A 45,134-nucleotide genomic window follows, 5' to 3' on the forward strand; every position below is an offset into this window, starting at 1 on the left:
TGTCCTGAAGGAAGGACCGAGGACCGGCGATCTCGGCGGCAAGGCAAGTACGCAGGAAGTGGGCGAGGCCATCGCGCGACGGCTCGCCTGACCGCTCCTAGGCGCCGATCAGCACGCCGCTTCTGATCGGCGTCTCGCCCGTCACCCGTCCCATGGGCGCGCCCGCGTACACGAAGCGGATCGCGCGCCGCATGTAGAAGACGCCGTCGTTGCTCGTCGTGACGGTCGTGACCGCATCGGTCAGCGGATCGACGACATCGAACACCGGATCGCCCGCTTTCAGCCGCGCGCCCACTTTCGCGCGATACACCACGATCCCGCTCACCGGCGCCGTCAGCTGCTGGCTGCCCGCGAGCGGCGTGGCGGGCTGCGCGAGCGGCGGCGCATCTTTCACTTCGCCTTCGATCACGCCGCGCGCGATCAGATACTCGACGATGGCGTCGGCATCCCGCGCAGCGGTGTCGTAATCGACGTCGCGCTGGCCGCAATGTTCGATCGTCGCCGCAATGTTCGGCGCGCCGAGCGGCGCCCTGTCGCCCAGGCGCTCGCGCACTTCGTTCCACAGCAGCGCGTGAACCTCATCGAAGGATTGGCCGCCGGAATCGGTTGCGAGCAGCACGCCGTTCGCGCCGAGATGGCGCGCAAGCGGCTCGATCGCGGGCCAGCTCGCCGGACTCGTGTAAATGTGCATCGTCGCTTCGAGCGAGCAATGCAGATCGAGCACGACATCGGCTTGCGAAGCCAGCGTGAGCAGCGTGAGCCGCAGCGATTCGAACTCGTTCTTCGCGGTCGTCTCGCCGAGCATGTCGACGAGCGCGCCGCGCAACAGACGCGCGTTGTGCGTGGCGTCGTTTGAGGAGAAGCGCGCCCCCACGCGCTCGATCAGCGCGGCGGCGGTCGGCATCGGAAAGCCGCGGTTGAAGTTGTGGCCGCTGTTCGCCTCGAAGCGCCCGAGAAACTGGCCGAGCACGTGCTGCGACAGGCCGATCGGGTTCGCCACCGGCACGAGCGCGACTTCGCCGCGCATGCGGCCTTCGGCTTCGAGCGCGGCGAGGCGCTTCTTCAACGTCCATGCGGTGAGCATCGCGGGCGTTTCGTCAGCATGCAGCGACGCTTGCAAATAGACCTTTTCGCGCCGGCCGTTCGCGTCACCGAAATGAAAGCTGACGAGCTCGCGCGTCGTGCCGAGCGTCGTCGAGACGAGGGGATGGCGTCGGGTTTGCATCGAGGGTTCCTCAGTCGCCGTACACGTCGAAATCGAAATACTTGCGCGCGATCTTCTGATACCTGCCGTCGGCGCGCATGTCTTTCACGGCCTTGTCGACCTTGGCCTTCAATGCCGTGTCGTCCTGCCGCAAGCCCATGCCGACGCCGTGATCGCCCATCGAAAGCGGCTCGCCGACGAACGCGAAGCCCGTGCCGCGCGGCGTCTTCAGAAAGCCGTGCTCCGCTTCCACCGAGCCGAGCAGCGCGGCGTCGATACGGCCCGCGGCGAGATCGTTGAAGACGCCCTCCTGGCTCTGATACGCGACCACCTCGACGCTGCCCGGCTGCCAGTTCTTCATCGCGTAGGTCTCGAACTGGCTGCCGCTCTGCACGCCCACGCGCTTGCCGCGCAGGCCCGCCGCGCTCGCGGTGAGCGGCGCGCCCTGCTTCGCGATCAGGCGGGAGCGGAACTGGAAGAGCTTGGTGGAGAACGCAATCTGCTTCATGCGCTTGTCGGTGATCGCCATCGACGACATGATCCCGTCGATCTTTCTCGCCTGCAGCGCGGGAATCATTCCCGAGAATTCGAGTTCGACCCATTGGCAGCGCATCGCGATGCGGCGGCAGATTTCGTCGCCGAGATCGACGTCGAAGCCCGCGACGTGGCCATCGGGCGTCTTCACGTCCATCGGCGGATAGCCGGGATCGATGCCGAGGCGCAAGGTGTCGGCGTCTTTCGCGTGAGCCGGCGCGGCCGCGGCGAGCGCGGCCGCGAGCAGGAAGGAGCTGAGTTTGAGCATGGGCGCGGTGATCGAATGTTTTCGGGATTCGGGCACCCATGGTACGAGCGCAAGATGCGCGCAAAAAGAGGCGCTTTGCTTATCATGATCACTTTTTGAGATCACTCTCGACAGGAAGCGCCGGACATGGAATTGACCCTGACGCAGTTGCGCATGTTCGTCGCCGTGGCGGAAGCCGGCAGCCTGCGCGCCGCCGCCCGGCGGCTCGATGTCGCGCAGAGCGGCATCACCCAGCAGTTGCGCAAGCTGGAAACGCAGGCGGGCGGCCCGTTGTTCGAGCGCGACGTGCGCGGCGCGCGCCTCACGCCCATCGGCGAGCGGCTGCGCCTGCGCGCGGACCTGATACTCGGGGAATGCCGGAAAACGGAAGACGAGATGCGCCAGTTGCGCGGCGAATTGACGGGCCGCGTGTCCCTCGGGCTCGCGGCCGAGGCGACGCTGCGGCTCTTTCCGGCGCTGCTCGAAAGCTATCGCGAGCGCTGTCCGCGCATCGACGTGCATCTGACGAGCGCGACGTCGCGCGTGCTGACGTCCTGGGTGCGCGACGGCAGCCTCGATTTCGCGCTCGCGCTGATCGCGCCCGACGCCGACATCCACGACATGGAGACCACCCGGCTCTTCGATTCCGAAGTCGCGGTGATCGCCAGGCGCGGCCATCCGCTCGCGCGCGCCCGAAAGCTCGGGGACTTGCGGGACGCCGAATGGGTCAGCACGCGGCAACGCGGCGGGGGCGCCGCCGGCAACAAGCTTTCGGCGCTGTTCGAGGAGGCGAAGCTCGCGCCGCCCCGCATCGCGGCGACGACCGAGGCCGTGTTCGACACGCTGCACTGCATCGCGGCGAGCGACTATCTCGGCCTCGAGCCCGCGAGCCTCGCGGAGCATCCGTTCTTCCGCGAGCACGTCACTATCGTGCCGGTCGCCGAGCGGGCCGCGAAAACGCCCGTTTGCCTGCTGCGGCGCGCGGGCGTGCCGCTCACGCCCGCGGCGCAGGAACTCGCGACGATGGCCGTCTCGTTTGCGCGGATGCTGCCCGCTCAGCGCGAAACGTGACGCGCGCGCGAGCCTTTCGACGCCGCCGCGGCACGCGCCCGCCGCGTCGCCCAGCCCTTCTTGGCGGAAGCTGAACGATCCGCGGCCGAACGCCGGCTCGCGGCCGCATGCGACTGCCGCGACAGCGACTTGTGCGACGCGGCCTTCGTGCTCTCGCGCTTCAGCACGCGCGTGGAGACGGCCGAGCGCTTCGCCTTCGACTCGGTGCTCGGGCTCTTCCTGGTGCGATGCGCCGCCTTCGTGTCCTGCGCGGCCTTCTTGCGCGTCGCCTCGGACGCCGTGCCCTTCTTCGGCGACTTCAGTTTCACGCCCGAGCGCCGCGCCTCGGACAGCCCGATCGCGATGGCCTGCTTCGCCGACTTCGCGCCGTGCTTGCCCTCGCGAACGTGATCGATCTGCTCCTTCACGAACGCACCGGCCTGGGTGCTCGGGGACTTGCCTGCGCGCTTCGCCTTTGCTGCGCGCTCGAGGGTTTTCTTTTCGGGCATGTCGAACCTCCTTGTGAAGTGAACTTGCGACGATGAAACGAGCAACGCACGTGCCCGCGCCCTTCATCTGCAAACGCTTGGCCTCCTCGACGACAGCCGGCAAATGCCTAAGCGATGCTTAGCAGTCTGCATGCGCGCCGGCCCGGCGCGAATCGTTTGCCCGCGTGCTCAGGGCCGTCGGCAATCGATTGCGACGCCTGAAACAAGTCGCCGCGAGCAATTTCTTCGAACTCTGAAATTTTTATCCAAAGCGATTAAAGGCAGCCAAAGGGTTGCCGTTAACGCGCTTATCCATCGCACCCGAGTCGATTTGAAATGAGGCCGGTTTCGCCTTTTGTTCTCGCCTTTGGCTGGGGGCCGCCGTGGATATGATCCAAACCGGTAAGCAAATTCCCCTCTGGCACTGCAAGCCCTACTCTCACTCATCAAGGAAGCAACATGCAAAAACTCCTTAAAGCCTTCGTGCGCGACGAACGTGGCGTCAGCGCCATGGAATACGCGATCCTGGCCGGTATCGTCGTGATCGCATTGGTCGCCGCCGGCACCTCGTTCTCCACGTCGATCGCCAACCTGTGGACCGGCATCACCACGGCCATGGGCAACGCGACGCCGAAATAACCAAAGGCGCCTCGCACGACCTGATGGAGGTCCGGAACCGCCTTTCCCGGATCTCCTTTTCATGTCGATGTTCCGCGCCGCCCGAAAGCAAACCATCGTGCCGACCCTGTCAGTTGTCATTCGTTTTCTTGTGCTCTGCGCGCTCCTGGGGCTCGCGGTGTACGACGTGCGGACCCGACGCCTGCCGACGAGCATCGTCCTCACGATCGGTGCGCTGTTTTTCGTCGACGCCTTCGTCGTCGGCATGCCGCTCGACGATGTCATCTCGCATCTGCTGCTCGCGGTCGTCGTTTTTCTCGCCTGCGCGGTGCTCTTCGTCGCCAGGATGCTGGGCGGCGGCGACGCCAAGCTCGCTTCTGTCATCTTCCTTTGGGTGGGATTCGGTCTGTCGCTGGCCACGCTGACGCTCATCTCCGTGATCGGGACCGTGGTGTCGCTGGTGAGCCTCGCCACGCGCGACATGAATCCGACCCAGCGCTTCGTGCCGCTACGCGCCCTCGCGATGTTCTCCGCGGCGCGCGGCGTTCCCTACGGCGTGGCGCTCGCCTTCGGCGGCGGCCTCGTCATCGTGCTGCCTGCCCTGCTGCATCTCATTTCGACGCGATAGGACGGCTTCCCCATGTCCAACATCATCAAATTTGCCGTACTGCTCGTCGGCGCGCTTCTGATCGCGCTGATCGTGCGCGTCGTGATCGCCAGCGCCTCGCACGCGTCGAAGCCAGCCGTGACGACCGAGAAAGTGCTGGTGAGCGCCGCCGCCCTGCCCCAGGGCCTGCTGCTGCGCGACGAGGATCTCTCCTGGAAGCAGATCGACAAGTCGCTGCTGCCGTCCAACGCCATCGTCGCGGGCGACCCGAATGCGCCCGACCTGAAGGGCGCGCTGCTGCGCCATCCCGTCGCGAGCGGCGCCGTCCTCGTCGGCGACGATGTCTTTCTTCCGAGCGCACCGGGCTTTCTCGCCGCGACGCTCAAGCCCGACATGCGCGCCGTCTCGGTCGCCGTGGACGACGTTTCCGGCAACGCCGGCCTGATCCAGCCGGGCGACTACGTCGACCTGCTGCTCACTCAGCAGATGGACCGCCGCACCGAGTCCCCCGATCTCGCGGTATCGAGCGAGACGGTGATCGAGCATGTGCGCGTGCTCGCCGTCGGCTCGGAGATCAAGCGCCCGAAGCTCAGCGGCGATACCGACGTGGCCATCAGCCGCGCCCGCACCGTGACGCTCGAAGTGACGCCGCGCATGAGCGAGGTGGTGGCGGTCGCGGCGCGTCTCGGCAGCCTGTCACTCGCGCTGCGCAGCTTCGCGACCGTCAGCCGCGACCCGGCGGTGCCCCCCGGCGCCTCCTCGGCCGCCGAGCGCGCGCCCATCTGGGCCGGCGACATCTCGCGCGCCGTGCGCGAGCTGCCGCGCGCGCGCCCCGCTCAGGCGGGCGCGCCGAGCGCCGCGCCGACCATGCCGCGCACCGTCACCATTTATCGCGGCTCCGAGAAGTCCGACACATCGAGCGTCGCGCAGGCCGGCGGCCCCGGACAGGGCGTTCCGCCGCTGCCGGCCGTGCCCGCGGAGCGGTGACATCGTGCCAACGTTCGAAGGCGTGCCATCGCCAGGATCCATATTCATGACCATGCTGTTCAGTTCAAGCCGCACCAACAGGTCGCCGGCCGCGCCCATCCTGGCTTGCGCGGCGCTTCTCGCCGCCACCGTGATGCAGGCGGCGCAGGCGGCTGCGCCGGCGAACATGCCGCCGCACGCCGGCGCAGCCGCGCCCGAGCGCGGCGTCAACGCCGCCCGGACCGGCATGGCCGACCCGATGCGCCCCGCCGGTGCGCAGGCTCCGCTCATGCTCGACGCGGGCAAGGGCACGATGCTGCAACTGAACGAAAACGCCGCGTCGGTCTTCGTCGCCGACCCGACCGTCGCCGACGTGCACGTTCCCTCGCCTCGCGCGGTGTTCGTGCTCGGCAAGAAAACCGGCACGACGACGCTCTACGCGCTCGGCGCGAACAACAAGCCGCTGGTGCAGCGCACGGTCGTCGTCACGCGCGACATGATCACGCTGCGCGCCATGCTCGCCGCGCGGTTCCCGAACGCGAACGTGCAGGTGGCCACGGGACAAGGCTCGCTGCAGCTCTCGGGCCAGGCGGCGACGCCCGCCGACGCGGACGCCGTCGTGCAGGCAGTGACGCCCTATCTCGGCGACAAGGAAGTGCTCGTCAACCGCATGACGATCGACCGTCCCCTGCAGGTGCAGTTGCGCGTGCGCATCACTGAGGTGGACCGCAACATCACCCAGCAGCTTGGCATCAACTGGCAGGCGCTCGGCAACGCCGCCGGCAACTTCTACGCCGGCATCTTCAGCGGCAGGCCGCTCACCACCGGCGGGGCGGTCAACCTGCCGACCAACAACGCGTTCTCGATCTTCGGCGCGTTCAAGACGAACAACGTGGACATCCGCGCGCTCGTCGACGCGCTGAACCAGGAAGGCCTGCTGACCGTGCTCGCCGAGCCGAATCTCGTCGCGCTGTCGGGCCAGACGGCCAGCTTTCTCGCGGGAGGCGAATTCCCGATTCCGATCTCGCAGATCAACGGCGCGATCACCGTCGAGTTCAAGCAGTTCGGCGTCAAGCTCGATTTCACGCCGACCGTGCTCTCGGATCGCCGCATCAGCCTGAAGGTGCGCCCGGAAGTCAGCCAGATCGACACCTCGGCAAGCGTGACCACCGGCGGCGTCACCGTGCCGGGCCTCTCGGTGCGCCGCGCCGATACTACCGTCGAGCTCGCGAGCGGCCAGAGCTTCGCGATCGGCGGCCTGCTGCAAAGCAATACGAACGACATCGTTTCGCAGGTGCCTGGCCTGGGCTCGATTCCCGTCCTCGGCAAGCTGTTCTCGTCGACGAACTACCAGAACAACAAGACGGAGCTCGTGATCATGGTCACGCCGTATCTCGTCGAGCCGACCGATCCGTCGAAGCTGCGCTCGCCGCTCGACTCGCTGATCTCGCCGTCGAGCGATGTCGAATACAGCTTCCGGCGCCAGAACGGCGGGGCGCCGGCGGAGGCCGGACAGCCCCGTCTCGTCGGCGCAGCCGGCTACGTCTATTGAGCCCGTCATGAAACACACACGACTGCTTTCGCTCCTTCTCGCCGGCGTGTTCGCCGTGGCCGCAAGCGGCTGCTTCAAGCCGCCGCGCAACATGCCGAACGAGTCGGTGATCGGCTACGACGGCAAGACGGCCGTGCCGCCCGATTGCGAGAGCCTTTCACGCCCCTCGCTGCTGACGGACGCGGGGATCCGCCGCCCGAGCATGCAGTGGGGCTGCGCGACGTACACCAACCTGGCCGCGCAGCTCGCGCGCCCCGAGGACGCCGTGCATCCGCGAACGCTCGGCCCGGCGGACGCCGCGGTGGCGGCGAGCGCGGTGCACCGCTATGAAACCGGCCGGGTGATTCCGCTCGACAAGTCGACCTCGCGCGATAACAAGTGATGCAACGCAATATAGCCAGCGGCAGACAAGGCCAGCCATGAGCACAGAGTTCTCCTTCTCGAAGAGCAAGTCCGGCGCGCGCAACGCGGACTTCGTAGCCTTCGTCTCCGATCGCAAGACCGAGCAGATCGTGAAGAGCTTCGTGCTCGAACAGGCCATGCCGCACGCGCATATCGTCACGGGCAGCGTCGACGACGCCATCGCTCACGTCGCCAGGATGGACCGCTCGCCGCTCTTCCTGCTGGTCGATTTGCAGCAGTCGGTCATGCCCCTCTCCGACCTGGGCCGCCTCGCCGAAGTGTGCGAGCCGTCGGTGCAGGTCGTCGCGCTCGGCGAGCGCAACGACGTCGGCCTGTTCCGCAGCCTGCTCAAGATCGGCGTGCGCGATTACCTCGTCAAGCCGGTCACCGTCGAGCTGCTCAAGCGCACCGTGAACGTCTCCGAAGGCAAGGTGAGCCCGGTGATGCTCGCGCGCGCCGGCAAGACGATCGCGTTCGCGGGCTCGCGCGGCGGCGTGGGCGTGACCACGCTCGCGCTCAACGTCGCGCGCCATCTGTCGGAGGACACGCATCGCCGCGTCGCCTATGTCGATCTGAACCTGCACGGCGGAGCGGCCAACTCCATGCTCGGGCTGCAGAGCAACAACGGGCTCATCGACGTGCTGCAGAACGTGCACCGCCTCGATCCGCAATACGTGGAGCGCACGCTCGTCGCCAAGGGCAGCCGGCTCTTCATGCTGTCGGCCGAACTCGAATACGGCGCCGCGCGGCCCTTCGCCCCGGGCGCGCTGCCGCGCGTGCTCGAGCTGCTGTGCGACAGCTTCCACTACGTCATCCTGGACGTGGGGACGGTCACGGACCCGCTCGCGCAGGAGGCCTTCGATCATGCCGCGCGCGTGTACATCGTCGCGGACCGCTCGGTGCATTCCACTCGCGAGACGATCCGCCTGCTGCGCCACATCGAGGACCGCGACAACAATCCGCCGACCTCGCTGCTTCTGAACAACCCGAACGCCGTGACCGGCGGCAAGGTGCAGCCGAACGACTTCATGACGGCGACGGGCCGCACCGTGCTGTACGAGATCCCGTTCGAGGCGAAGGCGCTCGCGACGGCCGAGAACCTCGGCGAGGCGCCGAAGGAAAAGGGGATGAACGGCTTCAACCAGATGATCACGCGCATCGGCGGCGACCTCACCGGCCAGCAGATGAACGCCGAGCGCTCGTTCTTCCAGAAGCTCAGGCTCAGGAGAGGCTGATGTTCGGACAGAAGCAGGTTCGCCGCCCGGCGCCCGACACGGACGCGCCGCCAGGCATCGAAGCCGCGGCGGTCGTCGAGGCGCCGCCTCCGGTGGCGCCGGCCGTGCGCACGCACGCGCCTGAAGGCAACGACGTGCTGGTGCGATCGGACCTCTTCCGGGCGATCCGCACCGGCGTGTTCGCCGCGATGAATCCCTCGGCCGCCGTCGGCAAGACGCGCGAGCAGATGAAGCCGGCCGTCGAGCAGCTGGTGCTGGACGTGGCAGAGCGCGACCGGCTCAACATCACGATCGCGGAGCAGACGCAGATCGTCGGCGAGCTGCTGAACGACATGTTCGGGCTCGGCCCGATCGAGCCGCTGCTCGCCGACGACACGATCACCGACGTGCTCGTCAACGGACCCGACCAGGTATGGGTGGAACGGCACGGACGGCTGGAGCTGACCAACTGCAAGTTCCGCGACAACACGCACGTGGTCAACGTCGCGCAGCGCATCGCGGCGGGCGTCGGGCGCCGCGTCGACGAAAGCAGCCCGATGGTCGACGCGCGTCTCGCCGACGGCAGCCGTGTGAACGTCGTGCTGCCGCCGCTTGCGATTCACGGCGCGTCGATCTCGATCCGGAAGTTTTCGAAGCGCAACATCACGCTGCATCGCATGTCGCAGCAGGGCAACATGTCGGCGGCGATGGCTACCGTGCTCAAGCTCGCGAGCACGTGCCGCCTCAACGTCATCGTGTCGGGCGGCACGGGCTCGGGCAAGACGACGCTGCTCAACGCGCTGTCGCACTTCATCGGGCACGGCGAGCGCACGGTGACGATCGAGGACGCGGCCGAGCTGCAGCTGGTGCAACCGCACGTCGTGAGCCTGGAGACGCGCCCCGAAAACGCGGAAGGCCTCGGCGCGGTGACGCAGCGCGATCTCGTGCGCAACGCGCTGCGGATGCGCCCGGACCGCATCATCCTCGGCGAAACGCGCGGCCCCGAAGCCTTCGACGTGCTGCAGGCAATGAACACGGGCCACGACGGCTCGATGACCACCATCCACGCGAACACGCCGCGCGACGGCATCACGCGCCTGGAGTCCATGGTGATGATGGCGAACGGCAACCTGCCGCTCCTGTCGATCCGCCGCCAGATCGCGAGCGCGGTGCACCTGATCGTGCAGATCGAGCGCATGCGCGACGGCATGCGGCGCGTCACGCGCATCACCGAGCTGGTGGGCATGGAAGGCGACATCATCATCACGCAGGATCTGTTCACGTTCCGCTACGACGCGAGCGCCTACAGCGAGGAAGTGAAAGGCGTGTTCGAATCGGCCGCCGTGCGCCCCGCCTTTGCCGCGCGTGCCGCGTACTACGGTCTCGAAGATGCGCTGCTGGAAGCGATGCGGCCATGAAATCCATCGACCTGATCACCTTCTGCGTCTTCGCTGCCGTGCTCCTGCTCGGCATCATGATGCTGGTGGTGCAGGACATGCGCCGCCAGCGCCCCGACGCGCGCATCCACGCGCGGGTGCGGGCCGCCTTTCCGGCGGCCGGCCCGAACGCGCGCGAGACGCGACACGAAGACCCCGACCTCTTCACCTTCACCCGCAACGACAACGTCATCAGCCGCTGGCTCGGCCCGAGGATCGCGCGCCTCAGGACCGTGGCCGGCGCGAACGGACCGCGCGTGGTGATCGTGACGGCGGTCCTGGCCGGGATCCTTGCCGTGCTGATGTCGAGCTTCCTGCCGCTCCCCTCCTTCGCGACGCCGGTGCTCCTGATCGGCTTGCCGGTGCTCGGCGCGATCCAGGCATACCGCTTTCTCGTCGAGCGCTTCAAGCGTCGCTTTCTGGACGGCTTCCCCGACCTGATCGACCTGATCGTGCGCGCCGTGCGGGCGGGTGTCCCCGTGACGCATGTGATGGGCGTCGCGTCCAACGAATGCCCCGAGCCGCTCAAGAGCGAATTCAGGCTGATGGGCGACGCGCTGAAGGTGGGTCTCGATCTCGAAGAGGTGCTGGACACGGCGGTCGCGCGCATCGGCATCGCGGACTTCTCCTTCTTCTGCGTCTGCCTGCTGCTGCAACGCGAGACCGGCGGGCAGCTCGGCGAGACGCTCGAAAACCTCGCGGGCATCGTGCGCAGGCGCCGTGAGATCCGCCAGAAGACCCGGGCGCTGACGGGCGAGGCGCGCATCACGACCAAGATTCTCGCCTCGGTCCCCTTCGCCATCCTGGGCGGCATGTTCATGCTCAACCGGGCGTATCTGATGGTGCTGTTCAATACGTCGGCGGGCCACAAGGTGCTGATGTGCGCCGCGTTCTCGCTCACGGTCGGACTGGGCATCGTTCACAAGATGTCGAAACTGGATACCGCGCGATGAGCCAGGCCAACTTCGAAACCCTCATCAACCTGCTGATGCTGCTCGCGCTCGTCATCGCGATCGTGATCTGGTGGGCGACCAAGCACGGCGGGCAGCGTGGCCGCATCGCCGAGCGCACGCGTCAGGCGGCGGTCGTGCAGCGCAACGAGAGCACGATGGTCGACGAGGACGACGGCGACGGCCTGGCGGCGCGCATTGCACATGGCCTCGCGCGCCTGGGCGACCGGCTGCCGCTCTTCGACGCCAAGTACCGCGCGAAGCTGCGCAAGCAGATGATCCGCAGCGGCTATCGCAGCCATTCGGCGGTATCCGCGCTGCTCGCGATCAAATTCGTCGTCGGGCTCATCTGCGCCGCATTCGCCGTGATGCTCGGCTCGCACATTCCCGTGGTGGGCGGCTACCCGGCCGCGCGGGGCACCATGATGCTGCTCGTGTTCGTGGTCGGCATGATCCTGCCGGAATACGTCCTCGCCTTCTTCGCGTCGCGGCGGCGCAAGGCGATGGCATCGTGCCTGCCGGATGCGCTCGACCTGCTCGTCATCTGCACGAACGCGGGCAACAGCCTCGGCGTCTCGATCCGGCGCGTCGCCGACGAGATGAAGACCATCTGCCCGCCGCTGTCGAGCGAGTTCTCGCTGACCGCCGACGAACTGAAGCTCTCGGGCGACAGCACGCGCGCGCTGCAGGCGCTCGCCGACCGCATCGACCTGCCGTCGATCCGTGCACTGATCTCCACGCTCACGCAGTCGATGCGCTACGGCACGCCGATCACCCAGGCGCTGCGCACGCTCTCGCACACCGAGCGCCTCGCGCACATCGTATCGCTCGAAGAAAAGGCGGCCAAGCTCGCACCCAAGATGGCCGTGCCGATGATGGTCTTCATCCTTCCCGCGGTGATCCTGGTCGCCGCGGGTCCGTCCGTCATTCAACTCATGAGCTTCTTTGCAAAGAAATGAAGACTCGACACACGCTCCTTCCGGCCGTGCGCCACCCGGGCCTCGCCGCGTGCTGCGCAGCGCTCGTGATCGCGCTCGGCGCCTGCACGACGACGACCACGACCCATCAGGTGCTTGACACCCGCCCGGTCACACGCAATTCGGCGCCGAGCGCGATGAGCGAGTTGCGCATCGCGGACACGGCGCTCGATTCGGGCAATGTCGAGCTCGCGACCACGCTCTATGAGAAAGCGCTGCAGTCAAACCCGAACTCGGTCGCGGCCCTGACCGGCCTCGGCAACACGCTCTACACGGTCGGCGACTTCACGCGGGCGGGCGTCTATTACGATCACGCCGGCAAGATCGATGCGAATGCGCCGGCGCCGCTCGTCGGGCTCGCGCGCGTCGCGATGCGCCAGCGCCGCTTCGATGACGCCATCGTCACGTACAGGCGCCTGCTCGCGCTGATGCCGGACGATCCGCTCGCCTCGGCGGGCCTCGGCGCCGCGCTCGACATGAAGGGCGATCACAAGGGCGCGCAGGCGCTGCTGCGTCACGCGCTGGAGAAGAACCCCGGCGATCCGATGCTTTCCGTGAATCTCGGCCTGTCGCTGATTCTCGGCGGCGACCCGCGCGAGGGCGCGAACGTGCTGCTCGACGTGACGCGCTTCCCGGCCGCGCCGCCGCAGGCGCGCCAGGACCTCGCCCTCGCCTACGGGCTGCTCGGCAACGATGAAGCGGCCGCCGAGATCCTGTCACGCGATCTGCCGAAGGCGTCCGTCGAGGACAACCTGCGCTACTACCAGATCCAGCGCGCGCTCATGGCGCTGCGCGGGTCGTCCGTGTCGTCCGCGAAGCCCGAGGCGCCGGCGGCCGTTCCCACGGCGCAGGTGCTGACGACGAGCCTCAAGTGAAGTCCGCGAAGGGCCGCCCCGTTCCGAAGCGAGCGCCCTTGCGATTCCGCCCGACGAACCTGAAAAGACGCTTTTGGCACAAGGTGTTTTCTTCGGCGCCCGTGGGCAACGACGTCTCTGCCAGATAAACGACCAAACATGCGCAAGCTCGAATACCGTCATACCGGCAGCCGGTCTCGTCGAACGCGCTCGCACGCTGTCGCACAGGCCGGAAGCGTCTCGCTGGAATTCATCATCCTGTTTCCGTTCCTGATCATGGTTCTGGTTGGGATCTTCGATTTCAGCCTGATGATGTACGACAAAGCCGCACTCGTCACAGCCGCGCGAACGGCAGCGAGGGCGGGGATCGTGGTCGGCTCGACGGTCGACGTTGCCGCCACTGCGGTCGCCAGCGCGAATGGCTCGCTCCTCAGCGGCGGTGCGAGCCGCACACCGACTGCCACTGTGACCCACCCGAACGGCACGACCTCGGGAATGCCGCTCATCGTAACGATTTCCTATACGTATAACGGGTTGCTCGTCGGTTCAGCGCTCAGTGCGCTGACCGGTCCTATCGTGCTGAACGCAACGGCGGTGATGAACTATGAATGAGCCGCGTGACGAACTACGACCCCCACGCCATGGGGAAACCCTGCAACGGGGGCTGAGTCCGCGAGTGCGCCGGACGTCGAACCGTGGAGCCGCCCTGACCCGCCAGCGTGGCGTGATGGCGGCCACGATGCCCGTTGTGCTGCTCATGGCGTTGATGGCGGGCGCCGTGGCGGTCGATATGGGACATCTGTACGTGGTCCAGGCCGAGTTGCAGACCGCGGCCGACTCCGCAGCTCTTAACGGTGCGGCCGCACTATTCCCCAGCAGTGGTTCGGCCCCGAACTGGAGCGCCGCGCAGAGCGCTGCTACGAGCGCAGTCGGCTTGAACGCGTCCGACAGCGTCACGCTGCACGATGGGTCGATCCAGTCGGGATACTGGAATGTCTCCGGCTCGCCCGCGGGCATGCAGGCGACGACGATCGTCCCGGGAAACAACGATACGGCTGCCGTCCAGGTGACCGTCTCGCGCGCCCCGGGGCTTAATGGCGGGCCGGTCAGCTATTTTCTGGCGCCTCTTTTCGGCATGAAAAACGGTCCGGTCAGCGCGACGTCTGTCGCGATGGTGTCCGGGCCGGGATTGATTGCAGCGGGCGGCCTCTTCCCGATGGCGATCAGTAAATGCATGGTCCAGAACTTCCTGAATACCGGGCCCTCCGTTGCGGTGCTAATCGGCGACGGTGGCACGCCGCCCTCCACGTGCCCAAGCACCGCGAGCGGCCAATGGACCAACCTCGGAACCGGCACGAACGGCGCGAGTACCGTTCAAAATCTGATGAACTCGAGCCCGGTGAGCATTAACGATTTGATTAACCTCGTGACCGACACCGGCGTCAAGGCATCGCTTTACAAGGACGTAAAACAGAACGCCAACCTCGTCGGCGCCACGGTGGTCGTGCCAGTTATAAATGACGCGAGCTCGACGGTGCCGCAGCAAGTCGTGGGGTTCGCCGCGTTCCATATCACCGGCGCCAACTGGCAGAGCAACAAAAAATATATTACGGGCTATTTCGTCCCCGGCTACAAGATCCCGACGACCGGCAACGGGCAAGTCGGCCCTTACTACGGCGCTTATCTGCCGGCGCGTCTGGCGAAATAAAGCCGCGATTCCGCCGGCCCGAGTGCATGTCGCGCCGCTCGGATGCAGGCAGGCGCCCGCCGAGCTACCGCTTCCCTTCGCCGGGAAGGTTCCGCTCGCGCTCGAACGAAGGCATGTCGATGTCGCTGCTCGCCGAGCGCAGGTCGTCCCGCGCATCCTGCGCGAGCTTCTCATAACGCTTGCGAAAAACGGTCAGCTCCTTTTCGTCGAGTTCCTCGAGATCGAGCAGCGCGTTATGCGCCTTGTCGATCGCGCGGATGAGTTCGTCGAGCTTGATCTGCATCGCCGCCGTGTCGCGGTTCTGCGTGTTCTGAATGAGGAAGACCATCAGGAACGTGACGATGGTCGTCGACGTGTTGATGACGAGCTGCCACGTGTCGCTGAAGTGAAAAAGCGGACCCGAAGCGGCCCAGACGATCACCAGCACAACCGCGATGACGAAGGTCGACGCGCGCCCCGCCGCCTGCGCGAGCGTACTCGAGAATTTGAGGAACCAAGAAGTCTTCATTCGGCGTCTCCAGAATCGAACCCCGGTCCGGCAACTCGGCGCGGCTAGAATACCGCCTGTGAACAAGAAACCCGCTCCCATCGATTTCTACGCCCCGTCCGACGAAGTCGCGCAACGCCTCATCGGCGCAATCGTGACCGTGGACGGCGTCGGCGGCCGCATCGTCGAAACGGAAGCCTATGACCGCGAGGACCCCGCCTCGCACAGCTTCTCCGGCCCGACGCCACGTAATGCAGCAATGTTCGGGCCACCGGCGCATGCTTACGTCTACCGCTCCTACGGCATTCACTGGTGCCTGAACTTCGTGTGCCGCGAGGCGGGCCACGGCGCGGGGGTGCTGATTCGCGCAATCGAGCCGCTCACCGGCATCGACGCGATGCGCGAGCGGCGCGGCCTCGAGCCGATCAGGCTGCTGTGCTCGGGACCGGGCCGCGTCACGCAGGCGCTCGGCGTCACCCACAGGAACAACGGCATGTCGCTGCTGGAGGCGCCGTTTCACATCGAGCCGCCCGAGGAAGCGTTTCCGATCGTGAGCGGCCCGCGCATCGGCATCAGCAAGGCGATGGACGTGCCGTGGCGTTTCGGGCTTGCCGGATCGAAGTTCGTCAGCAAGCCCTTTCCGAAGGTCTGAGCCTCAATCCGCCGGACGCAGCTTCTTCACTTCCTCGTCCGAGGGCTGCACGCTCGCGCCGTCCACGTAACGGAACGACGTCATCACACCCTTGCCGTCTTTCAGTCCCGTCACGCCGACATATGCGCCCATCGTCGATTGATTGTCCTGCCGGCGGTAGGTGATCGGACCGAACGGCGTATCGACGGGCAAGCCCTTGAAGGCGGCGGCCAGCTTGTCCGCGTCCGGCGATCCCGCTTTCTTCAGGCCATTGGCGAGCGACATCATCGCCGTGTAGCCCACCACCGAACCCAGCCGCGGATAGTCGTGATACTTCGCCTCATAGGCGGCGACGAACTTTTTGTTCTCGGGCGTATCGATCGAATACCACGGATAGCCCGTCACGATCCAGCCGACCGGCGCTTCCTTGCCGAGCGGATCGAGATAGTCCGGCTCGCCCGTCAGCAACGAGACGACCGCGCGGTCCTTGAACAGGCCGCGCGTGTTGCCCTCGCGCACGAACTTGCCGAGGTCCGCGCTGAAGAGCACGTTGAAGATCGCGTCGGGCTTCGCATCGGCGAGGGCTTGCGTCACGGCGCCCGCATCGATGTTGCCGAGGGGCGTCGCCTGTTCTGCGACGAATTCGACATCCGGCTGCGCCGCTTTCAGCAGGCGCTTGAACGTGGCCACCGCGGATTGCCCGTACTCGTAGTTCGGATAGACGAGCGCCCAGCGCTTTTTCCTGAGCTTCGCGGCCTCCGGCACGAGCATCGCGACCTGCATGTAGGTCGACGGACGCAGGCGATACGTGTACTTGTTGCCGTCCTGCCAGACGATCTTGTCGGTGAGCGGCTCGGCCGCGAGGAAGAAGATGCGCCGCTGCTTCGCGTAATCGGCGAGCGCGAGACCCGTGTTCGACAGATAGCCGCCGAACAACAGCTTCACCTGCTCGCGCGCGACGAGCTCCTGCGCGACGCGGACCGTATCGCCGGGATTGCCGTTGTCGTCGCGCGAAATCACTTCGAGCTTGTTGCCGTTGATGCCGCCCGCCGCGTTGATCTCGTCGAGCGCGAGATTCCAGCCGTTCCTGTACGGCAGAAGGAACGCAGGCTGCGCCTTGTAGCTGTTGATCTCGCCGATCTTGATGGTGTCGGCGTGCGCGGCGCAAGCCATGCCCGCCGCAATGGCGGCGAGGACTGCAATGGTGAGGCGCATCGGCGTGCCTGCACGGATCGTCATGAAAGTCTTCTCCTCTTCGTATGTCCGGTTTCGTTCTTCAAACACCCAGAAACTCGCGGCGCGCGGCATCGCCGCGCGCGAAAGCGTTCATTGCGCCCGCAAAGCGCACCTGGCCTTTTTCGAGCACATAGACGCGGTCGCTGACCAGCTCCGCGAAGTGCAGGTTCTGCTCGGAAAGCAGAATCGCGAGCCCTTCGCGCTTCAGTTCGAGAATCATATCGGCCATCTGCTCGACGATCACGGGCGCGACGCCTTCCGACGGCTCGTCGAGCAGCACGAGGCGCGGATTGCCCATCAGCGTGCGCGACACGGTGAGCATCTGCTGCTCGCCGCCGCTCATGCGGCTCGCGCGCCGGTTGCGCATCTCGCCGAGATTCGGGAACACGCGAAAGAGCTTCTCCGGCGTCCACAGCGGCGCGTTTTCGCGCGGCGGCTGACGGCCCGTGTCGAGATTCTCCATCACGGTCAGGTCGCCGAACACGCGGCGATCCTCGGGCACATAGCCGAGCCCCTTGCGCGCGATGCGATGCGGCGCCATGCCCACGATGTCCTCGCCCATGAACGAGACCGCGCCCGATACGCGCGGCAAGAGGCCCATCACGGCTTTCATCGTCGTGGACTTGCCCGCGCCGTTGCGCCCCATCAGCGCGACCACTTCGCCGCGCCCCACTTCGAAGCCGACGTCGAACAGGATCTGCGCGCGGCCGTAGAACGCGTTCAGTGCCTCGACCTTCAACAGCGTCATGCCGACTCTCCCGCACTCAACACCGCGCGCGGCGCGAACGATGCGCCCGTGCCGAGATAGACCTCGCGCACGCGCGGATCGCTGCGGATCGCTTCGGCATCGCCTCGCGCAATGAGCCGGCCGCGCGCGAGCACGATGAGCCAGTCGGCGTGCGAGAAGACCACGTCCATGCTGTGCTCCGTGAAGAGCACGCCGATGTTGCGCTCTTTCGCAAGGCGAGCGGTGAGCGCCATCAACCCGTTGCGCTCCTGCGGCGCCATGCCGGCCGTCGGTTCGTCCATCAGCAGAAGCTTTGGATGATTCGCCAGCGCGATCGCCAGCTCGACGCGCTTCACGTCGCCGTATGCAAGCACCGCGCAACTGCGGCGCGCGTGCTCCGTCATGCCGACGAGCTCGAGCAAGGCCAGCGCTTCTTCCTCGCGCCATGAAGCGACGCGCCCGAAGAGACTGAAGATGCGGCGCTCGTGCGACAGCAAGGCCATCTGCACGTTCTCGAGCACGGTCATCGAATTGAAGGTCGCGGCGATCTGAAACGTGCGGCCCACGCCGAGACGCCAGATATCGCGCGGACGCATGCCCGCGATTTCATGACCGTCGAAGCGGATCGAGCCCGAGCTCGGCCCGAGCTGCCCGTTGATCATGTTGAAGCAGGTGGACTTGCCCGCGCCGTTCGGGCCGATCAGCGCGAGCAACTGGCCGGCTTCGAGATCGAACGACACATCGTCGACGGCCTTCACGCCGTCGAAGGACTTCGAGAGATGCGCAACGGAGAGCAGCGTCATTGCGCCTCCGTGGAGAAGCGATCGCGCACGAAGCCCGCGATGCCCCGGGGAAACGCGATCACCAGCACGAGGATCGCGGCGCCGAGCAGCGCCTGCCAGTAGTCCGTTTGCCGCGCGACGGTGTCCTGCAGCCACGTGAACACGCCCGCGCCGACGATCGGGCCGGCGAGCGTCTGGATGCCGCCGAGCAGGACCATCACGAGACCGTCGACCGAGCGGCCCACGCTGATGGCTTCCGGCGAGATGTTGCCCTTCGAGAACGCATAGAGCGATCCCGCGAGCCCGCATACGAGCGAGGCGACGACGAATGCCGCCCACTGCACGCGCGCCACGTTCATGCCGATCGCCTCCGCACGCAAGGGCGAATCGCGGCCCGCGCGCAACGCGAGGCCGAGCGGCGCGAACAGCATGCGGCGCAAGAGCCACACGCCGACGATCGCGAAGACGAGCGTGAGGTAATAGAACGCGACGGGCGACGCAAGCCATGGCGACGGCCAGATGCCCAGGATGCCGTTGCTGCCGCCCGTCACCGCGTCCCATTGAAAGACGACGGACCACACGATCTGCGCGAACGCAAGCGTGAGCATCGCCAGGTAGACGCCCGACAGGCGCACGCAGAACCAGCCGAACACGATCGCGCCGATACCCGCGACGAGCGGGCCGAGCACGAGCGCGCCTTCCATCGGCAGCGCGAAGACCTTGAGAAAGAGCGCCGCGCCATACGCGCCCAGGCCGAAGTACGCGGCATGGCCGAACGAATGCATGCCGCCCGGACCCATGATGAAGTGCAGGCTCGCGGCAAACAGCACCGCGATCATGATCTCGACGAAGAGCACGGGCATGTAGGGAAACGCATCCGCGGCGAGCGGCGCGAGCGCAAGCGCGGCCACGACCATCGCCGTGGCGATCTTCATGTTGCGCGTGGCGGGCCGCAGCGGCTGATCGGCGGGCGCGGCCGAGCGCGCGATCGCTTGCGGGCGTCCGAAGAGTCCCCATGGACGCAGCACGAGCACGACCGCCATGACGACGAACTCCGCGACGAGCGTGAACTTCGACAACGAGAAGTCGATGCCCGCGATCGACACATGCCCGATGGCGATGCAGATCGCCTTGATCTCGGCGATCAGCAGCGCCGCGACGAACGCGCCCGGAATCGAGCCCATGCCGCCGACCACGACGACCACGAACGCATTGCCGATGGTCTCGAGATCGAGCGAGAGATTGGCCGACATGCGCGGCGCCTGCAACGCGCCGCCCAGTCCGGCGAGCATCGCGCCCACGAAAAACACGCCGGTAAAGAGCCACGCCTGATTGACGCCGAGGGCGCCGAGCATCTCGCGATCCGCGCTCGCCGCGCGCACGAGCGTGCCCCAGCGCGTGCGCGTGAGCGCATACCAGAGCGCGAGCAGCACGAGCGGACCGATGACGATCAATGCGAGATCGTAGCTGGGCAGCGCATGGCCGAGCCATTGCACGGCGCCCGCGAGATGCGGCGCGCGCGGGCCGAACAGGTCCTCCGGTCCCCACAGATAGAGCGCGGCATCGCGAATGATCAGCACCAGCGCGAACGTGGCGAGCAGATGAAAGAGCTCGGGCGCGCGATAGATGCGCCTCAGCACGCTCACTTCGATCGCCGCGCCGATCGCGCCGACGACGAGCGCCGCCCCGGCCACCGACGCCCAGAACCCCGCGACGCTTTCGCCGAAGCGGCTCGTCAGGCTGTACGCGACATACACGCCGAGCATGTACAGCGAGCCATGCGCGAAGTTGACGATGCGCGTGACGCCGAAGATGAGCGACAGCCCCGAGGCGACGAGAAAGAGCGCGCAGGCGTCGGCTAAGCCGTTGACGAGTTGAACGAGCAGGTTGGAGAGCATCGGGCTCGATGAGGTGTTTCGGGCGAAAGAGCCGACATTATCGATGAATTGCGCGATGAACTCCGAGCACGGCAAAAATGCATCGCGCAAGACCGATGGTAAAAACGTATTGACGGCGTTTATGTCTCGTATATCCTCATTGAAGGGCAATTGTCGGCATCGATGATCGTCCGAAACTCAACTCGCCAAACGAGTGTTATCGTGAAAGTCCAAAGCCCTCTGGCGCATCGGAGCACACGCCGCTCCTGGGCCGATCGCTGCGGCATGCTTCCCGATTGCCGCTTCCTGCCCGTCACCACCACCCTGTCTCGCCGCAGCGTGCGGCGCCGCAACGCCGTCGCGGCGCGCGCGTTCATCGCCGTGCATTGCGTCGGCGCGGCTTCGCTGCTGCCGTAGCGCCTCTGCTGCTTTCCATCTCTGACTGACCGCTCCGCGCGCGTGCGCCCGCACGCGTGATCGCGTGCGCCTTCGTGCCTTGCGCCATTGCGATGCATCGCAATGGCCGTGGAAGCGTGCGCCTGTTCGATACGAGAGAACCACAATGGAACGCATCGACGAATTCCTGCGAAAACATCGCATCACCGAGATAGAGGCCATCATTCCCGACATGGCGGGCACGGCGCGCGGCAAAATCATTCCGCGCACCAAGTTCGAGTCGGGCGAATCGATGCGCCTGCCGCAAGCCGTGATGATGCAGACCGTGACCGGCGACTATCCCGAAGTCGGCATCAGCGGCGTCACCGATCCCGACATGGTGTGCGTGCCCGATCCCGCGACGATCCGCCTGATTCCATGGGCCACCGATCCGACCGCGCAAGTCATCCACGATTGCGTGCACTTCGACGGCACGCCCGTCGCCATCTCGCCGCGCCGCGTGCTGCGGCAGGTGCTGCAGAAATTCGCGGAGAAGGGCTGGCGTCCGGTCGTCGCGCCGGAGCTCGAGTTCTTTCTCGTCGACATGAACCGCGATCCCGACTTGCCGCTGCAGCCGCCCGTCGGACGAACGGGACGCGCGGAAACGGGCCGCCAGGCGTATTCGATCGACGCGGTCAACGAATTCGATCCCCTGTTCGAAGACATCTACGAGTACTGCGAGGTGCAGGAGCTCGAAGTGGACACGCTGATCCACGAGGTCGGCGCGGCGCAGATGGAGATCAACTTCATGCACGGCGATGCGCTCAATCTCGCGGACCGCGTGTTCTTCTTCAAGCGCACGGTGCGCGAAGCGGCGCTGCGCCACAAGATGTATGCGACCTTCATGGCGAAGCCGATGGAGAACGAGCCCGGCTCGGCGATGCACGTGCATCAGAGCATCGTGGACGAGGAGACCGGGCGCAACCTCTTCACCAATCGCGACGGCGAACCGACCGGCCTCTTCTACAGCTACATCGCCGGCCTGCAGAAATACACGCCCGCGCTCATGCCGATCTTCGCGCCGTACATCAATTCGTATCGCAGGCTCTCGCGCTTCATGGCCGCGCCGATCAACGTGCAATGGGGCTATGACAACCGCACCGTCGGCTTTCGCGTGCCGCATTCGTCGCCGCAGGCGCGGCGCATCGAGAACCGCATACCGGGCGTCGACTGCAATCCGTATCTGGCGATCGCGGCGACGCTCGCAGCGGGCTATCTCGGCATGACGCAGCATCTCGAGCCGACCGAACCGCTCGCGAGCGACGGCTATCGCCAGCCTTATCAGCTGCCGCGCAATCTCGACGAAGGCCTCACGCTGATGGGCGCCTGCGAGCCGCTCGCCGGGATGCTCGGCGAGACCTTCGTGCGCGCCTATCTCGCGTTGAAGGAAACCGAATACGAAGCGTTCTTCCGCGTGATCAGCTCGTGGGAACGCAAGCATCTGCTGCTGCACGTCTGATACAGGGAGACGACGACATGAACGATCGATTCGACTCGACGGCGCATTACCGGGCACTCGACGCCGCGCATCATCTGCATCCGTTCTCCGACATGGGCGCGCTCAATCGCGCGGGCTCTCGCGTGATCGTTAAGGCGGAGGGCGTCTATCTCCGGGACTCGGAAGGCAAGCGCATCATCGACGGCATGGCGGGCCTTTGGTGCGTGAACGTGGGCTACGGGCGCCGCGAGCTTGCCGACGCCGCGCTGAAGCAGATGCAGGCGCTGCCCTACTACAACACGTTCTTCAAGACGACGCATCCGCCGGTGATCGAATTGTCCGCGCTGCTCGCGGAGCTTGCGCCTGCGCGGTTCAACCGCTTTCTCTACTGCAACAGCGGCTCGGAAGCGAACGATACGGCGCTGCGCGCAGTGCATCGATACTGGGCCATGCAGGGCAAACCGGAGAAGCGCTACGTGATCGCGCGCAGGAATGGGTATCACGGCTCCACCATCGCGGGCGCGACGCTCGGCGGCATGAACTACATGCACGAGCAGATGCCATCGAAGATGGAGCACGTCGCGCATATCGACCAGCCCTACTGGTTCGGCGAAGGCGGCGCGATGGATGCCGAAACCTTCGGCCTTTCGCGTGCGCGTCAGCTCGAAGCGAAGATTCTCGAACTCGGCGCGGAGAACGTCGCGGCCTTCATCGGCGAGCCGTTTCAGGGCGCGGGCGGCGTGATCTTTCCGCCCGCGGCTTACTGGCCCGAGATCGAGCGCATCTGCCGCAAGCATGGCGTGCTCGTGATCGCCGATGAAGTCATCGGCGGATTCGGGCGCGTCGGCGAATGGTTCGCGCATCGGCATTTCGGCTTCGAGCCGGACGTCATCACGATGGCCAAGGGGCTCACGAGCGGCTATGTGCCGATGGGCGCGGTCGCGCTCTCGGATTCCATCGCGGATACGATCGTCGGCGGCGGCGAGTTCAATCACGGCTTTACTTATTCGGGACATCCGGTTGCGGCCGCGGTGGCCGTGGCCAATCTGAAGCTGCTGCGCGACGAAGGCATCGTCGCGCGCGTAAGGGATGATGCGGGGCCGTATTTCCAGATGCGCCTGCGCGAGGCGCTCGGCGATCATCCGATCGTCGGAGAGATCGCGGGCGCGGGGCTCGTCGCGGGTATCCAGCTTGCCGAGGATCGCGCGACGCGCAAGCGCTTCGCCAACGGTGACGATATCGGCACGCTATGCCGCGACTTCTGCTTCGCCGGCAATCTCGTGATGCGCGCGAGCCACGATCGCATGCTGCTGTCGCCGCCGCTCGTCGTCACGCATGGCGAGATCGACGAGATCGTGGACAAGGCCAGGGCCGCGATCGATGCAACCGCGCGCGAGAACAGGAACGCCGCCTGACAAAGTATTCCGCCGCCATGTGCCGGAAAGCCGTGACGGCGGGATTGTCCTGACCGGAGCGATGATTGTGTGAAATGCGGAAAACGCAGCGGATCAAAGCCCGTGTTCGACCATATCGAGCAGACGCCCGGCAAGCGGCTCGATCTGCACGCGCGCCAGACCCTGCAACGGCCCTTCGATCAGCAACAACGCGAAGCCGTGCACCGCGCTCCACGCGAGATATTCCGCCTCGGGACGCCGCTTCGCATCGAGGGCGCCCGCCTCCACCATCTCGTCGAGCGCGCGGCTCAGCAGCTGAAACGGGTCCAGTCCGCCAGGCCCAGTCCCATAAGGCGCTTCGTGCTCGCGCCATTCCGCTTGCGGCGCGGCAAATGCGGTGCGAAAAAGCCCCGTTTCCATCTGTGCGAACCGCAGATAACCCGTGCCGATGGCGCGCAATCCCGCACGCGCCGTGTCCGCGCGACGGCGTTTCCTGGGCCGCGCCGCCAGTTCCTCCTCCATCGCCTGCGCAACGAACGACAGCGCCGCCGAACGCACCGCCGATAGCAATTCCTGACGACTCTCGAAGTGACGATAGGCCGCGTTCGGCACCACGCCGGCGCGGCGCGTGGCTTCGCGCAGCACGATCGCATCCGGGCCGCCCTCGCGCGCGAGCTCGATGCCCGCATCGATCAGCGCGCGTCGCAAATCGCCATGTCGGTAGGTGCTGCGCCGCTTGCCATTTGTCATTTTAATTCGCAGGGCTTTCCATATGTGGACAGTGTCCATTATCTCTGCTACTTTTTGTGGACGGTGTACACAACGCAAAAAATAATTCCGCATCGGTGCTTGCCGTTGCTTTGTCACGACGCGGCGGCATCGTTGTGCAATGCATGCGTGCAATGCGCGCCGTCAACCGAAGGAGGCAGGCATGACCGACCCGAACGATCGTGCGCATATGAGCGCGGATGTCGCGCGCATCCGCGATTTGATCGAAGCGTGGCGGCAGGCGGTGCTCGCGAAGGATGCCGCCGCGCTCGTGAGCCACTACGCAGCGGACGTGGTCGTGTTCGACGTCGTTCCGCCCGCGTCGCTGAGGGGCGTCGAGCGCTATCGCGAGAACTGGCAACGCTGGTTCGACAGCATGAAGGGCCCGCTCACGTTCGAGATGCGGGAAGTGGAAGTCGCCGCGAGCGGCGATCTGGCTTATGCGCACTCCGTCAACCGGGTCGCCGTGGGCGAGCAGGAAGACATCGTGCGCGCCACCGTGTGCTTCAGGAAGATCAAGGGCGACTGGCGTGTCGTGCACGAGCACGCATCGGTGCCGCTCATGATGGATATGGATCCGGACGAGAAGTCATGACTCAAGGAGCAGACATGCAAGTGCAACCCTATCTGTTTTTCGAAGGCCGCTGCGAAGAGGCGATCACGTTCTACCGCGAGAACCTGGGCGCGCAAGTGGTCATGATGATGCGCTTCAAGGAAAACCCCGATGCGGGCAAGCAAGGCGGCGGTGAAGCCGCCAGCGGCTGCAGCCTGCCGCCCGGATCGGAAGACAAGATCATGCACACGGCCTTCACCATCGGCGATTCGATGCTGATGGCCTCCGACGGCATGTGCAGCGGCAAGCCGGACTTCAAGGGCGTGTCGCTCTCGCTCACGGCCAGCGACGAACAGCAGGCGGAAAAATACTTCAACGCGCTCGCAAGCGGCGGCCAGGTGCAGATGCCGATGACGCAGACCTTCTTCGCCAAGCGCTTCGGCATGGTGGCCGACAGGTTCGGCGTCTCCTGGATGGTGCTCGGCGGGGTCGAGGGCAAGCCCGCGTAATGACGCACTGAACTGTCCGGCGGGAATGCCGCTTGCGCGCCTTTCATCGCATCATTCGAAAGGAGAAGCAACATGAGCAACTACGCCGGACGTTCGCAGGAAGACCGCATCGCGCAGCGCAAAGGCCGTCGGCAGCCGTCGCAGGAACAGCCGGGCGGGTCCATGGCCCAGCCCGGCACCGAGCCCGACAAGGAGCATAGCAGCGGGCAGCTGACCGAGGAGGGCAAGCAGGTATGGCGCACGGGTTCGGGCATCGATGGAGGCGGAAAAACCTGACGCTCATATCGACCTTCCGAATCATGAAACAATGGCGGGGTGCCAATCACACCGATCGCACTCGACCGACAGGAGCTTTCAATGAGCGCCCCGCGCAAAAACCATCTTTCAGGCTCGGACATGCCTGCTGACAAAGCCGATCGTCCGACCCGCGAGGAAGCCGAAGCCGCCGTGCGCGTCCTCTTGCGCTGGGCCGGCGACGACCCGCGCCGCGAGGGCCTGCTCGACACGCCGGCCCGCGTCGTGCGCGCATACGAGGAATTTTTCGCGGGCTACGCGCAAAATCCGCACGACATTCTTGCGCGCACGTTTTCCGAAGTACAGGGCTACGACGAGATGATCGTCCTCAAGGACATTCGTTTCGAAAGCTATTGCGAGCATCACATGGTGCCGATCATCGGCCGCGCGCACGTCGCTTATCTGCCGAACAAGCGCGTCGTCGGCATTTCGAAGCTCGCGCGTCTCGTCGACGCATTCGCGAAGCGCCTGCAGATCCAGGAGAAGATGACCGCGCAGATCGCCGATACGCTGAACGAAGTGCTGCAACCGATCGGCGTCGGCGTGATTCTCGAGGCCGCGCATCAATGCATGTCCACGCGCGGCGTGCACAAGGCGGGCGTGTCGATGGTCACGTCGCGCATGCTCGGCTCGTTCCGCGACGACCCATCGACGCGTCGCGAATTTCTTTCCATCGTCGGCAATCAGAGCGCGTTCAGCGTGTCGAATACCTGAGCTCGCGAATCAGGAAGCGCATGCAAGAAGAAAGGGCCACGATGGCCCTTTCGTCCTTTCATGCGATCATCGAACGGGTTCGTTCACGCGCCGAAGCCATTGCCCGGCGCATCCGCGCCGCTGCCCTCGCGCACCTTGCCTTGCGACACGTTGCTGCCCGGCGGCACGCTGTGCGTGAGCCACACGTTGCCGCCGATGACCGAGCCCTTGCCGATGGTCACGCGGCCGAGAATGGTCGCGCCCGCGTAAATAACGACATCGTCCTCGACGACCGGATGGCGCGCGTTGCCCTTCACGAGCGATCCGTCGCTCGTCGAAGGAAAGCTCTTCGCGCCGAGCGTCACGGCCTGATAGAGGCGCACATGCTGCCCGATGACCGCCGTCTCGCCGATCACCACGCCCGTGCCGTGATCGATGAAAAAGCTCGGCCCGATGGTCGCGCCGGGGTGAATGTCGATGCCCGTCAACGAGTGCGCGATCTCGTTGATGAAGCGCGCGAGCAGCGGCACGCCGAGCTTGTGCAAGGCATGCGCGAGGCGGTGATGCGTCATCGCCCAGATGCCCGGGTAGCACAGCAGGATCTCGGTGATGTGCTGCGCGGCCGGGTCGCCGGTGAACGCGGCCTGGATATCGCTCACCAGCAGCGCGCGAATCTCCGGCAACTGCGCGCCGAACTCACGCGCAATCGCAAACGCTTGCGCGCCCAGATCGGCTTCGCTCGTGTCGCGATGCTCGGGCAGAAAACGCAGCGCGCGGCGAATCTGCTCGTGCAACAGACGCAAGGTGCTTTCGAGCGTCTGGCCGACGTAATAGTCGACGCTCTCGTCGGTCAGATCGGGCGCGCCGTAGTGCGTGGGAAAGAGCGCGGAACGCAGGCCATTGACGATCTTCACGATCGCCTCGCGCGAGGGCAGTTCCCGGATGCCGAGCGGATGCCGCGTGCGATGCAGCTCCTCGCGCGACTGGCGCAAGTCGGAGACGATGCGCGCCAGGCCCCATTCCTGCTGCGTGGCGTCGCGTGTGATGTCGTGAGTGGGTTCGAGTGGCGATGTGGCGCCAAACGTAGGCGTGTTCTGCATGTCGGCCATGAATCGAGAGAGGCGGACGCCGTGACGCGCACGGCGGATGAAACATCAAGCGTAACCTGTTTTGCGCAAGCCTGCCGCGCGGCGGTCAGCGTGCCTCATCCGGGTTTCTTCCCGGCTCTCTCCCGGGTTTCCCGTGTCACCCACACATCGTCACACCGTTACGTTGCTTGCGTCGATCCAGCGCACGGCCCAGTCGCGCGCGTGCGCGATGGCCTCGTCCTCGTTGCGGAATCGCAGGTCCGACGGAAAGAAGCGGTTCGCGACGAGTTCGCCGTCACTCGATCGCGAGATCACCACATACGGCTGGTAGCTGCCATCTCCGGCCCGGGCGGGCGCGCAGTTTAGAAGGTAGCCTCGGTGTGAAAAGGCTGCATCGTGTTGCATGAGTCACCTGTGTGAAAGTGCCCTGCTCGTTCGAATCGCATTGCTCTTCTTCGACGGCATGCGGGGCGCGCCCTCCTGCTTCCACGCGCTTCGCATGTTGCGCTTTGCCGCCGACAGGTTCCAAATAATACTTGCAGGAAATAGGCTTGGGGTTGAAAAAAAGCCTGATATTTTCGGGCATCGTTGAAGGCGCCCTGCTGCAAGGGTTGCGGTTCCGTCGCCAAATAACCGGAACGACTCTTGCGTAAGGGTTTGATCAGTTCAGGTCCAACGGAGCATGCAATGAACAACGCCGAATCAAACGAGCCGCAAGACAAACAGACGGATCGCACCGCCGATAGCCCGATCAAGACCCCCGGCACCGAAACCGCTCATGTCAAGATGAGCGACGCCATGAAGGCGGCATCGGGCGGCGAGGCGCATGCGGGCGCCGGCGCGAAGGGAGAGACGACGAATGACGGCATGCATCTCGGCCCGCAAGGGCTCTACGAGAAGCCGCCGCGCGGCGTGGACGTCGCCAACGACGACGGCCCCGACGACACCGTCGATGCCGACGCGAAGAACATTCAGGCGCGCCGCGAAGCCGAGATGCGCGCGCGCGAGCCGGACTCGGTCATCAACTCGAATGCGACGCCGGTGAACTACGTGCCCGAGCCCGGAGACGGCCTTGGCGGCTTCGACAGCCGGCCCGGCCGCAATGGCGTATTGCTCGCGCTGGAGCACGGGTACCGCTTGATCGATCGAGGGATGGTCGCGCCGACGGTGCCCGAAGTGGAAGACAAGGCGCGCTTCGAAGGGCGCGATGCGCACGGCCACACCTTGCGCGGGCGCAAGCACTATGCGCTCAACCATCTGCGTCCGTCACGGCTGTTCGAGCTCGAACGCAGTTGAGCATCGGGCGAGGCTGAGATGAAGATCAGTCATGGATGAAACGAAAGAGCCGCGTCGGCGACGCGGCTCTCCGTCGTTGATCGCTGGGAAAGTGGGGAACGCCTGTTCCGAGCATCGGTGCAGAAAGCATCTTGGCGCTGGCACGATGTATGCGGATCGACATTCGAACATTGCGCCGCGTCGCAATACGGCCATTCGCAGCCAAAAAGACGGAGCAGCGAATAGATCGACAAAGGGGAAGGCCAGATGCCCACGATTCACGCATACGACGGCTACACGAGCGACAACGAGCAACTGAACGACCTGCACGCGGCGCAGCCCTCGGCCGCCGCGCCCGGGCAGCGCTTCGCGTCCGCCCTCGCCTGCCTCGGTGCGGCTTACGCGCTTTCGTGGGCGGAGTTCGCCCTCATGCTCGCGATCGGCCTTCCCGGCGATGCTTCGAGTCATCCGCTCGCGGCATCGATCGTTTCGCGCGTGCTCGTCGGCCTGCTCTATGCGTGCGTCGCGTCGCGCTTGCAGTGGGCGCGCTGGCTCACCGTCGCGCTGGGCTTTCTGTCGGTCGCGCTCGTCGCGCCGACCATCGCGCTGCAATGGCACGCGTTCCCGGCGGGCGCGTTCGTGTGCGGCGCCGCGCTCGTCTGCAAGCTGGCTGCATCGCTGTATCTCCTCTCGCCGATGCCCCCACGCCCCGCGATCCGCTAGTCATTCGAAACCGGCGGTTTTCAATCCTCGAAGCGGACGCGCCTTTTTTGCGCGTCCGCAAGCTCGCACAATGAAGGCCGTTCCTTAACGCAACGCAAGCGAGCCCATCATGAAGATTGCTGTCATCGGCGCGACCGGCACGGTCGGCCAGGCGGTCTGCGCCGAACTGAAACCCCGTCATGAAGTCGTCGAGATCGGCGCGACCCGTGGCGCGCATCGCGTCGACCTGCTCGATCTCGACAGCATCAAAAGGCTCTTCGATTCGCTCGGCCGCGTCGATGCGATCGTCGCCACGGCGGGCCACGTGCATTTCGGCGAGCTCGTGAAGATGACGCCGCAGCAGTTCCGCCTCGGGCTCGACGACAAGCTGATGGGTCAGGTCAACCTCGTGCTCACCGCGCGCGACTATCTGAACGACGGCGGTTCGTTCACGCTGACGAGCGGCATCGTGGGCGCGGCGCCGATCCGGCAAGGCGCCAGCGCGGCCGCGGTCAACGGCGCGATCGAAGGCTTCGTGCGCGGCGCGGCGATCGAGCTGCCGCGCGGCCTGCGCATCAACGCGGTCAGCCCGACGATGCTCGAGGAAGCGCGCGAGAGCTTCGGTCCGTTCTTCCGCGGTTTCGAGGCGGCGAGCGGCGCGCGCGTGGCGCTGGCGTACAGCCGCAGCGTCGAAGGCGCGGAAACGGGGCGCATCTATAACGTGCACTGACATGCGCGAAGTGTGCATGGTGCACGGCGCTTCGGTCGCTTATCCTCGGCGCTTCATGACGGCCAGGGAGCGCCGCGATGCAATGGAATTGGGACGACTATCGCCTGAGCACCGACATCGATGAATTCGATTTCGATGTCGTGCACCGATACCTGAGCGAAGTGGCGTACTGGTCGCCCGGCATCGCGCGCGAGAAGGTCGAGCGCGCCGCGCGCCATTCGCTCGCGTTCGGGCTCTTTCTGGGCGCCGAGCAGATCGGCTACGCGCGCGTGATCACCGACATCACGACTTTCGCCTATCTCGCCGACGTGTTCGTGCTGCCCGGGCATCAGGGCACGGGCCTCGGAAAATGGATGATCCAATGCGTGATGGCGCATCCCGACCTGCAGGGGTTGCGCCGCATGATGCTCGTCACGTCTGATGCGCACGGACTCTACGCGCGCCACGGCTTCGCGGCGAGCGCGCGTCCCGAGCGCATCATGGAAAAGCTCGGCAAGCCCTGACGGGCCGGGCATCGATGATCTTCAGCCGCCCTTCACGCCCTGCGTATTGACGTAGAGCGAATACAGCCCGTGGCTCGCCGCCATGAACAGGCGATTGCGATGCCGTCCGCCGAAGCACACGTTCGCGCAGCGCTCCGGCAAGTCGATATGGCCGATCGCCTCGCCCTGCGGCGTGAACACGCGCACGCCGTCGAGCTCTGCATCGCCCATGCCCCAGCCGCACCACAGATTGCCGTGGATATCGACGCGAAAGCCGTCGGGCGTGCCCGCTCCCGCGTCGATCACGAGACGCGGTTCGCCCAGCCTGCGGCCGCCGTCGAGCACGTCGAATGCGTAGATTTTGCGCGGCATCGAGCGCGACTCCACCACGTACAGCACCGATTCGTCGGGCGAGAACGCGAGACCGTTCGGGCCGATGAAGTCGTCGATCATCACCGTGATCTCGCCGCTCCGGCCATCGACGCGATACACGCACGGCTTCAGTTGCGGCTCCTGCTTTTCGCCTTCGTAGAAGCCGTCGATGCCGAAAGTCGGATCCGTGAACCAGATCGAGCCGTCCGACTTCACGACGACGTCGTTCGGTGAATTGAGCGGCTTGCCGCCGTAGCTGTCGGCGAGCACGGTGATGGAACCGTCGTACTCGGTGCGCGTCACGCGGCGCGTCAGATGCTCGCAGGTCACGAGACGGCCTTCGCGATCGCGCGTATTGCCGTTCGCGTTGTTCGACGGCTTGCGGAACACGCCGACTTGGCCGCTTTCCTCGTCCCAGCGCAGGATGCGGTCGTTGGGAATGTCGCTCCACAGGAGATAGCGGCCGTCGCCGAACCAGACCGGCCCTTCGGACCAGCGCGCGCCCTGATAAAGACATTCCACCGACGCCGACGCGATGCGCAATGCGTTGAAGCGCGGATCCAGCACGCGCACGGCGGGATCGGGATAGCGGCGCGAGTCGCTCGTCATGTTTTTTCGTCTCCTGTTGTCCGTTGAAGAGCGGACGCATGGGCGTCCGTTGTGGTCCGTTGTGATTACGTCGAATGCGCCGCGGCCGGCATCGCTTCCAGCGCGGCCGCGGACTTGCGCATACCGTCGAAAATGCGCTCCGCCACCCGAAGCGGGAATCCACGGGCAATTGCGCCGCTACCATTCGGTAGATGAGCTCCGCCAACCCGCGCGCAGTCGCCAGGTCGTCACGCGCCGGCCGTTCGCCCAAACGGATAAATGCGGCCAGCGCCCCCGCCATGACCAGTTCGCCCCGCTCGCCTCGAGCGCCTGCGCGTCGGGCCGGTCCCGAACCAGCAGTCGAAGCCCGTAGGCGCCGAACATGGCGAGGAGCTGGTCCAGCGTCAAGGCGCGCGAGTCACGCTCGAGCGTGGAAACCCGGCTCTGGCTGATGCCAGAGCCGCGCTGCCGCTTGCGTCTGGGTCAATGCGGCACGTCTGCGGCCGGCTGCGAGCACATGACCCATTTGCCCGACCGTTGCGATGATTTGCTGCATGGCGCGTTTATCTGCGTGGCGAACAGACGCATATTATTCCTCATACAGATATCGGCCAATCATTGCATCGTTGCAATATCCTCGAGACGAATAAAATTCGCTTATTCGTCACGCAAATACTCCGGTCGCCGCTCAGTTCGGCCCCAACTGCCCATCCCGCAGCCGCCACAGCGACAACGGATTGTCGTCCGCCAGCGCCTCCGGCAAAAGCGCGGCCGGCAGATCCTGATAGCACACCGGACGCAGGAACCGTTCGATCGCCATCGCGCCGACCGAGGTCGACCGGCTGTCGGACGTCGCCGGATACGGCCCGCCGTGCACCATCGCGTAGGACACTTCGACGCCGGTCGGAAAGCCATTCGCCAGAATCCGCCCGACCTTGCGCTCGAGCACCGGCAGCAGACGGCGCGCGAGCTCGACATCGTCCTTCTCCATGAGCAGCGTCGCGGTCAGCTGGCCCTCGAGATGGCGCGCGACCGCAATCATCTCGTCCTCGTCACGGCACGCGACGATCACCGAAGTGGGCCCGAAGATCTCTTCGGCCAGTTGCGGCTTCGCGAGAAACTCCTCCGCGCTCGCGCGATACAGCGCCGGCAGCGCACCACTCGACGCCTCATTCTTCATGCCCGTCGCGATGCGCTTCGCGCTCGCGTCGCGGTGCCTGATGCCGTCCGCGTAGGCCGAGGCGATGCCCCCGGTGAGCATGGTCTGCATGTCCTTCTTTTCTAGCGCGGCCGCGGCGTTGTCGATGAAATCGTCGAGATCGGAATCTTCCAGTCCGATCACGAGGCCCGGATTCGTGCAGAACTGGCCGACGCCCAGGGTGACCGAATCGATGTAGCCCGCCGCCAGCGTGTCGCCGCGCGCGGCGAGCGCGCCGGGCAGCGCGAAGACCGGATTGACGCTGCTCATCTCGGCGAACACGGGAATCGGCACCGGACGCTTCGCGGCGATATCGACGAGCGCCAGGCCGCCGCGCCGCGAACCGGTGAAGCCGACCGCCTGTATCGCCGGATGCGCGACGAGCGCCTCGCCGATCGCATTGCCCGCGCCGACGACGAGCGAAAACACGCCCTCGGGCAGGCCGCTGTCCGCGACCGCCTTCTGCACCGCGCGCCCGACGAGCTCGGACGTGCCCAGATGCGCCGGATGCGACTTCACGACGACCGGACAGCCCGCCGCGAATGCCGACGCGGTATCGCCGCCCGCCACCGAGAACGCCAGCGGAAAGTTGCTCGCGCCGAACACGGCGACCGGGCCGACGGGAATCTTTTGCAAACGCAGGTCGGAACGCGGCAGCGGTTTGCGGTCCGGCTGCGCGGAATCGAGCGTCGCGCAGAGCCAGCGGCCCTCGCGCACCAGCGACGCGAACAGCCGCAACTGCCCGACCGTACGCGCGCGCTCGCCTTCGAGGCGCGCCTTCGGCAACGCGGATTCGGCCATCGCGCGCTCGATCAGCGTGTCGCCGAGCGCGACGATGTTGTCCGCGATCGCTTCCAGAAACTGCGCGCGGGTTTCGAGCGGCGCGTGCCGGTAGTCGTCGAAGGCCGCGTCCGCGAGCTCGCAGGCGCGCGCTACTTCCTTCGCGCCGCCGCCGCCGAACGAGGGCTCCAGATCGGCGTTGCGCGCGGGGTCGAACGCACGGAGCGTGGCATCGGTGCCCCGCACGGCCGATGCGCCGATCAGCATTTCTCCGGTGATCTTCATGTCAGCTCCTCATCTTCGTTGGCGATGAGCGGCGAGCGCGAGGCCGGCCGCCTGTTAATGCGAAGACTCGCCGCCCACGCAAGCGTTCCGTGCGAGTCGCCGTCGAGGGCTTTGAAGCAAATGCGGTGCGCGGTCGGAGGCGATGTGACAACCGGCCCACCCGGCGACGCAGAAAACTATAGCCGGGCCGGACCACTTGTCAAAGAAAGCGCGCTCAGGACCTGGCGGCGGGCGTCGCCGGCTTGCGGAAGGTGATGTGCGCGATGCGCCGCACCAGCAGCGCCGCGACGAGCGCCGCCACGGCCGTCAGCATGACACCGATGTGGATGGACTGCACGAGCGCGTCGCGCGCGGCGTCGAAGAGCGCGGGCGCGTCGAGGCCGGCGGCGCCGAGCTCGGAGAGGAGCCGCTCGCGCAGCGCTTCGTCGACGAGAATGCGCGGGTCGGAGAGGCGCGGCAGCCACAGCGCCGACACCGACGCGCCGAGCACGCTGACCGTGCGCTCGACGACGCTCGCGTAATGATGCGAGACGATCGTCCCGACGATGCTCGTGCCCAGCATCCCGCCGACCATGCGCGTCGATTGCAGGAGCGCCGTGGTGATGCCGAAGCGCTCGCGGCCCGCGATCTCCTGCCCGAACACGTTCATGTTGTTCAGGACGAAGCCGAGCCCGATGCCGGTCGCCGCCATCGGAATCTCGATCCACACGTGCGGCGTCGAGGCGTGCGCGAACGCCAGCGCGATCGAGGCGAGCAGGAGCAGCGTGAAGCCGATGGAAAGAATCATCGTCGGCTTGCGCATATGAATGACGATGCGCGTGTTGATGAAGCTGCCGAGCGCAATGCAGGCGGCGATCGGCGTCGCGAGGAGACCCGCTTCCTGAGGCGAGAGGCCGAAGCCGCCCTGCAGCAGCAGCGGCGCGAAGAAGATCAGCGAGAACATCACGAAGCCCGCCAGAAACGACAGCGTGAAGAGCGTGACGAGCTGCGAATCGCGGAAGATGTCGAGCGGGATGATCGGATGCGTCGCGCGCCGCTCGCAGATCAGCAGCGCCGCCGCGCACGCCGCCACGCCGACGCCCAGCACGATGTTGCCGGTCGTCGGGCCATCCTTCGGCAGCGCCTCGATGAGGGCCTGGAAGCCGCCGAGAGCGAGCGCGACGAGCGCCGCGCCCGCCCAGTCGATCTTCACGCCGCCCTCGCGCGGCCGGTGCAGGTTCGGCAGATGCGACCAGATGAAATAGAGCGCCGCCGCGCCGACCGGCAGATTGACCAGGAACGTCGAGCGCCAGCCCCAGTGCTGGCTCATCCAGCCGCCGAGCGACGGCCCCGCCGCCGTGCCGATGCCGTAGGCCGCCGCCAGCACGACCTGCCAGCGCACGCGGGTGCGCGGATCGGGGAACAGATCGGGAATCGACGCGAACGCGGTGCCGACCATCATGCCGCCGCCGACGCCCTGCAGGCCGCGCGCGAGCACGAGGAACAGCATGCCGGGCGCGAGGCCGCACAGCACCGACGCCACGGTGAAGGTGATCACCGCGGCGATCACGAAGCGCTTGCGCCCGAAGTAATCGCCGAGCCGCCCGAACACCGGCACCGTCACGACCGACGCGAGCAGATAGGCGCTCGCGATCCACGCGTAGAACTCGAAGCCGTGCAGCTCCGCGACGATCGACGGCAGCGCGGTGCTGACCACGGTCTGATCGAGCGCCACCAGCATGTTGACGAGGCCGATGCCGAGCATCGCGTAAAGGGCGGTTCTGAACGGCAGTGCGGGTGCGGCGTGCGGCGTCTGAGTCACGATCGGGCGGGCGGGCTGAAGAAATGCTAAAAGGAGGTGGCGCCGGCTCGAATTAAGCGGGCGCTGATGTCGAGAACCACGAATTGTACGGCCTGCCTTGCGCTGCATCGACTCATCGCCAAAAAGCCGCGGTGCGGCGCTTCCGGTGCGCCGTATCATGCTGAGGCAATCGGACGCCGCGCCCGGAGCAAGAAAAGGCGGCGTCCGCCGTACGCCAATCGATCGTCAGCTTTGTACGACGCCGGAGCAGACTCCGGCCGCAAATTGGGGAAATCGTCATGTTCAAACGCATTCTCGTCGCCATCGACGGCAGCCGAACCTCGGAGCGCGCCTTTGCCGCCGCGCTCGATCTCGCCGTCACGCATCAGGCGGTCATGCAGCCTTACTACGTCGTGGAAAGCGGGCCGATGTATATCGACGTGCCCGGCTACGATCCCTCCTCGCTGCACTCGAGCCTGGTGGAGCAAGGCGCGGCGCTCGCGCGCGAAGCCGCCGACGCGATGAAGGCGCGCGGCATCGCGGGCGAAGTCGTGACCGTCGAGGCGACCGCGAGCGACGACGTCTCGACGCTCATCGTCGCGGCGGCCGACGCCTTCAACGCCGATCTGCTGATCATGGGCACGCACGGCCGCAAGGGGTTCCAGCGGCTGATCCTCGGCAGCGTGGCCGAGCGCTGTCTGCGTCATGCAAACCTGCCGGTGCTGCTGATTCCGTCCGCCGCCGGCGCACCGCCGGAAACGCCAGCCGCCTGAGTAAAAAAGTTTCAAAAAAATCGCCGCCTGCGTCAATTTTTCGCGCAGGCGGTCGAGGGCGCCATGGGAGAATCGTTTTGTCATTCATCAACAAAGCGAAGCCCAATGAGCGCCCTGTCTGACATCACCCGTGCGCGGCGCAATGCGGCGCACTGCTCGAGTTGCGCCATGCGCCATCTCTGCATGCCGGAAGGCCTCTGCGCCAACGACATCGCCAAGCTGGAGAACATCATCTCGGTGACGCGCAAGGTCAAGCGCGGCGATGCGCTCTTTCGCGCCGGCGACCGCTTCGATGCGCTGTTCGCGGTGCGCTCCGGTTCGATCAAGACGGTCATCACGCACGACGGCGGCCGCGAGCAGGTGACCGGACTGCTGCTCGCGGGCGATGCTCTCGGCTTTGAAGGCATCGAGGACGGCGAGCATACGTGCGACGCCATCGCGCTCGAAGACAGCACGGTGTGCGTCGTGCCCTACACGCTGTTCGAGCGCATGTGCCGCGAAACCGACGCGCTGCAGCGACGCCTGCATCGCATGATGAGCCACGCCGTGAACCGCGAGTCGAGCCACGTCGTGCGGCTCGGCATGCTGCGCGCCGACGAGCGCGTCGCGCGGCTCTTGCTCGACATCTCCTCGCGGCTGTCGCGGCGCGGCTATGCCTCCTCGGAGTTCACGCTGCGCATGACGCGTGACGACATGGGCAGCTACCTCGGCATGACGCTCGAGACCGTGAGCCGCACGCTGTCGCGCTTCGACAAGCTCGGGCTCATCGAGACGCAGGGCAAGTTCATCCGCATTCGCGACTTCGACGGCCTGCGCGCCGTCTGACGGGGCACCGCGCCCGATTGTTTCTGTCGCGAGAATAATCGGCGCTCATATTTCGGTTGGCACGCGGTTCGCTACGCATTAGTCTTTTCAGTTGGCCAGCCACGGAGATTGGGCGACATGAATCGCGAACCTTCCCTGCGTCACCCGCTGCTGGAGCGCCTCGCCGAAGCGCGCCGCGTCACCGACGAACTCTTCGACGTCGTCAAGCCCGAGCACCTCTACGACAGGCCGATTGCCGAGCGGCATCGCATCGTCTTCTATATCGGGCATCTCGAAGCCTTCGACCGCAATCTGTTCGACAAGCGGCTCTTCGACATGCCGAGCCCCAATCCCGAATACGACCGGCTCTTTGCATTCGGCATCGATCCGGTGGACGGCGGCTTGCCGACCGATCAGCCTGCCGACTGGCCCTCGCTCGAGGAAGTGCGCGCGTACCGCGACGAGGTCCGTGCCGATATCGACGGGCGCTTCGATCCGACCAGGATCGCGGCGGCGCCCGTTTCCGCCGACGAATCGCCCGCGCAGTTGCTCGAGGTCGCCATCGAGCATCGGCTGATGCATGCGGAGACGCTCGCCTACATGCTGCATCAATTGCCGATCGACAGAAAAAAGGCGCCGGCCGATGCGCGTTCGGAGCGCGAGTCCGCCCGCGCGCTCAAGCATGAAACCGTCCATGTCCCCGCGGGCAGCACGACGCTCGGTCTCACGCGCGAAAGCGGCCTGTTCGGCTGGGACAACGAGTTCGGCGAGGAGCGCGTCGATGTGCCCGCGTTCGAGATCGACCGCTACATGGTGTCGAACGGCGACTATCTGCGCTTCATCGACGCGGGCGGCTACTGGAACCGCGCGTACTGGAGCGACGCCGACTGGGCGTGGAAGGAGGAACAGCGCATCGCGCATCCGGCCTTCTGGATTCCCGGCGACGGCGACGATCTCCAAGGCGCGTGGAAGCTGCGCACGATGTTCGACGAGATTCCGCTGCCGCGCGACTGGCCCGTCTATGTGAGCCATGCGGAAGCGAAGGCGTATGCGCGCTGGGCCGGCAAGTCGCTGCCGACCGAAGCGCAATGGCAGCGCGCGGCGTCGGGCGCGCCGCATGTCGCCGAGGGCAATTTCGATTTCCGTCGCTGGGATCCGTCGCCGGTGCAGGCGCATCCGGAGAATCGCAGCGCGTTCGGCGTCGAAGGACAATTCGGCAACGGCTGGGAATGGACGTCCACGACTTTCGGGCCACTGAACGGGTTCGAGCCGTTTCCGTTCTATCTCGGCTATTCGGCCAACTTCTTCGACGGCAAGCACTTCGTCATCAAGGGCGGCTCGCCGCGCACCGCCGCGTGCATGTTGCGGCCCAGTTTCCGCAACTGGTTTCAGGGGCATTATCAGTATGTTTATGCGGGGTTTCGCTGCGTAAGCGCCTGAGCCTTTGAAGACAAACGCCGCGCGTTCGCAGGAACGCGCGGCGTTTTCATTTTGTCTCGACGCCGATCCGCGTGCGCGGCGAACCGGTCGGCGATGCGCCGTTCAGGATGTGACCGAGCCTTCGCGGGTCGTGCGCGCGTTGGAAGCCGTCGCCGAACGACGGCGCGCCGAGCGTTTCCTGAGCCAGATCATGAGGCCGGTCGCGCTGAGCACGGCGACCGCGACGCCGACCGCGCTCACGAGAATGCGTCCGCCCACGCCCGCGATGCGTCCCGAATGCAGCGGAAACTGCGCCTGCATGAAGATGTCGCCGGCCGAGCCGCGGCCGGGAATCGACGACCCCGCCAGCGCGCCCGTGTGACCGTTGTAGTAAAGCCAGGCGTTGCCGAGCCCCAGGTCGCCATGATCCCGGCCGGGCGCGAAGAAACCGACGCCGTAGGCCTGGAACATCGGCGCGTAGTAGAGCGCGCCCATCGGCTCGGTCAGGTTTGCGCGCTTCGCGTCGCGGATGGCGGCTTCGAGAATCTGCTCGCGCGTGGCGCGCGGCTGGCCGGGCGGGCCGGCGCGGACCAGGTCCGCGTTCTCAGTGAACGAGGGCGAGAGCTTCGAGAACATCGAGACGATCGGCCGCATGACGGGATCGGAGAGATTCATCGAAATCGACGTGAGCGCCATGACGAGCAGCAAGCCCCAGATCCACACGCCGCCCGAGCGATGCAGGTCGAACGTGAGCGCATAGCCGCCGCGCTTCACGCGAAACGCGAACGACTTGCGCCAAGCCTTCACGCTGGGAAACGACAGCACCAGCGCGATGCCGCTGTCGAAGAACCACATGATCCCGACGATGCCGAGCAGCCACGTGCCGACGTCCAGACCGCCGACGATCGGCAGATGCAGCGTGTAGTGCAGCTTGTAGAGGAACGGCATCAGGTCGATGCGCGCGAGCGACACCGCGCCCCACATGCGCCGCGCCTGCACCTGCCCGGTGGCGGGATCGACGGCGATCTGGTTGTACGCGACGTCGAACGGCGCATTCGTCGCCGGGTTCGTGCGCGGCATGACCATCATCTGCGCGGTATGTCCCGGCTCGACGCCGAGCGGCAGATACGTCACTTCGACGCGCGGATCGGCGGCCTCGACGCGCCGCGCGAGCTCGAGCGGCGATAGCGCCGCGCCGTCGGTGCGGGCGTAGAAGAACGACGGATTGAGGAGCGCATCGATTTCGTGATCCCACGCGATCAGGGCGCCGGTGAGACCCGAGACGAAGAGAAAGAGCGCGGTCGCGACGCCGAGCCAGCGATGCAGGCGAACCAGAACCGGCCTCATGCCCGCGAGTCCTCAGGGCGACGGTCGTGCGCGATGAACATCATCGATGATGCGACGTAAATGGGAATTGTTCTCATTCTATCGATGTCGGAGCGCGCCGACAAGACTCTTCCGCGGTGATCCGATACTTTTTGTCGCGAATCGGTATCGCGAACGGAGTGGAAGTTTACAAATTTACGATCGCTGGGCAGAATGCCGCCGTCAAAGATGCGAACGATTCGCATTTAACACAAAACAGCCATAGCCCGACGACGGAAAGACCATGAATTCAGCGACGCGCCGCACCGCAACCCCGGCCCGGCCATCACGCAAGATGCCGAGGCTGCGGCCTTCAACGATGGCGGCGCTGCTGTTCGCCACCAGTCAGGCCGGGTTTGCGCAAGGCACGCAGAACGGGGATGGCACGCAGAACGCGAGCCCGCCGACGGAAGCGTCGTTGCCGGCGATCTCGGTCACCGCATCGCCGGATACGCTTCCGCATCTGCGCGAGGACGTCAGCAGCGGCGCGCTCGGCTCGCGCACGCAACTGGAGACGCCCTATTCGACGACCGTCGTGACCGGAGAGGAGCTCGCCGACCGTCAGGCGAACAAGCTCGGCGACGTGTTCGCGCAGGACGCATCGGTGTCCGACAACAGCAATCCGTACAACGCGTGGGCAAGCTACGTCACCGTGCGCGGCATGCAGCTCGACTGGCAGAACGGCTTCAGGATCGACGGCCAGCCGTTCAACGGCTACGGCATCACGATGCCTTACGAGCAACTCGAAAGCGTCGAGCTGTTGAAGGGCCTGTCGGGCTTCATGTACGGTTTCGGCGCGCCGGGCGGCGTCGTGAACTACGTGACGAAGAAGCCGCCGGTCACGGACAGGCACATCGCGAGCGTCGATGTCGGCTATCGCTCGACCAACGTGTGGAGCGAACACGTCGACCTCGGCGGCCGAGTGGGCCCCGACAGCATGTTCGGCTACCGCTTCAACGCGACGCACGAAGAAGGCAAGACCTACAACGACGGCAACGTGCGCCGCGATTCCTTCTCGCTCGCCGCCGACGCGCGCCTCACGCGCGACCTCACCGCGACCTTCGGCGCGCTGTATCAGGAACGGCACGCATCGGGCATCACGACGGCGCTCTCCACCGCGCAATACGCGGGCACGTCGCTGCCGGCGACGCTCGCCGGCGGCAGCAGCACGCTCGTCACGCCGGACCAGCATCTGAACACGAACCTGCAGATCTACACGGCCGGGCTGCGCTACAACCTGAATCCGGACTGGACGGTTTCGGCCACCTACAGCTTCAGCAAGAGCACGCGCTATCGCAACGAAGGCACGTGGTATCTGCTCGACGAAGCCGGCAACTATGACGACTACCGCTTCGAGGGCAAGGAAGGGCATCAGCTGAACACCTTCCAGGTAATGGCCGAAGGACTCGTGAAGACGGGGCTGCTCAAGCATCAGCTGGTGTTCGGCGCCGCGTACCAAAAGCAGACCAGCGACAACGGCGCCAACAGCTTCTTCGGGCAGATCGGCACGGGCAACATCTATCAGCCGAACGTGAATCGCTACGACAGTCAGGGCTTCTATACCTACCGCTCCGCCGATGTCACGCAAAAGGCGCTGTTCGCGAGCGACACGATCGCGCTCACGCAGCGCTGGTCCGTGCTCGGCGGCGTGCGCTACACGAACTACGAGCAGCACGGCTACGGCATCGACGGCAGCACGTCGTCGACCTACACGCAGAACGGCGTGCTCACGCCGACCGTCGCGCTGATGTTCAAACTCACGCCGGGCACGACGCTCTATGCGAGCTACGTCGAATCGCTCGAGGCGGGCAACGTCGTCGGCGACACGTACGCCAACGCGGGCCAGTTGCTCAAGCCGCTGCGCAGCAAGCAGTATGAAGTCGGCGTGAAGAGCCAGAACTCGCGCTGGAGCGCGACCGCGGCGCTCTTCCGCATCGAGCGCGGCGCGCAGTATGCGAACGGCGACAACGCCTTTGTGGAAGACGGCGAATCGATCTTTCAGGGTATCGAGGCGGGCGCGGACGTGCGTCTCGGCAACAACTGGACGGTCGGCGGCGATCTCATGTGGATCGCGACGCACTACGAGAAAGGCTCGAGCAACGACGGCAACCGCGTCGCGGGCGCGCCGGGTTTCGTCGCGGCGGCGCACGTCAATTACGCCGTGCCGGTCGTGCCGGGCCTCACGCTCGGCGCCGACGCGAAGTTCACCGGCAACACGAGCCTCGATCCGTCCGGCGGCATCAAGGTGCCGGGCTACCTGATCATGAACCTCGGCGCGACCTACACCACGCGCATCGCCGGGCACAACGTGGGCCTGCGCGCGGCGATCGACAATCTGACGAATCGCCGCTACTGGGAATTCCAGTACGCCGATTATGTTCAGCCTGGCTTGCCGCGCACGCTGTCGCTCAACGCGCGGGTCGAATTCTGACGCGACATGGTTTGAAACAACTTCCGCGAAACGCCCGCCGCTTGTGCCACAAGGCTTTGCGGGCGACGCGCGACATTCCATGAAATAGTTTGTGCGTGGTTTTTAATCAGGCCGATCGCCACAATGGGTTCATTCGCAACTCACCCACCAAGGCGAACAATCATGGAACTGCTCGGAAAAATCTCGCTGTACGCGATGGGCATCGTCCTCACCGCGTCGTTGATCGAGGCAATCGTCCTGCACTTCAGGCACAAGGGCAGCGACAAGGCGTTCGACTGGCACGAAACCTGGATCTCGCTCGCCGACCTGGTCGGCCGCAAGCTGCTCGCGTTCCTGCCGCTGTCGCTCGCCACGCCGGTCTTCAACTTCGCGTGGGAGCACCGCATCCACACGGTCACGACGAACGCCGCGCTGACGCTCTTCCTGCTCTTCATCGGACAGGAGTTCTGCTACTACTGGTATCACCGCGCGTCGCACACGGTGCGCTTCTTCTGGGCCAATCACGCGGTTCATCACTCGCCGAACCAGTTGACGCTGTCCTCCGCGTACCGTCTCGGCTGGACCACCAAGATCGCCGGCTCGGCCATCTTCTTCACCCCGCTCGTGTGGTTCGGCGTGAAGCCGGACGTGGTGCTCGCGGTCGTGTCGATCAACCTGCTGTATCAGTTCTGGCTGCACGCGACCTGGATCCCGAAGCTCGGCTGGCTGGAGCATGTGTTCAACACGCCGTCGGCGCATCGTGTGCACCATGCCTCGAACGCGACGTATCTCGATGCGAACTTCGGCGGCGTGCTGATCATCTTCGACCGGCTGTTCGGCACCTATGTCGAGGAGCGCGCCGACGAGCCCTGCCGCTACGGCCTCACCACGCCGACGACCTCGCATAACCCGATCGTCGTCGAACTGGAACACTGGGTGAGCCTCGCGAAGGACATGTTCAACGCGAAGAGCGTGTCGGATGCGGTGGGCTTCCTGCTGCGTCCTCCGGGCTGGCTGCCGAACGGCGAAGGGCATACGACGGAAGAGTTGCAGAAGCGCGCCGTCGAGTCGATCGAGCCAGCTGCGCACGCCGGGCGCTGAAGAACACCGCGCGGTTCCGCTTTCGAATCCCGATGACCGGTTATCGCGGCATCGGGATTGTCATTTCCTCCCTCCTCCATGCAAGAATATCTCCACGCTGGCGATACTCCTGCGCATCATGACATCGAGCCTCGACAGCTTCGATCGCAAACGCCGGGCGGAAGTCCGGTGTGATGCGCGGAACACGCTCACGCGGCAACGCTTCTTTTCCAACGACAACGTGAAACGCCTCGAACGGCGAGCGAATGACGAACGGTAACCGCATGCCCTTGACGGTCGACATCATCATCTACAACGGCTTCAAGGCGCTCGAGGCGATCGGTTCGCTGAGCGTCTTCACCTACGCAAATATTCATCTGGCGCGCCGCGGTCTTCCCGGTCGCTATGACGCCAGGCTCGCATCGACCCGGCGCGGCGAAATCCTGTCCGACACGGGCGTCACGCTCACGGCCGGAAAACGTATCGATACGCTCGCACTGCCGCATACCGCGATCATCGTGGGCGCATGGCAGATCGAAGAGGCCGTGGGCGCCGCGCCCGAAATCGTGCAATGGGTCGAGGCGGCCGCGGGACGCATGCAGCGAACCGCCGCGCTCTGCTCGGGCGCGTTCTTTCTCGCTGCGGCGGGATTGCTGGACGGCAAGCGCGCGACGACGCACTGGGCCGTCGCCGACGCGCTGAAGGAAAGATATCCGGCCGTGCGCGTGGATGCCGACTGCATTTTCATACGCGAAGGCAATCTGTGGACGTCGGCGGGCGTCACCGCCGGAATCGACCTGGCGCTCGCGCTCGTCGAAGAGGATTTCGGGCTGGACGTCGCGCTCGACGTCGCACGCGATCTCGTCGTGTATCTCAAGCGGCCGGGCGGCCAGTCGCAGTTCAGCTCGCATCTCGTAAGCCAGGCGACGCAGAACCCGGGCATCCGCGACGTGCAGGACTGGATGCTTGCGAACATTCAACGCGAGCTCTCTCCGGCGGAAATGGCGGAGCGCGTGTCGATGAGCGTGCGCAACTTCAATCGCTCGTTCAAGCGGGAAACCGGCACGACGCCTTCGACCTTTCTGACGCGCGCGCGCGTCGAAGCAGCGCGCAGGATGCTCGAGGAAGGCGACCTGCCCGCGAAGACGATCGCCGCCAACAGCGGCTTCAAGACCTATGAAGCGATGAGGAAGGCCTTTCAGCATACGCTCGGCATTACGCCGCTCACGTATCGGGAGCGCTTCGGCATGGGCCGCGACTGAACACGGCCGGCCTTCGCGCCCGGTCAGTAGATCACGACGGAACGAATCGACTCGCCCTTCTTCATCAGGTCGAAGCCTTCGTTGATGCGCTCCAGCGGCAGATGATGCGT

At 65.7% G+C, this 45,134-nt stretch carries 46 protein-coding genes and 1 pseudogene; 31 read left to right on the forward strand and 16 right to left on the reverse strand.

Translation table 11 applies throughout. The features are described from left to right. Positions 1-97 precede the first annotated feature (97 nt). Both AWB83_RS32505 and AWB83_RS32510 read right to left on the reverse strand, forming a co-directional pair. Positions 98-1,225: a succinylglutamate desuccinylase/aspartoacylase family protein gene (locus AWB83_RS32505; protein WP_087049732.1), complete on the reverse strand. Its 1,128-nt coding sequence runs from the start codon at positions 1,223-1,225 to the stop codon at positions 98-100. 10 nt (positions 1,226-1,235) lie between these two features. Further along, positions 1,236-2,006, reverse strand: coding sequence for a transporter substrate-binding domain-containing protein (locus tag AWB83_RS32510; protein ID WP_087049733.1), 771 nt, complete (start codon positions 2,004-2,006; stop codon positions 1,236-1,238). A gap of 126 nt (positions 2,007-2,132) precedes the next feature. Here AWB83_RS32510 and AWB83_RS32515 point away from each other — a divergent pair, with 126 nt between their 5' ends. Then, the gene (locus tag AWB83_RS32515) at positions 2,133-3,056 is read left to right on the forward strand and encodes a LysR family transcriptional regulator (protein ID WP_087049734.1); all 924 of its coding nucleotides are present in this window, start codon (positions 2,133-2,135) and stop codon (positions 3,054-3,056) included. Here AWB83_RS32515 and AWB83_RS32520 read toward each other — a convergent pair. Beyond that, positions 3,041-3,544: a DUF6496 domain-containing protein gene (locus AWB83_RS32520; protein WP_087049735.1), complete on the reverse strand. Its 504-nt coding sequence runs from the start codon at positions 3,542-3,544 to the stop codon at positions 3,041-3,043. The genes AWB83_RS32515 and AWB83_RS32520 overlap by 16 nt on opposite strands. A gap of 438 nt (positions 3,545-3,982) precedes the next feature. On the opposite strand from AWB83_RS32520, the gene AWB83_RS32525 reads away from it, so the two are divergent. The 12 genes from AWB83_RS32525 (at position 3,983) to AWB83_RS32580 (ending at position 14,807) form a co-directional block, all read left to right on the forward strand. Further along, positions 3,983-4,162, forward strand: coding sequence for a Flp family type IVb pilin (locus tag AWB83_RS32525; RefSeq protein ID WP_087049736.1), 180 nt, complete (start codon positions 3,983-3,985; stop codon positions 4,160-4,162). Positions 4,163-4,223: 61 nt separating this feature from the next. Continuing rightward, on the forward strand, positions 4,224-4,769 hold the full coding sequence (locus tag AWB83_RS32530) for an A24 family peptidase (protein ID WP_244197965.1): 546 nt from the start codon (positions 4,224-4,226) through the stop codon (positions 4,767-4,769). A 12-nt stretch (positions 4,770-4,781) separates the two neighbouring features. Then, positions 4,782-5,735: a Flp pilus assembly protein CpaB gene (cpaB, locus tag AWB83_RS32535; RefSeq protein ID WP_087049737.1), complete on the forward strand. Its 954-nt coding sequence runs from the start codon at positions 4,782-4,784 to the stop codon at positions 5,733-5,735. 166 nt (positions 5,736-5,901) lie between these two features. Continuing rightward, a complete protein-coding gene (locus AWB83_RS32540) occupies positions 5,902-7,266 on the forward strand; it encodes a type II and III secretion system protein family protein (protein ID WP_087049773.1) in 1,365 nt (454 codons plus the stop codon). Between the two features lie 7 nt (positions 7,267-7,273). Then, a complete protein-coding gene (locus tag AWB83_RS32545) occupies positions 7,274-7,648 on the forward strand; it encodes a CpaD family pilus assembly lipoprotein (protein ID WP_087049738.1) in 375 nt (124 codons plus the stop codon). Positions 7,649-7,685: 37 nt separating this feature from the next. Further along, positions 7,686-8,903, forward strand: a complete 1,218-nt coding sequence (locus tag AWB83_RS32550; RefSeq protein ID WP_087049739.1) for a CpaE/TadZ family protein — start codon at positions 7,686-7,688, stop codon at positions 8,901-8,903. Then, positions 8,903-10,300, forward strand: a complete 1,398-nt coding sequence (locus AWB83_RS32555; RefSeq protein WP_087049740.1) for a TadA family conjugal transfer-associated ATPase — start codon at positions 8,903-8,905, stop codon at positions 10,298-10,300. The genes AWB83_RS32550 and AWB83_RS32555 overlap by 1 nt, the downstream gene beginning before the upstream one ends. Continuing rightward, on the forward strand, positions 10,297-11,271 hold the full coding sequence (locus AWB83_RS32560) for a type II secretion system F family protein (protein WP_087049741.1): 975 nt from the start codon (positions 10,297-10,299) through the stop codon (positions 11,269-11,271). The genes AWB83_RS32555 and AWB83_RS32560 overlap by 4 nt, the downstream gene beginning before the upstream one ends. Then, positions 11,268-12,227, forward strand: coding sequence for a type II secretion system F family protein (locus AWB83_RS32565; protein WP_087049742.1), 960 nt, complete (start codon positions 11,268-11,270; stop codon positions 12,225-12,227). Before AWB83_RS32560 ends, AWB83_RS32565 begins: the two co-directional genes overlap by 4 nt. Beyond that, complete coding sequence (locus AWB83_RS32570) at positions 12,224-13,120, forward strand: tetratricopeptide repeat protein (protein ID WP_087049743.1); 897 nt, start codon at positions 12,224-12,226, stop codon at positions 13,118-13,120. Before AWB83_RS32565 ends, AWB83_RS32570 begins: the two co-directional genes overlap by 4 nt. A 138-nt stretch (positions 13,121-13,258) precedes the next feature. Then, the gene (locus AWB83_RS32575; protein WP_087049744.1) at positions 13,259-13,711 is read left to right on the forward strand and encodes a TadE/TadG family type IV pilus assembly protein; all 453 of its coding nucleotides are present in this window, start codon (positions 13,259-13,261) and stop codon (positions 13,709-13,711) included. A 115-nt stretch (positions 13,712-13,826) separates the two neighbouring features. Beyond that, positions 13,827-14,807, forward strand: coding sequence for a TadG family pilus assembly protein (locus AWB83_RS32580; RefSeq protein ID WP_341866751.1), 981 nt, complete (start codon positions 13,827-13,829; stop codon positions 14,805-14,807). Positions 14,808-14,871: 64 nt separating this feature from the next. Here AWB83_RS32580 and AWB83_RS32585 read toward each other — a convergent pair whose 3' ends face one another. Next, positions 14,872-15,315, reverse strand: a complete 444-nt coding sequence (locus AWB83_RS32585; RefSeq protein WP_087049746.1) for a low affinity iron permease family protein — start codon at positions 15,313-15,315, stop codon at positions 14,872-14,874. A gap of 58 nt (positions 15,316-15,373) precedes the next feature. On the opposite strand from AWB83_RS32585, the gene AWB83_RS32590 reads away from it, so the two are divergent. Next, complete coding sequence (locus AWB83_RS32590) at positions 15,374-15,946, forward strand: DNA-3-methyladenine glycosylase (protein ID WP_087049747.1); 573 nt, start codon at positions 15,374-15,376, stop codon at positions 15,944-15,946. Between the two features lie 3 nt (positions 15,947-15,949). On the opposite strand, the gene AWB83_RS32595 is transcribed toward AWB83_RS32590, so the two are convergent. Genes AWB83_RS32595 through AWB83_RS32610 form a run of 4 tightly spaced genes read right to left on the reverse strand, consistent with a single transcriptional unit; the run spans position 15,950 to position 20,568 of the window. Then, on the reverse strand, positions 15,950-17,164 hold the full coding sequence (locus AWB83_RS32595) for an ABC transporter substrate-binding protein (RefSeq protein ID WP_087049774.1): 1,215 nt from the start codon (positions 17,162-17,164) through the stop codon (positions 15,950-15,952). A 37-nt stretch (positions 17,165-17,201) separates the two neighbouring features. Beyond that, a complete protein-coding gene (locus AWB83_RS32600) occupies positions 17,202-17,909 on the reverse strand; it encodes an ABC transporter ATP-binding protein (protein ID WP_087049748.1) in 708 nt (235 codons plus the stop codon). Continuing rightward, entirely contained in the window at positions 17,906-18,691 is a 786-nt protein-coding gene (locus tag AWB83_RS32605; RefSeq protein WP_087049749.1) for an ABC transporter ATP-binding protein, read from the reverse strand. Before AWB83_RS32605 ends, AWB83_RS32600 begins: the two co-directional genes overlap by 4 nt. After that, entirely contained in the window at positions 18,688-20,568 is a 1,881-nt protein-coding gene (locus tag AWB83_RS32610) for an ABC transporter permease (protein ID WP_087049775.1), read from the reverse strand. Before AWB83_RS32610 ends, AWB83_RS32605 begins: the two co-directional genes overlap by 4 nt. A gap of 201 nt (positions 20,569-20,769) precedes the next feature. Between AWB83_RS32610 and AWB83_RS32615 the strand changes: the two genes are divergently transcribed. From AWB83_RS32615 to AWB83_RS32625, 3 genes are all read left to right on the forward strand, one after another. After that, positions 20,770-20,964, forward strand: a complete 195-nt coding sequence (locus AWB83_RS32615) for a hypothetical protein (RefSeq protein ID WP_087049750.1) — start codon at positions 20,770-20,772, stop codon at positions 20,962-20,964. Between the two features lie 145 nt (positions 20,965-21,109). Next, positions 21,110-22,441: a glutamine synthetase family protein gene (locus AWB83_RS32620; RefSeq protein WP_087049751.1), complete on the forward strand. Its 1,332-nt coding sequence runs from the start codon at positions 21,110-21,112 to the stop codon at positions 22,439-22,441. Positions 22,442-22,458: 17 nt separating this feature from the next. After that, the gene (locus AWB83_RS32625) at positions 22,459-23,835 is read left to right on the forward strand and encodes an aspartate aminotransferase family protein (RefSeq protein ID WP_087049752.1); all 1,377 of its coding nucleotides are present in this window, start codon (positions 22,459-22,461) and stop codon (positions 23,833-23,835) included. 93 nt (positions 23,836-23,928) lie between these two features. Here AWB83_RS32625 and AWB83_RS32630 read toward each other — a convergent pair whose 3' ends face one another. Further along, positions 23,929-24,564 (reverse strand): TetR/AcrR family transcriptional regulator, encoded by a 636-nt coding sequence (locus tag AWB83_RS32630; protein WP_087049753.1) that lies wholly within the window; start codon positions 24,562-24,564, stop codon positions 23,929-23,931. 181 nt (positions 24,565-24,745) lie between these two features. On the opposite strand from AWB83_RS32630, the gene AWB83_RS32635 reads away from it, so the two are divergent. From AWB83_RS32635 to folE, 4 genes are all read left to right on the forward strand, one after another. Further along, a complete protein-coding gene (locus AWB83_RS32635) occupies positions 24,746-25,177 on the forward strand; it encodes a YybH family protein (RefSeq protein ID WP_087049776.1) in 432 nt (143 codons plus the stop codon). Between the two features lie 14 nt (positions 25,178-25,191). Next, positions 25,192-25,644: a VOC family protein gene (locus AWB83_RS32640; protein ID WP_087049754.1), complete on the forward strand. Its 453-nt coding sequence runs from the start codon at positions 25,192-25,194 to the stop codon at positions 25,642-25,644. Between the two features lie 72 nt (positions 25,645-25,716). Then, positions 25,717-25,920: a hypothetical protein gene (locus AWB83_RS32645; RefSeq protein ID WP_087049755.1), complete on the forward strand. Its 204-nt coding sequence runs from the start codon at positions 25,717-25,719 to the stop codon at positions 25,918-25,920. 81 nt (positions 25,921-26,001) lie between these two features. Continuing rightward, complete coding sequence (folE, locus tag AWB83_RS32650; protein ID WP_087049756.1) at positions 26,002-26,652, forward strand: GTP cyclohydrolase I FolE; 651 nt, start codon at positions 26,002-26,004, stop codon at positions 26,650-26,652. Positions 26,653-26,735: 83 nt separating this feature from the next. Here the strand turns inward: folE and epsC are convergent, their stop codons facing one another. Further along, positions 26,736-27,731 (reverse strand): serine O-acetyltransferase EpsC, encoded by a 996-nt coding sequence (gene epsC, locus AWB83_RS32655; RefSeq protein ID WP_244197966.1) that lies wholly within the window; start codon positions 27,729-27,731, stop codon positions 26,736-26,738. Between the two features lie 159 nt (positions 27,732-27,890). Continuing rightward, positions 27,891-28,124 (reverse strand): DUF6566 family protein, encoded by a 234-nt coding sequence (locus AWB83_RS32660; RefSeq protein ID WP_087049757.1) that lies wholly within the window; start codon positions 28,122-28,124, stop codon positions 27,891-27,893. Positions 28,125-28,406: 282 nt separating this feature from the next. Here AWB83_RS32660 and AWB83_RS32670 point away from each other — a divergent pair, with 282 nt between their 5' ends. From AWB83_RS32670 to AWB83_RS32685, 4 genes are all read left to right on the forward strand, one after another. Beyond that, on the forward strand, positions 28,407-29,015 hold the full coding sequence (locus AWB83_RS32670) for a DUF3005 domain-containing protein (RefSeq protein ID WP_087049759.1): 609 nt from the start codon (positions 28,407-28,409) through the stop codon (positions 29,013-29,015). A 246-nt stretch (positions 29,016-29,261) separates the two neighbouring features. Further along, a complete protein-coding gene (locus tag AWB83_RS32675) occupies positions 29,262-29,717 on the forward strand; it encodes a hypothetical protein (protein ID WP_087049760.1) in 456 nt (151 codons plus the stop codon). Positions 29,718-29,823: 106 nt separating this feature from the next. After that, on the forward strand, positions 29,824-30,426 hold the full coding sequence (locus AWB83_RS32680) for a short chain dehydrogenase (RefSeq protein ID WP_208636832.1): 603 nt from the start codon (positions 29,824-29,826) through the stop codon (positions 30,424-30,426). 77 nt (positions 30,427-30,503) lie between these two features. Continuing rightward, entirely contained in the window at positions 30,504-30,929 is a 426-nt protein-coding gene (locus AWB83_RS32685) for a GNAT family N-acetyltransferase (RefSeq protein WP_087049762.1), read from the forward strand. Positions 30,930-30,950: 21 nt separating this feature from the next. Here the strand turns inward: AWB83_RS32685 and AWB83_RS32690 are convergent, their stop codons facing one another. From AWB83_RS32690 to AWB83_RS32705, 3 genes are all read right to left on the reverse strand, one after another. Continuing rightward, complete coding sequence (locus AWB83_RS32690; RefSeq protein ID WP_087049763.1) at positions 30,951-31,889, reverse strand: SMP-30/gluconolactonase/LRE family protein; 939 nt, start codon at positions 31,887-31,889, stop codon at positions 30,951-30,953. Between the two features lie 667 nt (positions 31,890-32,556). After that, positions 32,557-34,131, reverse strand: coding sequence for an aldehyde dehydrogenase (NADP(+)) (locus AWB83_RS32700; protein WP_087049764.1), 1,575 nt, complete (start codon positions 34,129-34,131; stop codon positions 32,557-32,559). 214 nt (positions 34,132-34,345) lie between these two features. Next, on the reverse strand, positions 34,346-35,875 hold the full coding sequence (locus AWB83_RS32705; RefSeq protein WP_087049765.1) for an MFS transporter: 1,530 nt from the start codon (positions 35,873-35,875) through the stop codon (positions 34,346-34,348). A 335-nt stretch (positions 35,876-36,210) separates the two neighbouring features. Between AWB83_RS32705 and AWB83_RS32710 the strand changes: the two genes are divergently transcribed. From AWB83_RS32710 to AWB83_RS32720, 3 genes are all read left to right on the forward strand, one after another. Further along, the gene (locus tag AWB83_RS32710) at positions 36,211-36,684 is read left to right on the forward strand and encodes a universal stress protein (protein WP_087049766.1); all 474 of its coding nucleotides are present in this window, start codon (positions 36,211-36,213) and stop codon (positions 36,682-36,684) included. Positions 36,685-36,789: 105 nt separating this feature from the next. After that, positions 36,790-37,509, forward strand: coding sequence for a helix-turn-helix domain-containing protein (locus tag AWB83_RS32715; protein ID WP_087049767.1), 720 nt, complete (start codon positions 36,790-36,792; stop codon positions 37,507-37,509). Between the two features lie 117 nt (positions 37,510-37,626). Then, a complete protein-coding gene (locus AWB83_RS32720) occupies positions 37,627-38,928 on the forward strand; it encodes an SUMF1/EgtB/PvdO family nonheme iron enzyme (RefSeq protein ID WP_087049768.1) in 1,302 nt (433 codons plus the stop codon). Positions 38,929-39,030: 102 nt separating this feature from the next. Here AWB83_RS32720 and AWB83_RS32725 read toward each other — a convergent pair whose 3' ends face one another. Beyond that, positions 39,031-40,254, reverse strand: a complete 1,224-nt coding sequence (locus AWB83_RS32725) for a PepSY-associated TM helix domain-containing protein (protein ID WP_087049769.1) — start codon at positions 40,252-40,254, stop codon at positions 39,031-39,033. Positions 40,255-40,516: 262 nt separating this feature from the next. On the opposite strand from AWB83_RS32725, the gene AWB83_RS32730 reads away from it, so the two are divergent. From AWB83_RS32730 to AWB83_RS32740, 3 genes are all read left to right on the forward strand, one after another. Then, positions 40,517-42,703, forward strand: a complete 2,187-nt coding sequence (locus tag AWB83_RS32730) for a TonB-dependent siderophore receptor (RefSeq protein WP_087049770.1) — start codon at positions 40,517-40,519, stop codon at positions 42,701-42,703. 162 nt (positions 42,704-42,865) lie between these two features. Continuing rightward, complete coding sequence (locus tag AWB83_RS32735) at positions 42,866-43,783, forward strand: sterol desaturase family protein (protein WP_087049771.1); 918 nt, start codon at positions 42,866-42,868, stop codon at positions 43,781-43,783. A gap of 263 nt (positions 43,784-44,046) precedes the next feature. Then, positions 44,047-45,024, forward strand: coding sequence for a GlxA family transcriptional regulator (locus AWB83_RS32740; RefSeq protein ID WP_087049778.1), 978 nt, complete (start codon positions 44,047-44,049; stop codon positions 45,022-45,024). Between the two features lie 23 nt (positions 45,025-45,047). On the opposite strand, the pseudogene AWB83_RS36885 reads toward AWB83_RS32740, so the two are convergent. After that, positions 45,048-45,134: pseudogene (locus tag AWB83_RS36885) on the reverse strand (zinc-binding alcohol dehydrogenase); the annotation flags it as partial.

Source organism: Caballeronia ptereochthonis (assembly GCF_001545075.1).
Lineage (GTDB): Bacteria > Pseudomonadota > Gammaproteobacteria > Burkholderiales > Burkholderiaceae > Caballeronia > Caballeronia ptereochthonis.

What these genes read in the sequence shown, in the direction of transcription:
- AWB83_RS32505 (WP_087049732.1), bottom strand. Translation starts at nt 1,225, where the DNA reads ATGCAAACCCGACGCCATCCCCTCGTCTCGACGACGCTCGGCACGACG.
- AWB83_RS32510 (WP_087049733.1), bottom strand. Translation starts at nt 2,006, where the DNA reads ATGCTCAAACTCAGCTCCTTCCTGCTCGCGGCCGCGCTCGCCGCGGCC.
- AWB83_RS32515 (WP_087049734.1), top strand. Translation starts at nt 2,133, where the DNA reads ATGGAATTGACCCTGACGCAGTTGCGCATGTTCGTCGCCGTGGCGGAA.
- AWB83_RS32520 (WP_087049735.1), bottom strand. Translation starts at nt 3,544, where the DNA reads ATGCCCGAAAAGAAAACCCTCGAGCGCGCAGCAAAGGCGAAGCGCGCA.
- AWB83_RS32525 (WP_087049736.1), top strand. Translation starts at nt 3,983, where the DNA reads ATGCAAAAACTCCTTAAAGCCTTCGTGCGCGACGAACGTGGCGTCAGC.
- AWB83_RS32530 (WP_244197965.1), top strand. Translation starts at nt 4,224, where the DNA reads ATGTCGATGTTCCGCGCCGCCCGAAAGCAAACCATCGTGCCGACCCTG.
- cpaB (WP_087049737.1), top strand. Translation starts at nt 4,782, where the DNA reads ATGTCCAACATCATCAAATTTGCCGTACTGCTCGTCGGCGCGCTTCTG.
- AWB83_RS32540 (WP_087049773.1), top strand. Translation starts at nt 5,902, where the DNA reads ATGCCGCCGCACGCCGGCGCAGCCGCGCCCGAGCGCGGCGTCAACGCC.
- AWB83_RS32545 (WP_087049738.1), top strand. Translation starts at nt 7,274, where the DNA reads ATGAAACACACACGACTGCTTTCGCTCCTTCTCGCCGGCGTGTTCGCC.
- AWB83_RS32550 (WP_087049739.1), top strand. Translation starts at nt 7,686, where the DNA reads ATGAGCACAGAGTTCTCCTTCTCGAAGAGCAAGTCCGGCGCGCGCAAC.
- AWB83_RS32555 (WP_087049740.1), top strand. Translation starts at nt 8,903, where the DNA reads ATGTTCGGACAGAAGCAGGTTCGCCGCCCGGCGCCCGACACGGACGCG.
- AWB83_RS32560 (WP_087049741.1), top strand. Translation starts at nt 10,297, where the DNA reads ATGAAATCCATCGACCTGATCACCTTCTGCGTCTTCGCTGCCGTGCTC.
- AWB83_RS32565 (WP_087049742.1), top strand. Translation starts at nt 11,268, where the DNA reads ATGAGCCAGGCCAACTTCGAAACCCTCATCAACCTGCTGATGCTGCTC.
- AWB83_RS32570 (WP_087049743.1), top strand. Translation starts at nt 12,224, where the DNA reads ATGAAGACTCGACACACGCTCCTTCCGGCCGTGCGCCACCCGGGCCTC.
- AWB83_RS32575 (WP_087049744.1), top strand. Translation starts at nt 13,259, where the DNA reads ATGCGCAAGCTCGAATACCGTCATACCGGCAGCCGGTCTCGTCGAACG.
- AWB83_RS32580 (WP_341866751.1), top strand. Translation starts at nt 13,827, where the DNA reads ATGGCGGCCACGATGCCCGTTGTGCTGCTCATGGCGTTGATGGCGGGC.
- AWB83_RS32585 (WP_087049746.1), bottom strand. Translation starts at nt 15,315, where the DNA reads ATGAAGACTTCTTGGTTCCTCAAATTCTCGAGTACGCTCGCGCAGGCG.
- AWB83_RS32595 (WP_087049774.1), bottom strand. Translation starts at nt 17,164, where the DNA reads ATGACGATCCGTGCAGGCACGCCGATGCGCCTCACCATTGCAGTCCTC.
- AWB83_RS32600 (WP_087049748.1), bottom strand. Translation starts at nt 17,909, where the DNA reads ATGACGCTGTTGAAGGTCGAGGCACTGAACGCGTTCTACGGCCGCGCG.
- AWB83_RS32605 (WP_087049749.1), bottom strand. Translation starts at nt 18,691, where the DNA reads ATGACGCTGCTCTCCGTTGCGCATCTCTCGAAGTCCTTCGACGGCGTG.
- AWB83_RS32610 (WP_087049775.1), bottom strand. Translation starts at nt 20,568, where the DNA reads ATGCTCTCCAACCTGCTCGTTCAACTCGTCAACGGCTTAGCCGACGCC.
- AWB83_RS32620 (WP_087049751.1), top strand. Translation starts at nt 21,110, where the DNA reads ATGGAACGCATCGACGAATTCCTGCGAAAACATCGCATCACCGAGATA.
- AWB83_RS32625 (WP_087049752.1), top strand. Translation starts at nt 22,459, where the DNA reads ATGAACGATCGATTCGACTCGACGGCGCATTACCGGGCACTCGACGCC.
- AWB83_RS32630 (WP_087049753.1), bottom strand. Translation starts at nt 24,564, where the DNA reads ATGACAAATGGCAAGCGGCGCAGCACCTACCGACATGGCGATTTGCGA.
- AWB83_RS32635 (WP_087049776.1), top strand. Translation starts at nt 24,746, where the DNA reads ATGACCGACCCGAACGATCGTGCGCATATGAGCGCGGATGTCGCGCGC.
- AWB83_RS32640 (WP_087049754.1), top strand. Translation starts at nt 25,192, where the DNA reads ATGCAAGTGCAACCCTATCTGTTTTTCGAAGGCCGCTGCGAAGAGGCG.
- AWB83_RS32645 (WP_087049755.1), top strand. Translation starts at nt 25,717, where the DNA reads ATGAGCAACTACGCCGGACGTTCGCAGGAAGACCGCATCGCGCAGCGC.
- folE (WP_087049756.1), top strand. Translation starts at nt 26,002, where the DNA reads ATGAGCGCCCCGCGCAAAAACCATCTTTCAGGCTCGGACATGCCTGCT.
- epsC (WP_244197966.1), bottom strand. Translation starts at nt 27,731, where the DNA reads ATGCAGAACACGCCTACGTTTGGCGCCACATCGCCACTCGAACCCACT.
- AWB83_RS32660 (WP_087049757.1), bottom strand. Translation starts at nt 28,124, where the DNA reads ATGCAACACGATGCAGCCTTTTCACACCGAGGCTACCTTCTAAACTGC.
- AWB83_RS32670 (WP_087049759.1), top strand. Translation starts at nt 28,407, where the DNA reads ATGAACAACGCCGAATCAAACGAGCCGCAAGACAAACAGACGGATCGC.
- AWB83_RS32675 (WP_087049760.1), top strand. Translation starts at nt 29,262, where the DNA reads ATGCCCACGATTCACGCATACGACGGCTACACGAGCGACAACGAGCAA.
- AWB83_RS32685 (WP_087049762.1), top strand. Translation starts at nt 30,504, where the DNA reads ATGCAATGGAATTGGGACGACTATCGCCTGAGCACCGACATCGATGAA.
- AWB83_RS32690 (WP_087049763.1), bottom strand. Translation starts at nt 31,889, where the DNA reads ATGACGAGCGACTCGCGCCGCTATCCCGATCCCGCCGTGCGCGTGCTG.
- AWB83_RS32700 (WP_087049764.1), bottom strand. Translation starts at nt 34,131, where the DNA reads ATGAAGATCACCGGAGAAATGCTGATCGGCGCATCGGCCGTGCGGGGC.
- AWB83_RS32705 (WP_087049765.1), bottom strand. Translation starts at nt 35,875, where the DNA reads ATGCTCGGCATCGGCCTCGTCAACATGCTGGTGGCGCTCGATCAGACC.
- AWB83_RS32710 (WP_087049766.1), top strand. Translation starts at nt 36,211, where the DNA reads ATGTTCAAACGCATTCTCGTCGCCATCGACGGCAGCCGAACCTCGGAG.
- AWB83_RS32715 (WP_087049767.1), top strand. Translation starts at nt 36,790, where the DNA reads ATGAGCGCCCTGTCTGACATCACCCGTGCGCGGCGCAATGCGGCGCAC.
- AWB83_RS32720 (WP_087049768.1), top strand. Translation starts at nt 37,627, where the DNA reads ATGAATCGCGAACCTTCCCTGCGTCACCCGCTGCTGGAGCGCCTCGCC.
- AWB83_RS32725 (WP_087049769.1), bottom strand. Translation starts at nt 40,254, where the DNA reads ATGAGGCCGGTTCTGGTTCGCCTGCATCGCTGGCTCGGCGTCGCGACC.
- AWB83_RS32730 (WP_087049770.1), top strand. Translation starts at nt 40,517, where the DNA reads ATGAATTCAGCGACGCGCCGCACCGCAACCCCGGCCCGGCCATCACGC.
- AWB83_RS32735 (WP_087049771.1), top strand. Translation starts at nt 42,866, where the DNA reads ATGGAACTGCTCGGAAAAATCTCGCTGTACGCGATGGGCATCGTCCTC.
- AWB83_RS32740 (WP_087049778.1), top strand. Translation starts at nt 44,047, where the DNA reads ATGCCCTTGACGGTCGACATCATCATCTACAACGGCTTCAAGGCGCTC.